This is a genomic window from Gammaproteobacteria bacterium (genome assembly GCA_041395725.1).
GTDB lineage: Bacteria > Pseudomonadota > Gammaproteobacteria > Pseudomonadales > Pseudohongiellaceae > NORP240.
Genome location: JAWKZW010000001.1, coordinates 4,994,373 through 5,036,045, shown reverse-complemented (window position 1 = coordinate 5,036,045; position 41,673 = coordinate 4,994,373). Strand labels below are relative to the sequence as shown.

Annotated in this window: 34 protein-coding genes and 1 other annotated feature (1 of these 35 cut by a window edge); of the genes, 14 read left to right on the top strand and 20 right to left on the bottom strand. The window is 57.3% G+C overall.

Translation table 11 applies throughout. From position 1 onward, the window contains the following. Nucleotides 1–39 precede the first annotated feature (39 nt). Nucleotides 40–1,262, bottom strand: a protein-coding gene (locus R3F50_22175) for an IS3 family transposase (GenBank protein ID MEZ5492995.1) whose coding sequence is annotated in 2 segments (ribosomal slippage) — nt 40–983 and nt 983–1,262 — 1,224 coding nt in all. Because the reading frame shifts where the segments join, the coding sequence is not laid out codon by codon here. Beyond that, nucleotides 868–984: a sequence feature (AL1L pseudoknot), on the bottom strand. Its footprint overlaps the gene before it by 117 nt. Nucleotides 1,263–1,367: 105 nt before the next feature. Here R3F50_22175 and R3F50_22170 point away from each other — a divergent pair. Continuing rightward, nucleotides 1,368–1,982, top strand: a complete 615-nt coding sequence (locus tag R3F50_22170; protein ID MEZ5492994.1) for a hypothetical protein — start codon at nt 1,368–1,370, stop codon at nt 1,980–1,982. 153 nt (nt 1,983–2,135) lie between these two features. On the opposite strand, the gene R3F50_22165 is transcribed toward R3F50_22170, so the two are convergent. Continuing rightward, on the bottom strand, nt 2,136–2,576 hold the full coding sequence (locus R3F50_22165) for a hypothetical protein (GenBank protein ID MEZ5492993.1): 441 nt from the start codon (nt 2,574–2,576) through the stop codon (nt 2,136–2,138). Between the two features lie 460 nt (nt 2,577–3,036). Here R3F50_22165 and R3F50_22160 point away from each other — a divergent pair, with 460 nt between their 5' ends. Genes R3F50_22160 through R3F50_22145 form a run of 4 tightly spaced genes read left to right on the top strand, consistent with a single transcriptional unit; the run spans nt 3,037 to nt 8,606 of the window. Then, complete coding sequence (locus tag R3F50_22160) at nt 3,037–4,257, top strand: hypothetical protein (GenBank protein ID MEZ5492992.1); 1,221 nt, start codon at nt 3,037–3,039, stop codon at nt 4,255–4,257. Between the two features lie 7 nt (nt 4,258–4,264). After that, a complete protein-coding gene (locus R3F50_22155; protein ID MEZ5492991.1) occupies nt 4,265–5,935 on the top strand; it encodes a DUF1592 domain-containing protein in 1,671 nt (556 codons plus the stop codon). Next, nucleotides 5,932–7,275 (top strand): DUF1552 domain-containing protein, encoded by a 1,344-nt coding sequence (locus R3F50_22150; GenBank protein ID MEZ5492990.1) that lies wholly within the window; start codon nt 5,932–5,934, stop codon nt 7,273–7,275. Before R3F50_22155 ends, R3F50_22150 begins: the two co-directional genes overlap by 4 nt. Then, on the top strand, nt 7,272–8,606 hold the full coding sequence (locus R3F50_22145) for a hypothetical protein (GenBank protein MEZ5492989.1): 1,335 nt from the start codon (nt 7,272–7,274) through the stop codon (nt 8,604–8,606). Before R3F50_22150 ends, R3F50_22145 begins: the two co-directional genes overlap by 4 nt. 64 nt (nt 8,607–8,670) lie before the next feature. Here R3F50_22145 and R3F50_22140 read toward each other — a convergent pair whose 3' ends face one another. The 4 genes from R3F50_22140 to R3F50_22125 form a co-directional block, all read right to left on the bottom strand. Next, complete coding sequence (locus tag R3F50_22140) at nt 8,671–10,071, bottom strand: L-serine ammonia-lyase (protein ID MEZ5492988.1); 1,401 nt, start codon at nt 10,069–10,071, stop codon at nt 8,671–8,673. A gap of 392 nt (nt 10,072–10,463) precedes the next feature. Beyond that, nucleotides 10,464–12,638 carry a malate synthase G gene (locus tag R3F50_22135; protein MEZ5492987.1) on the bottom strand — a complete coding sequence of 725 codons (2,175 nt, stop codon included), beginning with the start codon at nt 12,636–12,638 and terminating at the stop codon, nt 10,464–10,466. Nucleotides 12,639–12,892: 254 nt separating this feature from the next. Beyond that, nucleotides 12,893–13,747, bottom strand: a complete 855-nt coding sequence (aguB, locus tag R3F50_22130) for an N-carbamoylputrescine amidase (protein MEZ5492986.1) — start codon at nt 13,745–13,747, stop codon at nt 12,893–12,895. Then, on the bottom strand, nt 13,744–14,736 hold the full coding sequence (locus tag R3F50_22125) for an agmatine deiminase family protein (GenBank protein ID MEZ5492985.1): 993 nt from the start codon (nt 14,734–14,736) through the stop codon (nt 13,744–13,746). Before R3F50_22125 ends, aguB begins: the two co-directional genes overlap by 4 nt. A gap of 369 nt (nt 14,737–15,105) precedes the next feature. Here R3F50_22125 and R3F50_22120 point away from each other — a divergent pair, with 369 nt between their 5' ends. From R3F50_22120 to R3F50_22110, 3 genes are all read left to right on the top strand, one after another. Then, nucleotides 15,106–15,948: a glutathione S-transferase N-terminal domain-containing protein gene (locus tag R3F50_22120; protein MEZ5492984.1), complete on the top strand. Its 843-nt coding sequence runs from the start codon at nt 15,106–15,108 to the stop codon at nt 15,946–15,948. Nucleotides 15,949–15,950: 2 nt separating this feature from the next. Continuing rightward, nucleotides 15,951–17,414 (top strand): NAD(P)/FAD-dependent oxidoreductase, encoded by a 1,464-nt coding sequence (locus tag R3F50_22115; GenBank protein ID MEZ5492983.1) that lies wholly within the window; start codon nt 15,951–15,953, stop codon nt 17,412–17,414. 64 nt (nt 17,415–17,478) lie between these two features. Further along, nucleotides 17,479–17,856 (top strand): hypothetical protein, encoded by a 378-nt coding sequence (locus R3F50_22110; protein ID MEZ5492982.1) that lies wholly within the window; start codon nt 17,479–17,481, stop codon nt 17,854–17,856. Here the strand turns inward: R3F50_22110 and R3F50_22105 are convergent. The 3 genes from R3F50_22105 to R3F50_22095 all read right to left on the bottom strand — a co-directional run bounded on the left by R3F50_22105 (nt 17,853) and on the right by R3F50_22095 (nt 21,951). Then, on the bottom strand, nt 17,853–18,791 hold the full coding sequence (locus R3F50_22105) for an SMP-30/gluconolactonase/LRE family protein (protein MEZ5492981.1): 939 nt from the start codon (nt 18,789–18,791) through the stop codon (nt 17,853–17,855). The genes R3F50_22110 and R3F50_22105 overlap by 4 nt on opposite strands. Nucleotides 18,792–19,152: 361 nt before the next feature. After that, complete coding sequence (gene recQ / locus R3F50_22100; protein ID MEZ5492980.1) at nt 19,153–20,961, bottom strand: DNA helicase RecQ; 1,809 nt, start codon at nt 20,959–20,961, stop codon at nt 19,153–19,155. Nucleotides 20,962–21,066: 105 nt separating this feature from the next. Continuing rightward, a complete protein-coding gene (locus R3F50_22095) occupies nt 21,067–21,951 on the bottom strand; it encodes a DUF2202 domain-containing protein (protein ID MEZ5492979.1) in 885 nt (294 codons plus the stop codon). A 526-nt stretch (nt 21,952–22,477) separates the two neighbouring features. Between R3F50_22095 and R3F50_22090 the strand changes: the two genes are divergently transcribed. Further along, nucleotides 22,478–24,814: a Tex family protein gene (locus R3F50_22090; protein ID MEZ5492978.1), complete on the top strand. Its 2,337-nt coding sequence runs from the start codon at nt 22,478–22,480 to the stop codon at nt 24,812–24,814. A gap of 55 nt (nt 24,815–24,869) precedes the next feature. Here R3F50_22090 and R3F50_22085 read toward each other — a convergent pair whose 3' ends face one another. From R3F50_22085 to R3F50_22075, 3 genes are read right to left on the bottom strand one after another with little or no spacing between them, the layout of a single operon-like run. Then, nucleotides 24,870–25,547, bottom strand: a complete 678-nt coding sequence (locus tag R3F50_22085; GenBank protein MEZ5492977.1) for a c-type cytochrome — start codon at nt 25,545–25,547, stop codon at nt 24,870–24,872. A gap of 54 nt (nt 25,548–25,601) precedes the next feature. After that, complete coding sequence (locus tag R3F50_22080; protein ID MEZ5492976.1) at nt 25,602–25,787, bottom strand: hypothetical protein; 186 nt, start codon at nt 25,785–25,787, stop codon at nt 25,602–25,604. 19 nt (nt 25,788–25,806) lie between these two features. After that, the gene (locus tag R3F50_22075; protein ID MEZ5492975.1) at nt 25,807–26,421 is read right to left on the bottom strand and encodes a winged helix-turn-helix domain-containing protein; all 615 of its coding nucleotides are present in this window, start codon (nt 26,419–26,421) and stop codon (nt 25,807–25,809) included. Nucleotides 26,422–26,682: 261 nt separating this feature from the next. On the opposite strand from R3F50_22075, the gene R3F50_22070 reads away from it, so the two are divergent. Beyond that, complete coding sequence (locus R3F50_22070; protein MEZ5492974.1) at nt 26,683–27,591, top strand: recombination-associated protein RdgC; 909 nt, start codon at nt 26,683–26,685, stop codon at nt 27,589–27,591. 265 nt (nt 27,592–27,856) lie between these two features. Here the strand turns inward: R3F50_22070 and R3F50_22065 are convergent, their stop codons facing one another. Together R3F50_22065 and R3F50_22060 are read right to left on the bottom strand one after the other, a co-directional pair. Beyond that, nucleotides 27,857–28,408: a hypothetical protein gene (locus R3F50_22065; GenBank protein ID MEZ5492973.1), complete on the bottom strand. Its 552-nt coding sequence runs from the start codon at nt 28,406–28,408 to the stop codon at nt 27,857–27,859. Between the two features lie 305 nt (nt 28,409–28,713). After that, nucleotides 28,714–30,408, bottom strand: a complete 1,695-nt coding sequence (locus R3F50_22060; GenBank protein ID MEZ5492972.1) for a redoxin domain-containing protein — start codon at nt 30,406–30,408, stop codon at nt 28,714–28,716. A 159-nt stretch (nt 30,409–30,567) separates the two neighbouring features. Between R3F50_22060 and R3F50_22055 the strand changes: the two genes are divergently transcribed. After that, nucleotides 30,568–32,073 carry a M48 family metalloprotease gene (locus tag R3F50_22055; GenBank protein MEZ5492971.1) on the top strand — a complete coding sequence of 502 codons (1,506 nt, stop codon included), beginning with the start codon at nt 30,568–30,570 and terminating at the stop codon, nt 32,071–32,073. Between the two features lie 61 nt (nt 32,074–32,134). Here R3F50_22055 and R3F50_22050 read toward each other — a convergent pair whose 3' ends face one another. Together R3F50_22050 and R3F50_22045 are read right to left on the bottom strand one after the other, a co-directional pair. Further along, nucleotides 32,135–32,263, bottom strand: coding sequence for a hypothetical protein (locus tag R3F50_22050; GenBank protein ID MEZ5492970.1), 129 nt, complete (start codon nt 32,261–32,263; stop codon nt 32,135–32,137). Nucleotides 32,264–32,305: 42 nt separating this feature from the next. Next, entirely contained in the window at nt 32,306–32,779 is a 474-nt protein-coding gene (locus tag R3F50_22045; GenBank protein ID MEZ5492969.1) for a hypothetical protein, read from the bottom strand. 1,141 nt (nt 32,780–33,920) lie between these two features. On the opposite strand from R3F50_22045, the gene R3F50_22040 reads away from it, so the two are divergent. The 3 genes from R3F50_22040 (at nt 33,921) to R3F50_22030 (ending at nt 38,615) form a co-directional block, all read left to right on the top strand. Further along, complete coding sequence (locus R3F50_22040) at nt 33,921–34,610, top strand: VIT family protein (GenBank protein ID MEZ5492968.1); 690 nt, start codon at nt 33,921–33,923, stop codon at nt 34,608–34,610. Between the two features lie 216 nt (nt 34,611–34,826). Beyond that, complete coding sequence (locus R3F50_22035) at nt 34,827–35,342, top strand: hypothetical protein (protein ID MEZ5492967.1); 516 nt, start codon at nt 34,827–34,829, stop codon at nt 35,340–35,342. 285 nt (nt 35,343–35,627) lie between these two features. Further along, nucleotides 35,628–38,615: a TIR domain-containing protein gene (locus R3F50_22030; GenBank protein MEZ5492966.1), complete on the top strand. Its 2,988-nt coding sequence runs from the start codon at nt 35,628–35,630 to the stop codon at nt 38,613–38,615. Nucleotides 38,616–38,646: 31 nt separating this feature from the next. Here R3F50_22030 and R3F50_22025 read toward each other — a convergent pair whose 3' ends face one another. The 4 genes from R3F50_22025 to R3F50_22010 all read right to left on the bottom strand — a co-directional run. Then, entirely contained in the window at nt 38,647–40,404 is a 1,758-nt protein-coding gene (locus R3F50_22025; protein ID MEZ5492965.1) for an ABC transporter transmembrane domain-containing protein, read from the bottom strand. A 37-nt stretch (nt 40,405–40,441) separates the two neighbouring features. Continuing rightward, a complete protein-coding gene (locus tag R3F50_22020; protein MEZ5492964.1) occupies nt 40,442–40,681 on the bottom strand; it encodes a hypothetical protein in 240 nt (79 codons plus the stop codon). 116 nt (nt 40,682–40,797) lie between these two features. Beyond that, on the bottom strand, nt 40,798–41,181 hold the full coding sequence (locus tag R3F50_22015) for a VOC family protein (GenBank protein ID MEZ5492963.1): 384 nt from the start codon (nt 41,179–41,181) through the stop codon (nt 40,798–40,800). A gap of 172 nt (nt 41,182–41,353) precedes the next feature. Further along, a protein-coding gene (locus R3F50_22010) for a MaoC family dehydratase (protein ID MEZ5492962.1) crosses the window boundary here: on the bottom strand, nt 41,354–41,673 show its 3' portion. 136 nt of this gene lie beyond the right edge of the window; the window shows 320 of its 456 coding nt (coding positions 137–456); the start codon falls outside the window, past its right edge; the stop codon is at nt 41,354–41,356.

Below are 41,673 nucleotides of genomic sequence, written 5' to 3'. Positions count from 1 at the left end.
TGAATCGCCCCGGGAACACCGGAGACCCTTTTGTGTGAGTCAGGGTACGCTGGCTGACTCTTCCAGCTGTTCATAGTAAGTCTGCTCAAACTCCACAGGTGGTACATCACCGATTGGGCCAAGTAGCCTGCGCTGATTGAACCAGTCTACCCATTCCAGGGTGGAATATTCCACCGGATCAATCGATTTCCAAGGCCCGTGTCGATGAATTACCTCCGTTTTATACAAGCCGATGATAGACTCCGCCAGGGCATTGTCATAAGAGTCACCTGTTGTGCCCACAGAACACTGTATGCCTGATTCGGCAAGTCGTTCGGTGTATCGTATGGCCAAATATTGACTACCTCGATCACTGTGATGGATGAGTCCCTCAGTATTTCCTCGAGCCCATAATGCCTGCTCCAGGGCATCCAGCACCAGCTCCGCTTTCATGGAGCGCGACACCCGCCATCCCACGATTCGACGTGCGAATACATCAATGACGAAAGCTACATAGACCACACCGGTCCAGGTAGCGACGTAGGTAAAATCTGCAACCCAAAGCTGGTTCGGTCGATCGGCCCTGAACTGGCGTTGCACCAGGTCAGCAGGTCTGTCTGCTGACTCATCAGGGATCGTCGTGCGGTATTTCTTGCCGCCGCGGATTGCGCCTGAAATACCAAGTTGCGCCATCAAACGTTCCACCGTGCACCGGGCCACTTCCCAATTCTCCCGGTTCAATTGCCGCCAGATCTTCCTGGCACCATAGACCTGAAAGTTGTCTTCAAATACACGGACAATCTCAGGTATCAGCTCTGCATCTCGATGTGCTCTGGCCGGTAACCTTGATGGATCGGTCTGGCGTGCCTTGGCTTCGTAATATGTCGACGGGGCGATTGGCAACTGCTTGCAAATCGACTCGACCCCATGGGCATCTCGATGTTCGTCAATGAACGACACCATCACTTCGGTCGGCGGTCGAGCTCCGCCTGGGCGAAAAAAGCTGATGCCTTACGTAGGATTTCGTTAGCCTGTTTCAGCTCCCGATTCTCACGTTGCAGCTGCTTCAGTAGCGCCTTCTCATCCGTTGTCAGCCCAGCTCGTTCGCCTTGATCCCGTTCTGACTGGCGAACCCATCGGCGCAGCGTCTCATGCGTACAACCAATTTTGGCTGATACCGATTGAATTGCTGCCCATTGAGAACTGTGTTCTTTTTCCGCTTCCCGTACCAGGCGTACGGCCCTTTCCCGGACTTCCGGGGCATATCGATTTGATCTACTCATTACTCTATCCTCTCAAAGAATAGAGTCTCCGGGAATACCGGGGCGATTCATTCTTTTTCGTGGGTTTGTGTTAACGTTTTCAAAAAAAGAGGGAAGGATAACCGGATGAGAACCCTGAAAACTGGCCTGCTGATTATTGTTGTCGCCGTGCTTGGATTGTTGCTGGTCCTGCGCGAGACCGGTCTCGACCCCCGCTATATCGATCCTGGCAGTCAGGCATTTATTGAGAGTGGCCGCACTGCCTGGCCGGGGCTGTGGCTCTCCGGGGACACAGTTCGGGAACCCGTCTCGAACTGGGACTGGATAAACCAGGTCAATGATCCGCTTCGGGGAAATACCATCATGCTGGAAACCCGCACCTGGTACGGAATTCCACACTCAGTCACAATCAATGCCACACCGCGCGCTGACAGACTGTACATAGGCGGAAGCGAGCAGGACTTCAGGCTGGAAAAAGAGTTTCCCCATTCGAAGCGGTGGTGGGCCAACATCGAGCGCGACCCGCGCGTACGCATGAAGATTGACGGCAAAATCTACGAGATGACGGTGGTACTGCTTGCCGATCGTGCCGAGGTTGCCAGGTTGATCGGTAGAGATCCTGTCACCAGGGAAGTCGATTCACAGGGGAATGAAAGTATCACCGGAATACGGCACTACTGGCAGGTTTTCCAGCGGAACATTCCGGAGTACGGGGACGGCTCCGTCAGGAGAGCCGACTAGATTAAGAGGGTCAGAGTAAAAATACAGTAGTTTTACTCTGACTCCAATTATTTTAAGGTCTTTAAAAGCGACGCTGTTAAGAGTGGAGCAGGGTCGAACTGGTTTAAAGGAATTAGCACATAACAACGGTGCACTGCCTGCATCACGTTCTCATTACAGTTTTTCGAAGACTCTCACCCACAGGATCTTACCTTCGCCGTTTCGTCCAATAGACATGATGGTACGGTCATCATCTACAAGCACTCGCGTGTAGGTCGATGTAATGCGGCCATCGGTCTTGTTGACCACAAACTCGGTTTTTTCTCCAATGCGACGTATCGAGGCGGTTGCCCCGGCTATTTTAGTCGCGTGGTCTTTTCCATCGTAGGGAATCTCCCAGGCATTGAGCCCCTCGCTGCCGTCGGCATCGACCGAGGTCATCACATAAGCCTGGGTGCCTGGTTTTATGTCGAATACCAGCGTCTCCTGGACAGGGCTGGGCCCAATGGTCTTTTCCGGGTTTAACTCCCAGCTACCATTCATCTCCATTATCTGGGCATTTGACGCGTTCACGAGCGCGAAGTAAAAGATAACGCTGTAGATTAGGGTTTTCATGTCGTCTCCTGTAAAAAGTGCGATTACTATTTCAGTTTTCAATCCGACTTTCAAGCCAAATTGTGTTGTGGTTTGAGGGAGGCTGATTCGGAGGTAGAAAATTTCGGGAGGCATTGATGTCTGAGCCTGGCGTGCCCTGTGGTTTGTTGGATGGCAGTTATTGACTGATAGGTCAGCTGGCCGGCACCCCGACTGGCGCGACAGTATGGCTGGACCAGGCTGTATTGCTTTGCAGCTGGCTGGCCGCAGAACGGCCGGCAGATGGCCCTGTTTTATTCTGTGGGTATTGCAGCCGGTTGACCCCGGGCATTGGGATTGATGTCTGTGGTAGTGCTCAGATGGCAATCTAATTGCCTACTTGCACAATTCAATTCAAAAAGGCAGAATTTTCAGCGGAGTAGTGGCCTTCAGCAAGGCTAAAACTATAAAAAACTCTAAAAAAACAAGAAGGTACATGCTAATGGCCCGTCAACATCCCCGACCATCGACCAGGTATCACGTCCCGGTCGCTTTCACGCTGTCCTGTTTAGCAACGCTCACGTTCTCCACCTCGCTTCTGGCAGCAGCCGCGCTGGAGACTCGAGGCTATGTGATTTCCATGGTCCATACCGCAACCTACGTGGATGAACAGACCTGTCCGGACGGGACCAATGGCTCGCGGCCCGATGTGCTGATAAGACGGGTGATGGCTGATGGCTATGACGAAGACGAGGCCATTCGAATACTCAACAATGACGGCATCGACGATGAAGGCAGGCTGGTGGGTACCGCCTTTACCTTAGGTGGTGGAGCAGCACGGGGGGGTATTCAGAGCTGGAATGGGCTGGATTTCAGCCCCGCAAATTCGCCCGGTGCCCTGCCGGACCCCAATGCCCGGAACGCTCAGGGTCGGTATGCCTATGGCCTGAATCTGGACGGTAAGGCAGGTCCGGATTCCTGGGAGCACCCCGATACCGGCGAGTTGGGCATCGACAATCAGATGTGGCGGGTGCTGGGCTGTTGGGACGGCTACCACGTCAACAAGCCGGTAAACCCCTATAACGAAACTATTGCCTGGGACACGGCGGTCGATGCCATGCCCGCCTGGCTGATCTCGATTTCCGGTGCGGATCTGAGTCAGGACGGAGACGTGACGGTAACGTTTGATCGCGCCCTGAATATTCCCTTGCGGGACGCTTATGGCAGCATTATGTCCGGGGCCAGTTTTGCGGTGGACCCCAATCCCCGGTCACACAATGAATTCAAGGGTTCTATAAAAGACCGCGTGCTGACGATCGAGCCCGGGGAGTTCTATATGCAGGGCGAGTCTCAGTTTTATCCCCACCTCCAATTGACTGGCGCCAGACTTCGGTTCGAATTGAAAGAGGACGGCAGCATGGAGGGCCACATTGGCGGCTACCAGCCCTGGCGTGATTATTACCATTACCTTTCAGTGCGTGGAGAGACTGACGGGATGATTGACCTGATCGGGATATTTTACGATTTGAAAAGATACTCCGATGCCGTGCCGGACCCGGTGACCGGTGAAAATACCGCGATCTCCGCGGCCTACTTTATTGAAGCGGTGCCAGCGTTTCACGTCGATGGTCAGGGTGCCATGCTGGCCGATTCTGTGGGGCCTGGGCCAAAATTCAGCGGCCCTGCGGTCAGCCAGTATTCCACTGAAAAACAAGCGCAGTAGGGGACACATGGATAAAAGAATCAGCAGTATAAATAATTCCATTGGGCGTGCTTTGTTTGCGGCAATGTTAGTGTGCCTGGTGTCGGGTGTCCTGCGGGCTGCTGAGAATACTGTCAACGACGAACAGATCACCTTTGTGCGGCTGACCCCCGACCAGTACCGCAATGCCATACAGGATATCTTTGGCGAAACAGTTCAGGTGCGCGGCAATGCAGCCAGTACAGGGGTCCGGGAGGCCGGGCTCATGTCCGTGGGTGGCAGAAAATTAACTCTGAGCGCGGCTGAAGTAGAGACCTACGAAATACTGGCTCTGGACATAGCGCGCCAGGTTCTGAGTCCGCGCCGGCGTAACACCTTAATTCCCTGCGCCCCGCAGAATGAAACTACCGCAGATGACGCTTGCGCTGAACAGTTTATCAGCAGTGTTGGCCTGCATCTGTTCCGTCGGCCGCTGGCCGATGATGAGGTCGGTGTGTATGCCGGGATGGCTCGATCGGCAACGGCATCACTGGGTGATTTCTACACTGGCCTGCAGGCCGCACTGGTCGGCATGATGGTATCGCCGGACTTCCTGTTCCGCATAGAGCGCAGCATACCCAACCCGGAAGCGCCGGGGACCCGGCGACTCGATGCCTGGTCCCGGGCATCGCGGTTGAGTTTTTTCCTTTGGAACACCACGCCTAATCCTGCCCTGCTCGAATCGGCCAGAAATGGGGAGTTGATGTTTGACGACGGCCTCGACCGACAGGTTGAACGGATGATGGCCTCGCCGAGAATCGAAGAGGGCCTGCGTGCATTCTTTGCCGATATGCTGGCATTCGATCGTTTCGACACGCTGGATATCGATACCAGTCTGTACCCGAAATTTATCAAGAATGTTGAAGACGAAGCGCGCGAGCAGACCCTGCGAACCATCGCCGACCACCTGCTCAATAAAGAAGCCGACTACCGGGATTTGATCGACACCCGGCAGACCTTTCTGACGCCGTCTCTTGCGGCGCTGTACGGGGTGCCGATACCGATCAGGCAGGAACTGGGTGGCAGAGTGCCCTGGGTCCCCTATGAATTTCCGGCGGATCATATTCGGGTAGGGCTGCTGGGTCAGGCGACTTTCCTGTCGCTGTTCTCTCATCCCGGTGCTTCCTCCCCGACACTGCGCGGCAAAGCGGTGCGCGAACATTTACTGTGCCAGACCATTCCGCCTCCGCCACCGGATGTTGATTTCAGCCTGGTGCGTGATACCGACAACCCCAATTTCAGGACCGTACGCGACCGCTTGACGGAGCATCGCAACAATCCCACCTGCGCAGGTTGTCATACGTTGATGGACCCGATAGGCCTGGCGCTTGAAGTCTTCGATGCGTCAGGGGTATTCCGCACCACTGAAAACGGCGCATTGATAGATACCAGCGGAGAGTGGGCCGGGCAGGAGTACGACGATGTGAGGGAGCTTGCCGCGCTGCTGAAGGATGATCCGACCCTGACCTCGTGCCTGGTGCACAGGGCCTACAGCTATGGCACGGCGAGGGAACCGAACCGTGCCGAATTGCAATGGCTCAACACAACTCATGCGCAACTGAGAAACGAAGGCGTGCGCTGGCGCGAGTTGATGAACCGCATTTCCCGGAACCCGGATTTCTACACTGTTCCAGACACAGAGATGGTGGAAGACCTATGATAAACAGACACCGAAAATTCAATCGTCGCTCACTGCTGAAGGGTGCAATTCAAGGCTCTGCTGTGGTGGTCGGCCTACCGGTTCTCGAAAGCTTCCTCAATGAGAGTGGGACTGCTTTTGCTGCCGACGGCACGGGATTGCCGCCCTGTTTCGGCAGCTGGTTCTGGGGGTTGGGCCTGACACCTGATCTGTGGGTGCCGGAGACAACCGGCCCTGATTACACACTACCGGAACACATCGCTGTTCTGAGCCCCATCAGAGACAAGCTGAATATCTATAGCGGGCTGCAGGTTTTTCTCGACGGTAAGGTGAATCAGAACCATATGTCCGGGGCGCAGGGGCAGATGACCGGAATCGTGACCAGGAGTGCCGCCGAATACGACGAGAGCTTCGATTCGATTATCGACAGGCAGTTTGGTTCCAAGGTGCGTTTCCGTTCCCTGGAAGTCGCCTGCGATGGCAATGCCAGCTCGGGCTGGACAGCCCGAGGCAGTAACGGCAAGACTCCCTGCCAGATTTCACCGCTGGAGCTTTACAGGCGCATCTACGGGGAAGGATTTCAGGATCCAAACCAGGCGGAGTTTACGCCTGACCCCGAAGTCATGGTGCGACACAGTGTGCTCTCCGCTGTTACTGAACAACGGAAGCAACTCATGCAGTCCGTTTCGGCCACCGACCGTTCCAGACTCGATGAATATTTCACCTCACTCCGGGATGTAGAGCAGAAACTGGCCTTCGAACTTGACCGGCCGGCACCTTTACCCGCCTGTTCGATTCCGTCCCTGGAGTCTGAGGAAATAGGCACCCTGGTCTCCCAGGTACAGAACACGCATCGACAATTCGCGCAGCTGCTGGCGCACGCTCTGGCCTGTGGTCAGACGCGAATTTTTCATGTCACTCTGGGGAATGCCTTTTCGACGCTTCGGCTGCCGGGGGAGCCCAGCGCCTACCATGCCTTGACCCATGAAGAGCCGATTAACGCTGATCTGGGTTATCAGCCAAAGGTTAAGGCGCTGGCTGAACAGTGCATGGGATTTTTTGTGGACCTGGTGCAGGCCATGGACGCAATCCAGGAAGGCGAGGGGACGCTGCTCGATCGCACCGTGATTCATGCCTTTACCGATCACGGCGAGGCAAGATTGCATTCGATGAAGAAAATGCCGGTTTTCACGGCAGGCAGCGCCGGCGGACGCCTGAAGACTGGTATTCACGTAGCGGCTGAAGGCGACGCCGCCACGCGGGTCGGCTTTACCGTGCAGAAGGCTTTTGGTGTAGTCAGTGACCGTTGGGGGACAGAATCCAATGAAGTGACCCAGCCCTTCAGCGAGGTCCTGGTATGAGCAGGCGCCCAGGCATACTCAAGGGGGCACTTCTGTCAGCCTGCCTGACCGCTCTGTTGCCATCGGTCGCCGCTGCTCAGCCGGTGGACGCGGCTTCTTTCTCGATACCTGCATCGACACCGGCGGGCATCATGCTGGTTGAGGTGCACCAGGAAAGAGGATCCTCATCGGACCCGTATTTCTGGACCCGGTTGGGCGATGCTGAGGGCTGGACGCTTTTTTATTTTACCGGGGAGGGGGCGGCATCAGGCGATTTCGAGCCGCTGTCAGGTGCCGGTGGAGCAAAGGCGTTCGACGACTGGTCGCTGGTTCCCAGTAAGGGTTCAATGCAGTGGGCCTATCAGGGTCATCCTCTGTACGTCTGGTCCAAAGAGAAAGAACCGGGCGAAATTGCGCTTAACGTTGCACTGTATGGAGTGGGTGAGAACGGAGAGGAGCCTCTGCAGGAAAACCGGGCGGGCGCCACAATGCCTCCGGAAGGGTGGCGGGTCGCACGTTATACGCCCTCCAGAACCGCCAGGATTCCAGATGGATTCGATCTGAGGCTGGTCGATTCTGGTCAGGGGGTAGTGCTGACGGATTTTGCAGGTTACTCGCTGTACAGTTTTGAAACTAACAGCGGCAGTAGCGGTGACGCGTGTGCCGACAAAAACTGCTACGAGCATTGGACTCCAATTGCCGCGCCGGCGCTGGCAAGGGGCTTTGGTGATTTCACTGTTATTGACCGGGTCGATGGAACCCGGCAATGGGCTTTTCAGGGGAAGCCCTTGTTCCGGTTTGACGGTGATCTGTTACCAGGCGATGTGCATGGCCGTGATGCGCACCCGCAACTGCAACTAGCTCTGCTGAAGGAAAATTATCGCCCCGATGGCGTGGCGGTCATGTCACTGCCAGGCTACGGTGATATTTTCACCCTGCAGGGCAGAACGCTCTATTTCGGCTCGGCCTTCGAGAAGTATTGGGGAGGTCGCAATTTACGGGGCAGTTTCGAAATCGCCTACCACAAGGGCAAGCGGCTGGGAGCCAATGCCTGCGCCAGTGGCGAGTGCCTGGCGTCGTGGCGTCCCTTTATTGCCCCGGAGAACGCCATGGCAGGCGGTTTCTGGGAGCTGGTGCCCCGCCAGGACGGCACCAGGCAATGGGCCTATAAAGGCTTCGCGCTGTATACCTACAACGACGATCAAGGCCCAGGCCAGATTCGCGGACACAACCTGTACGATATTGCCGATGTCGACGGCGATGCAGAATCCATGGCCCGTACCCGCCTGCTGGCAGAAGTCGGTAATGCGCCGGGTGGTGCCGGGATTTACTGGAGCCTCGCCAAGCCTTGATTGCAGGGCTTGGCAGGTTGCCGATCGAGACGCGGTCAGAACTCGGACCCAGGAGCCCGATAGGCTAGCAATCGACAATCGATACAGGCACTTCCAACACATTAATTGCCAAACCGCCTCTGGCGGTTTCCTTGTATTTGTCCTGCATGTCCCTCCCGGTATCACGCATTGTTTTGATGACCTGATCCAGGGACACGAAGTGCGTACCATCCCCTCGCATTGCCATTCTCGCCGCACTGATCGCTTTGATGGCCGCCATGGCGTTACGCTCAATGCAGGGCACCTGCACCAATCCCCCGATCGGATCGCAGGTCAGTCCGAGATTGTGTTCCATGGCAATTTCAGCGGCATTTTCAACTTGCCTGGGGGTGCCTCCCAATACCTCGGTCAAGGCACCGGCAGCCATGGAGCAGGCAGACCCCACCTCGCCCTGGCACCCTACTTCAGCACCACTGATCGACGCATTGAGTTTGTAGAGAATGCCAATTGCTGCCGCAGCAAGCAGAAACCGCCTGACGCTCGCCCGGTTGCCCCCGTTACAGAAATCCAGGTAGTAGCGCAACACGGCCGGAATGATTCCAGCGGCACCATTTGTTGGTGCGGTCACGATACGCCCTCCCATGGCGTTTTCCTCGTTTACAGCCAGCGCAAAAACTGTCACCCAATCCAGTACGTTCAGCGGGTCAGAATTGGAACTGCCGATCTGGCTGGATAGTTTGCGATATAAGTGGGCGGCTCGCCGCTTTACTTTTAACCCGCCGGGCATTATGCCTTCCGAGTGACAGCCCTTTTCGATACTGGCATGCATCGCCTGCCAGATAGCATCCAGCTGTTCGTTTATTTCAATCTCGCTATGCCAGGTTTTTTCGTTCTCCAGCATCAGCGCGCTGATGGACAAGCCGGTTTCATCGCAGCGTTGCAACAACTCGGCGGCCGAGCTGAATGGATAACGCACGGTATCCTCATTCTCAATAAGCACATTGCCACCGCTGGCGGTTTCATTGATGACAAAGCCTCCGCCGATGGAAAAATAAGTAGTTTTGAGTAATTCACACCCGTTTCTGTCGAAGGCGGAGAAGCGCATGCCATTGGGGTGGAACGGGAGGGATTCGTGGCGGTGCATGACTAAATCATCACGAAAATTGAAACTGATCTGCTTCCGTGCCAGTAAATCCAGGACACTGTTCTCACGCGCCTCGGCGACTCTGTGGGCGATGCTGTCAACATCCACGGCATCCGGCGTTTCCCCCTCCAGTCCCATGAGGATGGCCTTCGGGGAGCCGTGCCCGGCTCCTGTCGCGGCAAGAGACCCATACAGTTCAATTTTCAGCGACTCGCAGGCAGGCAGTTCGTTTCTATTGTCCAGTTCTGTTGCAAACAGCAAGGCAGCGCGCATTGGCCCGACTGTATGAGATGATGACGGGCCGATTCCTATTTTAAACAGGTCAAATACGCTCAGGGCCACAACGTGCTCCTTGTTTAGGCAGGTGTTTGTATAAAATGGTAGCAGAAACGACCTGGTGGGGAATTGATATCTGGCTGAGCGAGAGGCTCAAAAAAACATACGGGAAAACCTTCAGCATAAAGTGTGCCAAAGGAACTCCTGGCAGCGTGATGGCAACAGTAGCGCGTGGTCACGGGGTTAATCCAGGGTGTGTGGAGCCGGACCCGGTACTTGGCGCTTTACACTGACAAATAGTGGCCCCAGTGAGGAGCGCTCAGGAAAAACTGCGCTGTAAGACAGCAGGTCTGTACCCTGTTTGAAATGGGGGCTCTTTGCTGGTTGTTGTTCCGGTCTTTGTTTCTGCAGTCAGTAAGAATTGCCCAATTGACCCGGTATTGGCAACAGTTTCACTGTCAGGACTGCTTTTTGAATGCCAGTCTCCTGGCATGCAGCAGTGGTTCGGTGTAGCCGTTGGGTTGCCGTGTCCCTTTGAACACCAGATCGCAGGCCGTCTGGAAAGCGATCGACCTGTCCAGTTCCGGGGCCATGGGATGGTAGTTCGGATCACCGCTATTCTGCTGATCCACTACCACTGCCATCCGTTCCAGGGTATCCCGAACCTGCTCTTCCGGGCAGATACCATGGTGTATCCAGTTGGCGATATGTTGACTGGAAATTCGCAGCGTGGCACGGTCTTCCATCAGGCCGATATCCTCGATGTCCGGTACCTTGGAGCAGCCGATTCCCTGGTCGATCCAACGTACCACGTAGCCCAGAATGCCCTGGGTGTTATTATCCAGCTCCTGTTGTATGGCTGCCGCGGACAGGCTGTGAGGGTCTGTCAGCAGGGGAATGGTCAGCAGGTCACCCAGTTCAGCCGGCTCCCGGCTTTGCAGTTCGCGCTGCCGTGCGCGCACGTCAACCTGGTGATAATGCAGCGCATGCAGAACTGCCGCCGTAGGCGAAGGAACCCAGGCGGTACTGGCCCCTGACAGGGGGTGGGCGACTTTTTCCACCAGCATACGTGCCATCAAGTCCGGCATGGCCCACATACCTTTCCCGATCTGGGCGTGGCCCGGCAGTCCGCAGGCCAGCCCCACGTCCACATTGTTATTTTCGTAGGCCTTGATCCAGACGCTGTCTTTCATGGCCGCCTTGGGGATCATTGGGCCAGCTTCCATGCTGGTGTGAATTTCGTCCCCGGTGCGGTCCAGGAAGCCGGTATTGATAAACATCACCCGCTCACTGGCGCGGCGAATACATTCCTTGAGGTTCAGCGTGGTGCGCCGTTCTTCATCCATGATGCCGAGTTTGATGGTGTTGGTGGGTAAGCCCAGCGCCTTCTCCACCCGGCTCATGAGCAGGCAGGCAAAGCTGACTTCCTCGGGGCCGTGCATTTTCGGTTTTACTACATAGATGCTGCCGGCGCGGCTGTTCTTCAGTAATGTCTTGCCCAGCACGTCCAGGCTGGCAATGGAGCAGGTGATCATGGCGTCCATGATACCTTCGTAGACCGGCTCGCCGGCAGCATCCAGAATCGCATTGTTACGCATCAGGTGTCCCACGTTGCGGATAAGTAACAGACTGCGGCCCGGCAGCATCAGTTTGTCACCGGCAGGAGAAAGATACTCCCGGTCCAGGTTGAGGATTCTGGTTTGAGACTCACCCTGCTTGTCGAAGGTTTCCGTGAGGTCGCCGTAAATCAGGCCGAGCCAGTTTCGATAAACTTCCACCTTGTCCTCTGCGTCCACGGCAGTGACAGAGTCCTCGCAATCCTGGATCGTGGTCAGCGCGGCTTCCAGCACCACGTCCTTGATACCGGCCCGGTCCTGGCGGCCGATGAGAGAATTTCGGTCCAGCTGGATTTCTACATGCAGCCCATGGTGACAAAGGAGAAGGGCAGTCGGATTGGCAGGCTCACCCCGATAGCCGCGAAACTGAGTTGGATCCACCAGGCCGCAGTTACCCTGGTCGAGGGAGACCGTGAGTCTGCCAGCCTCCACCGCAAACCCGGTGGCATCCCCGTAACTGGCATGGTTCAAGGGGCACGCCTGGTCGAGGAAGTTGCGTGCGTAATCGATCACCCGTTGGCCCCGCACCGGGTTATAGCCTTTACCAGCCTGCGCGTCATCGGATTCAGGTATTGCGTCGCTGCCATACAGTGCGTCATAGAGGCTGCCCCAGCGGGCATTGGCGGCATTCAGGGCAAAGCGTGCATTCTTGATGGGGACAACCAGTTGCGGACCGGCCTGGCTGGTTATTTCCGTGTCTACCCGTGCCGTGGTGACCTGAAAATCTTCGCCGGCTTCCAGCAGGTAACCGATATCGCGCAGAAAGCTTTCATATTCCACCGGGTCCAGAGCCTGCTGGCGCCGCTGCCGATGCCAATTGTCAATGTCCGCCTGCAGTCGGTCACGAACCGCCAGTAGTTTGGTATTAGGGGCAGACAGGTCGGCTATGATCCTGGCGAAATCCCGCCAGAACACATCTTCATCTCTGTCCAGTCGGGGCAGTAGCTCATGATTGATAAAGTCGGCAAGTTCTGTCGCAACCCGCAGGCCGTGGATCAGTACTCTATCATCAGACATGTCGGCTTCCTCGGATGTTTTAAGAATATAGGGAGGCAGAGCAACATTACAGTAGTCTAGTCAGGAGGTCTGCCTCGATGCAAAGAGATGGTTCGTCTGCCTGTCATTGCTTCAGCCTCCGGATGAATTTCTCCGTCCTTGTCTGAAGGCCCCTCCGGGCGGGGCCTGTCGGGCGTTGTGGTAATTGATCAGAGGCTTCCTGGTGTCCTGTCCGGTTAATTCGCCGAAATGCAACGAATTAACCGGACAGGACACTAGTAAAGGTCTTCACGGCGGTCACGGAAAAATCCCCAGGCACTGCGGTGGGTAGTGAGAAAATCCAAATCAAAACCATGGACCAGCACGCCCTCTTCGTCGGCGCCAAAAGACTGTACCAGGTCTCCCCGATGATCCGCTATGAATGAATGACCATAGAAGGTTTGCGGGGCTCCCAGGCCGATTTCAGTGCCGATTCGATTGGCGGCCACGACCGGCACCACATTCGAGACCGCATGGCCCTGCATGGCCCGGCGCCAGGGGGCAGCGGTATCCAGCGAGCTGTCGTGTGGCTCTGATCCGATGGCAGTTGGAAACAACAGGATGTCGGCGCCCCGAAGCATCAACTGACGGGCAGTCTCCGGAAACCATTGGTCCCAGCAGATACCAACGCCGATATTGCCATAAATGGTTGGCCATACCTTGAAACCGCTGTCGCCGGGGCGGAAATAGTATTTTTCCTGGTAACCGGGGCCGTCGGGGATATGGCTCTTGCGATAGACCCCCATAACCTGTCCGGTGTGATCCAGCATCACCACGCTGTTGAATGTATTCTGGCCGTCCCGTTCAAAAATAGAGACAGGGATGGCAACCTTTAGCGCCTTGGCGACCGGTTGCAGCTGAACGACACAAGGGTGTGAGGTCGCCGGAAAGGCGGTATCAAACCAGCGCTCGTCCTGGGTAGTGCAGAAGTAGGGCCCCTGAAAAAGTTCGGAAGGCAATATCACCTGGGCACCCAGTTGCGCCGCCTGCTCGATAAAACGGATGGTGCGGGCGATATTGTCCGCCATGTCTTCACCGTAGGCGGTCTGGATGGCGGCGATGGTCAGAATGCCTCTTGGCGCTTTGGTCATAATTCCGGTTCCTGCTGGGTAATACAGTGAAACGAGCCGCCCCCGGTTAACAGGTGGCGGGAGGGCAGGCCCACTACTTTATGCCTGGGAAACAGCCGTTGTAAATCAGCCACAGCCTGCGGGCTGTAATGGTCTTCGTAGACCGGCATGACCACTGTTTCGTTACCGATAATAAAATTCATGTGCGAGGCCGGCATCGGCTCACCCTCCGTATCATCGATGCGACCCGGTGAGGGGATTTGATGCACGTTCAGGCCCATTCCTCGCAGCGCTTTATACAGGGTGTCATACAGTCCGGCGTTCGGGTCACTCCTGCCACTGGCGGACTGACACACCACGCTGTTGCTGTCGACAAAGCGGGCCAGATTATCCACATGGCCGTCAGTATGGTCGTTCAGCAGGCCGTCCTCAAGCCACAGGACCTGCTTGCAATTGAGTGCCTGCTGCAAAGCCTGCTCCGCGCGAGCCTGGCTCCAGTCGCCATTTCGATTGGGGTTCAGCAGGCACTGGCGCGTGGTAAGCACTACACCGTTACCGTTGTGCTCCAGCGCCCCGCCCTCCAGCACGAAATCGAAATGCAAAGGTTCGACGCCAGCCGCTTTCGCCACTTCGTCGCCCACGCTGTCATCACCCGGCAGGCGGTACTTGCCACCCCAGCCGTTATTTCTGAATCGCAGGGCGATGCTACCCTGCGCTGTGAGGGCAAAAATAGGTCCCGTGTCACGCAGCCAGATGTCGCCGAAGCGCGCCGGCAATATTTCCGCCTCATAGCCGATCGCTGCTGTCGCCGACGCCATCGCCTCGTCGCCACAGGCCAGCACCCTGATCGGTTCGCCCGAGGCGAGGGCACGGACCATGTTCGCCACTTCTTCCCGGGCGCCTGCCAGATTCTCCTGCCAGAGCGTTTCGTGGGAAGGCCATGCGGTCCAGAGTACTTTGTGGTGGGACCATTCCGCAGGAATGGTCAAAGTTGTCGATTCGTTGGACATGAAAAAACCAGAGAGTGGGATTATAGTGACTTAAGGCGGAATTATAGGGGTTTTGAATTTACCAGGAACAGCTTTAATTTCTTGTCCAGCGAGGAGGCTGTTAAACTTGGCAGGTCTTCGGCTATCCCGTATGTCGCGCTAATCTTACCGGTGTCCCCGTGCTGTTGTGGGGGCTTGGTCAGTTAGGGGTGCTGCGCCGCGGACGACAGTTCTCTGCGGCGCCTGATAGGCTTGCGCCGGGAAGGCCGTGCGCAAAGATTCCTTAATGCGAGGAGCCGAGGCTACAACACTAACAACAAAAACAACTACAGATAAGTCCGACTCCGTCAGAACTGACAGGGTGCCGGCAACACCGGGTTCCAATAGTCCATGCCAGACAGCACTGAAAACACTTCACCAACCTTGTTCGTTTTCGCGATATCCCACTACTGTGAGAAGGCGCGCTGGGCCCTGGACCGGGCAGGCATTTCCTATCGGTTGAAGTATCTCGCGCCAGGCCTGCATCGTCGTACCGCGAAAAAACTCGGCGCCAGGTACAGTTCAGTTCCGATACTGCTGGCAGGTAAAACTCTGCAGCAGGGCTCGTCAGCCATTCTCGACTGGGCAGAAAGCAATCGTACCGGTGGCGCGCCAACGCTCAATCCAGGCCGGAATTCAACGCCGGAGGAGTACCGGCATTCAAGTGCGCATACAGATTTCGCAGCGGGGGATGAGAAGGTACGGCTTCAGCGCGAGGGGCGGCAGATTGAAAAGCGCCTGGACGATGTGCTGGGTGTGCATATCAGGCGCTACTTCTACTCGGAAGCGCTCATTGAATACCCGCGGACCGTGAAAGCCGTTTTCGCCGCGGATCTGTCCGGCTTTCCCAAACTGTATCTGGAACTGGCCTGGGGGGCGGTGCGCAGGATCATGATCGAGCGCATGGACCTGGGCAGTATGCAGGGGCTGCAGTCGCGACAGATCCTGGAACAGGAGCTGGACTGGCTGGACGGACTGCTCGCTGACGGCAGACCGTTTCTCACCGGGGATCACTTCTCCCGCGTGGACATGGCCGCTGCCAGTCTGCTGGCGCCTCTGGTAAGACCGGAGCAGCATCCCACCTACAGGCAACTGGAATTGCCACCCAATGTGGCGCTGGACTGCGAAAGCTGGGCCTTGCGTCCCTGCCTGCAGTGGAGCCTGAATCTCTATCGGGATTATCGCCAGGAGTGACCTTGTCAGAGAACAAACCCATACTGGATCTGCTTATCGTGGGCGCCGGGATTTCCGGTATCAGTGCCGCCTGTCATCTGCAGCATCATTGCCCTGACAAGGCGTATTCCATTCTGGAGGCGAGACAGGATATCGGGGGCACCTGGGACCTGTTTCGCTACCCGGGCATCCGCTCCGACAGCGACATGTTTACTTTTGGCTTCGAATTCAAGCCCTGGACTGGATCCAAAGCGCTTGCCGATGGCCCCTCCATCAAGGCCTATCTGCAGGAGGCGGTGGAGGAATACCGGGTTGGTAAGCATATCCGCTTTGGTTACCGGGTGACGAAGGCGCAGTGGAATGATGCCAGGACTTTATGGATTGTCACCGCCCAGGATGGGGACGGACGGGAAGTGGAATTTCGGACCCGGGTGCTGTTCATGTGCAGCGGTTATTACAATTACGAACATGGCTACCCGGCCAGGATTCCGGGAATTGAAGCGTTTGAGGGCCCCGTGGTGCATCCCCAGCACTGGCCGGAAAATTTCGACTATGGGGGGAAGCGGGTCGCCGTGATTGGCAGTGGCGCGACGGCCGTGACCCTCGTGCCGGCAATGGCCGGTCAGGCTGGCCAGGTGACCATGATCCAGCGCTCACCCACCTGGATTGTTTCCCGGCCCGCAGAGGATCGCCTGGCCAGGATATTGAACAGGATGCTGCCGGAAAAGTTTGCCTATCGCCTGATACGCGGGCTCAACATCCGCCTGCAGAATTACGTCTATAAGCGCTCGCGCAGCAAACCGCAGAAAATGCGCGAACTGCTCCTGAAAATGATCAGAAAGGAACTGGGTGAGGACTATCCCGTCGAGACAGATTTTACGCCCCGCTATAATCCCTGGGATCAGCGCCTGTGCGTGGTACCGGATGCTGACCTGTTCGAAGCGATCAAGTCGGGAAAGGCCAGGGTGGTGACCGGTGAGATCGAGCATGTGACCGGGCAGGGCGTGAGGATGAAGTCCGGCGAGCTGGTGGAGGCGGATATCCTCGTTACCGCTACCGGCCTGGAGTTACAGTTGTACGGTGGTGTGGAGTTTTATGCTGGCGATGAAAAAATCAACTTCGCTGATCATTTTACCTATCAGGGAATGATGGTGTCAGGTATCCCTAATCTGGTGTGGACGTTTGGCTACATCAACGCATCCTGGACGCTGCGGGCCGATCTGACTTCCCGTTTTGTCTGCCAGATGTTTCAGCGTATGGATGAAACTGCTACCAAACGATTCGTGCCGTGTTTGTCCGAGGCAGAAAAAGCCATGCCGGCCATGCCCTGGATCGAGGATTTCACGCCGGGTTATATACAGCGTGGCCTGCAGGAGTTCCCCCGGCAGGGTGAACATCTGCCCTGGCGCAATACCCAGGATTATCTCCTGGATCGCAAGCTGATGAAGAAAGGGCTGGCCGATGACGGCGTGTTAAAGTTCAGCTGATGGCCCGCAGGAGATTTCGCGCTATGAACATCCACCCCTTTCCACCCGTCAGCTGTCCGCTGTAATGGGTGCCGATAATTCCAGTAAGGCTCGAATTCCCGATGTCGGCAACAGGTCGCCCGGTAACCTTCCACTTGACAGGTTGAGCCGTCTGGCGCTGATTCTTGCCTGGGTTGTGCTGGGTGGGGCCTTGTTGCTGGAAGCGGCAGACCAGGTGCGGTTTTACCTGGGATACGAGGCGTTCGACAGCCAGCGGGGTGCAATGAGTCTGGTGAGTCTTCTGGGGCTGGTGCTTGTTTACCTGGCAGCGATTTTTCAGTTTCTGCTCGCCGGCGTGGGCCTGGCCATTGCGTTGTCACTCAATGACCAGGTCCCTGCAAAGCGTCTCGGCGTCGGACTGCTGATAAACTTTATCGGTTTTGCCGTACTGGCGTTCCTCTAAAGTTTAATAAACGCCAGGGCAAAGTTGTCGTTGAGCGGGATGACCAGCTGATTCTGTACCGAGTCGTAGCACATGGATGCCGCGCTGGGGATGCCCGATGCGATGATTTCCGGGTCCTGGCCGGGACGAATACGGGACACGCTGCCGAAGCGGACGCTGCTCACGTATTTAGTGCCGTCAGGCAGGACCACAACGCCATCATTGCCACCCTCAACCGCTCGTTCGGTGCGCACTACTTCACCCTGAGGGTTGTAGGTGATAACCGCATTGTCGCCTATATTGACAACCACGATGTTGCCGTCCTGATCGATAGCCACTCCGTTGGGGGCTGCCAGCGGCGCGCCGTCGGCAAAAACCGATACCTCGTCATCCGCGGTGATCTTGTAGATGACTTCCGGATTGCGGGTGTTGGAGGCGTACACGGTACCGTCCTCTGCCACAGCGATGCCGTTGAGTATTGTCGAGCCAGGTACCGGGACCGACTTCAGTGGCCGACCGCTGGCCAGGTCGAATGACCGCACATGCCCGGTGTCCACAGTGTAAAGTACGCCGTTCTGGACTGCGCTGCCCAGCGGGTGATGAAGCTCCAGGCCATCGCGGGTTACGCCTATCCACTTGGGAGTATGCACCGAACCGTCTGGATTGATGAGAGAGACAAAGCCATCGTTTTCGGTACCATCGCCGCGCTCGCCGTTGTTCATGGCGAGAATCAGGTTACGCTGTGGATCAAACGTGCAGCTCTCGGAGAAGTGAAAGCTGCCGTAGACTTTGACGTTATCCGACATGGGCAGACGTACGCCCGCTTCGTTGACCGACCCGATGGGCTGTCCGACCTGAAATTCCTGGGCCGTTGCCTGGGTCGCCACGGCGCTTAGCAGCGGGGCAGAGACGAGGGTGAAAAGTCCGATTAATGCTCGATTACTGGTTCTGATCATGGGTAGGGATGACTCCTTGTTAGTGTTTGACTGCATTCCTGGTCGCGGGCCCGCGTTGCGCTTTGTACTCGTTGTACTCACTTTACTCCCTGTCTGCAGCCCGCTTCGAATCGTTTCTCAACAGCCTGCTATTGTAAGGACTTGCCAGCACGGTGCCAGACCGGCAGTTGCTGCACATCTGACCACAGCAACGTTTGGACGCCTTTTGGCTGCGGGCATGCCGGGGTGGGGTTGCCTGCCGGCAACCGAGCAGAGATTTCTCGATACAGGCCCGGGGATTCAGACCCGGCCCAGGACGCAATAACCCCGGCGCAGAGCCGGTGTACGAGACCAGGCAGGCGCCGGAGCCGTGACGGTGGAATCAGTCGACCAGGGCGCCGTTTCGGAACTGCTGCAGCACACGGAGAAAGGCGGGTCCGTATTTCTCCAGTTTGCGTTCGCCCACCCCGCTGAGCTGGCTGAACTGCTCCAGATCCTGGGGAAAACTGGTACACATTTCCTGCAGCGTACTGTCGTGAAAGATGACGTAGGGGGGGATGCCCTGTTCTTCCGCAAGCTCGCGCCGGCAGTCTCTCAGGGCCTCCCACAGCGCCACGTCTATTTCTTCAGGCAGCGGCGTTCTGGTACGTTTCTGGGCGGTCTTCCTGTGGGCGTCACGGCGCAGATCCAATTGCTCTTCACCCCTCAGCAGGGGGCGGCACCTGGCCTCCAGACGCAGGGCGCCGAAGCGCTCCAGGTCGACGCTGAGATAACCCCGTGCCACCAGCTGCCGGAATACCGAACGCCACTGGTTGGTGCTCAGATCCTGGCCCCTGCCATAGAGCGGCAGACGATGATGGTCGAACTGAAACACCTTGTCGCCGTCCGCCCCGCGCAACACATCGATCAGGTGATTGACACCGAAGCGTTGCCCGGTGCGATAGGCGGCGCTGAGCGCCAGCTGTGCCGCTTCGGTTCCGTCCCAGGTAGCGACCGGCTCCAGGCAGGTATCGCAGTTACCACAGGGCTGGGCCAGGGTCTCGCCGAAATAGCTCAACAGGGTCTGGCGCCTGCAGGTGGTGATCTCACACAGGCCCAGCATGGCGCTGAGCCGTTGCTGCTCCGCGCGGCGGTGTTCTTCGCCTGCCGTCGATCCGGCCATCATCTGCCGCAGCTTGATGACGTCCTGCAGGCCATAGATCAGCCAGGCATCGGCGGGCATGCCATCACGCCCGGCCCGGCCGGTTTCCTGGTAGTACGATTCGATCGTCTTGGGCAGGTCCAGGTGGGCTACGAAGCGGACATCGGGCTTGTCGATGCCCATGCCGAACGCGATGGTGGCAACCACGATTACCCCTTCCTCTCGCAGAAACCTGGCCTGGTTGGCGGCCCGGGTCGCCGCCCCGAGCCCGGCATGATAGGGCAGGGCGGTGAAGCCCTGCTCCTGCAGCCAGTCGGCGGTTTCCTCGGTCTTGTTGCGGGACAGGCAGTAAACGATCCCGGCATCGCCAGGGTGCTCGTCCTTCAGAAAGCGCAGCAGCTGCTGTTTCGGATTCTGCTTCAGGGCAATGCGGTAGCGGATGTTGGGGCGATCAAATCCGGCGATAAACTGGCTGGCGTCACCGAGGTCCAGCCGGTTGATGATCTCCTGCCGGGTGCGTGCGTCGGCGGTGGCGGTCAGGGCGATGCGGGGTACCTGGGGGAACTGTTCATGGAGCAGGCTCAGTTCCAGGTAGTCGGCACGGAAATCATGGCCCCACTGGGATACGCAGTGCGCTTCGTCGATGGCAAACAGAGCGATGTCGATTTCGTGCAGCAAGGCGAGGGTGCGGGGCTGGCGCAGCCGTTCCGGGGCAATGTAGAGCAGGTCAAGTTCGCCGTGGCGCAGAGAGGTTTCAATCTCCTGCACCGTCCGGGCATCCAGGGTGGAATTCAGAAAGGCGGCTCTGACTCCGAGCAGCCGCAGGGCGTCAACCTGATTCTGCATCAGGGCGATCAATGGTGAAATAACGATGCCGCAGCCGGGCCGCAGCAGCGCCGGAATCTGATAGCACAGCGACTTGCCGCCGCCGGTCGGCATCAGCACCAGGGCATCGTTACCGTGCAACAGTTTTTCGATTATGGCGTCCTGGGGAGGGCGGAACTGCTGATAACCAAAAACCTGCTGTAATAATTCCTGTGCTTCATCCATGGTCGCTCAGTATACCCTATGGCACCCGTTGCAGCGCAGTAAAAGTCCAGGAGCCCTGCGGTTGACGCAGGGCTCCCCGCTGTTCTGGCGAATCCGCAGCTCCGATCAGAGGGCTGTCAGGGCAGTTACCACGAAGGCCGGCGTGGCACCCGGGACGTCGAGTAACTGCAGGGTTACGCGGTAATGGGTATCGTCAATCGGATCCAGCTTGTTACTTCCTACCACCAGGTCCGGAATTTCCAATGTACCTGTGTCAAAGCTGAATGTGGCGTGGTCGGCAGAGGGCAGCTTGCTGGTTTCACTGACACTGACCACCTCCAGGGCCTGGGGAAAAGTCTCCACCAGCCGCAGCAGTGCATCGAGAACCACCAGGCTGTTATCGGGCATGACTATATCGATCGCCGGCACATACAGGGTCTGACTGATGGGTTCATAGACTGCAGTGCCGGGCAATGTGGCGCCGCCATTGTGAGTGCCGCCAGCGGCCTCCAGGTTGTTGGTAAAAGCGGCCAGGTGATTGGTGGAGCCGCGCAGCAGGTTGCCGTAGACCCGGGCGATGTTGTTCCAGCTGGTTCTGGCTATCGCGTTCTGCAGATCGGTTATATCCGTTTCTTCGATATAGACACCGACTTCCAGAGCCGAGACAAGCGATTGAGACCCATAGTCGATGGCGGCATCGTAAAGTGCCTGCAACTGACTGTTACTGAATACGCCAGCGGCATTGCCCGCTGCCGGGTCTGGCACCCCGAAATAGTTGAGCAGGTTCAGCACCGCGTCCAAGTGGCGCTGCTCGGACTCGGCGATGGAGCCGAATACCGTGGCGGACCAGGTCTGATAGAGGACCTGGTAGACGTCCCTTGCCAGCTTTTCTTCCTCGCGCATCAGCAACAGATCATTGCGTTCCGCAGTGCTCAGAGTCTGGCTTGCGGTAAAGCCCGAAACGAGAAGCGCTACCAGGGATAACGCATAAACAACAGTTCGCTGCAGCATGGATTGTACTCCTGTGTTCGATGGTGACGCCGGGCGGTGGCTCAGTCACCCCTTCTGTGGCGCGCCGTGGGATCCGTTGCGCTGACGGTTGCACCGGCAGCGCCGGCGGCTGTTGCCAGGCGCTGTGGGTCTTTGACGCTTTTACTTGCAGGTTGTGTTGCGATATCCGTGCCAACCCTGATCAGCGTTTACTTCCATTGGGAAAACTGTTTACTTTCAAACGGGTAGTCTGGTAGGCGGGGGCTGTCAGCAGGCCATGGCTGAGTGTCGCGGGCCACGCAATGTGTGCTGTTGCCAGATCTGGCAGAATGTTTGACAGCGATGGCATAAAAGGGGTTGCCGTTAAATTGCAGTTGTTCCTGTTGGCGCCTTCAAGGGCCCTTGGGCGTCGAGACAGCAGTGGGATTTATTGCTACCTACCGGAACTTGCACCGGTCCTCCGACCTGTGCAGAATGCGCGACCATGACGCTATCCAGATTCCTGTCATTTCCGCCCACCTGTTTCAATAAAGGATTGTAGTACCCCATGGATATTTCTGCGCAACTTGCCGAAGAATTAAACGTAAAGCTTGCCCAGGTGCAGGCTGCGGTAGAATTGCTGGATGACGGCGCGACGGTGCCCTTTATCGCCCGCTACCGTAAGGAAGTCACCGGAGGCCTGGACGACCTGCAGCTGCGGGATCTGGAAGCGCGCTTACGCTACCTGCGTGAGCTGGAAGACCGCCGCAAGGTGATTCTCGACAGTATCGGCGAGCAGGAAAAGCTGACGCCCGAGCTGGAGAAGCAGGTTCGCGCTGCGCAGACCAAGACCGAACTGGAAGACCTTTACCTGCCCTATAAGCCCAAGCGCCGCACCCGGGGCATGATTGCCATCGAAGCGGGGCTGGAGCCATTGGCCGATCAGCTCTACGCAGACCCTGGCCTCGACCCGCTGGTCGAGGCGGAAGCCTTCGTCGACCCGGAAAAGGGTGTGGCAGATGTCAAGGCCGCCCTGGAAGGAGCCAGGTATATTCTTATGGAGAGATTCAGCGAGGATGCCGGACTTACCGGGCGCCTGCGGAACACCCTGTGGGAAAATGGCGTGTTGCAATCGAAGGTGCTGGCCGACAAGGAAAAGGAAGCCGCCAAGTTTCGCGACTACTTCGACTACGAAGAGCCCCTGAACAAAATTCCCTCCCACCGCGCCCTGGCAGTCTTTCGGGGACGCAAAGAAGGATTTCTTTCACTCACCGTGGCGTCCCGCCCCGCGGCGGAAATCGCCCGGCAGCCGGATCGGCTCGATCTCTGTGAAGTCATGGTGGCCACGCATTTCGGTATTCAGGATCAGGGACGTCCCGGCGACGGCTGGCTCAGAGAAGTGGCGGGCTGGACCTGGCGGGTCAAACTGCTGACCCGACTGGAAGTGGATCTGCTGGGTCAGCTGCGAGAGCAGGCCGAGGACGAGGCGATCCGTGTGTTTGCGCAGAACCTCAAGGCCATTCTGCTGGCTTCGCCGGCCGGTGGCCGGGTAACCATGGGGCTGGATCCCGGCCTTCGTACCGGCGTTAAGGTGTCGATTGTCGACGCTACCGGCAAGTATCTGGAAGACACCGCTATCTATCCGCACGCGCCGCGTAATCAGTGGGATGAATCCATCGCTGTGCTCGCGGGCCTGTGTAAAAAGCATAATGTCGAGCTGCTCAGTATCGGTAATGGTACTGCCTCCCGGGAGACCGACAAGCTGGCAGGCGACCTGATCAAGCGGCATCCAGAATTGCGTCTGAAGAAAGTTATGGTTAACGAGGCAGGGGCGTCGGTGTACTCCGCGTCGGATATTGCCAGGCAGGAATTCCCGGATCTGGATGTCACCGTGCGTGGCGCCATCTCCATTGCCAGGCGCCTGCAGGATCCGCTGGCAGAGCTGGTCAAGATTGAGCCCCGTTCCATCGGCGTCGGTCAGTACCAGCATGATGTCAGCCAGGTGAAGCTGGGCCAGTCGCTGGATGCCGTGATCGAGGACTGTGTGAATGCCGTCGGCGTCGACGTCAACATGGCTTCGGCGCCGCTGTTGTCCCGGGTGGCCGGCCTGACACCGTCCCTGGCCCGGAACATCGTCGACTATCGCAACGAGCACGGCAGATTCAGTGCGCGGGAGCAACTGAAGGCGGTGCCACGTTTCGGTGCAAAAGGCTTCGAGCAGGCCGCTGGCTTTCTGCGCATCATGAATGGCGACAACCCTCTGGACGCTTCGGCCGTCCATCCGGAGTCCTACCGGGTGGTAGAGAAGATCAGCAGTCTGGCCCGTCGGCACATCGGCGAGATTATCGGGGATGCGAGCTTCCTCAAGAGTCTGGACCCGGCCGCGTACACGGATGAGCAATTCGGTCTGCCAACTGTCACCGACATTATCGCCGAACTGGAAAAGCCAGGTCGCGATCCACGCCCGGAATTCAAAACGGCGGATTTCCGGGACGGCGTGGAGACTCTGGCAGACCTCAAGCCCGACATGATGCTGGAAGGCGTTGTCACCAACGTGACAAATTTCGGCGCGTTCGTGGATATCGGGGTCCACCAGGATGGACTGGTGCATATCTCGGCGCTGGCCAATCACTTTGTCAAGGACCCACACACGGTGGTGAAGACTGGCGACGTGGTGCGGGTGAAAGTGCTGGAGGTGGATGAGCAGCGACGCCGGATTGCTCTGACTATGCGCCTGGAGGATTCTGCCGGGGAGGCAAAAAAATCCCCGGCCAGGGCCGGGGCTGATCAGCGGATCAAAAAGCCCAGAGGAGAGGGCAGGAGTAGTACGCAATCAAGTACGCAATCAACTGGCAAGCAGGGTAGCCTGGGAGATTTATTGCAGGCCGCCCTGAAGAAGCAGTGACACGGCGACCAGGCTGGGTCACTGCCCAGCATTGTGGTAATTAATCAGAGGCTCCCTAAGGCTTTTCAATTAAAGGTTGCTTGATAGCGGCGGTAATATTGAGCAGTTCCTGCTGGTTGAAACGTTTAGCAACCTCCACCATCCTCGTCTTGTGTTTTCCGGATTTGCTGAATGATCGCTGCCCGTTCGCGAAGGATTGCAGCTGAGCGAGCAAGTAAGTGCCGTTCAACTGGGCGATAGGTGGGCTTCGAGTAAAAAGCCGCCCCATGGTACTGTTGTGGCAGCCGGCACAGTGCTCTTCAAAGAGCGGTTCACCCGCTGCTGCGTCGCCACTGACTGTTTCCTCTGACATCACAGCCGGCTGCCTGGCGTAATGCCTGGCCAGTTTTTCGATGGCAGATGGTGGCAGGTCCGCAAGCTGCCCAGTCATCTGAGTGATGAAATGGTCTGTGTCTTTGCTTCCGCGCTGTCCAGAGAGGAAGTTCTCCATTTGTTCCTTCAGGTAGCCGCGGGGCAAGCCGTTAAGAACCGGCGCAATGGAACGAATCCGGGCCGCGGGGGCATGGCAGGAATCACATTGCTGGAGCTGGGCGTCCAGGCTGTCCTGCGGCTCACCCTGGGCAAAGCCCAGGGTCGGAAGCGTCGCCACAAACAGCACTGACGCCACTGGTAGCACAGGCATAACAGACGCCAGGCAGCTGTTGAGCAGAAATCGAGTCAGAGTGCGTTTCACGTTAGTCTCCTTGCTGGGATGACTGCAGTGTAGCGGGGGGAACTTTAATAAGGCTTAAGAGCCTTTTGCTTGATTGCTTGATTGCTTGATTGCTTGATTGCTTGATTGCTTGATTGCTTGATTGCTTGATTGCTTGATTGCTTGATTGCTTGATTGCTTGATTGCTTGATTGCTTGATTGCCGGATTGCCGGATTGCCGGATTGCCGGATTGCCGGATTGCCGGATTGCCGGATTGCCACGACCCGGCCCGGCAGTGTGTCAGGGTGTGACTGACCGGCGAATCTCCAGCAAGGCGCCGTCATCGCCCAGAACCCACAGCTTGGGATTACCCATGACCCGATTAATAAAGGTGTTGCGCTTTAGCAGTTCCCGGCGGATCTGCGTGCCGGTGTAGATGGAAGGTTTAATGGGCCGGCTGGCCGCCCTGGAGGCTTCATTCAGGGTCAGCATGACATCCCCATAGGCCAGGTTCTCCGCGATGATCAGCAGCTCGATCGGGCTGTCGACGGTTTCCCTGCCGCTGGCGATGGCGCCATAAATAAACGCCAGCACAATGCGATCCCGCCAGCTTTCCAGGGCATCGCCAACAATGGCATCGATTCCGGAGGTTTTTTTCACGATGCCCAGCACTTCCGGATACAGCGGGCAATGGGGGTTCACCTGGTAATAGCGCTGATTCCCTTCCCGGCTGGAATGGATCAGGCCGATAGATTCCAGCCGCTCCAGTTCGCGGGTCACCGTGCCCCGGCCCATGTCCGCAAGACGGACTATCTGGTTGGTGTAGAACTGCTGTTCGGGTGCTCCGAACAGCAGTCCCAGGACGCGCTGCTGGGTTTTACTGAACAGGGCGTTGCCGGTGGCGGTAATATGCATGGCGGTTTGCTTTTTTCTTGCTGTCTGGAATACGTACCCAATCTGGGGACGCCGTCCCCGCGTGGGACCGCGAGTCTATACTGATTTCGGGTGAGGAGGCCAGTGCTATCGCCATCACTCGAATACTTGGGGCTGGTGCTGGAAACTTGTTGCCGGCTGTAGAATAATCCGCGCTTTGCCTTTGGCAGGGTCCCCGCGGGGTTGCTGTCACGGGCGTCACTCTGGCGGTCCGCGCACTGCCAGTCGCACAGGTTGCTGCACATGTGGTTTAAGAATATCCGTCTCTATGTCCTCACTGAACCCTTTCAACACAGTCCCGAAGCCCTGGAGGAAAAGCTGGCAGAGCATCTGTTCCAGCCCTGCAGCAGCTACGATAAATCCAGCCTGGGCTGGGTCAGTCCGCTAGGCAAAGAAGGCGAGATGCTGACCCATACGGTTGGCGACTACACTATGATCTGCGCCCAGGAACAGGAGCGACTGCTGCCGGTGTCGGTGGTGCGGGATGCGACCGAAGAGCGGGTAGCGGAGCTGGAAGAACGCCAGGCACGCAAGGTGTACAGAAAGGAGCGGCGACAGATACAGGAGGATGTTTTCGCCACCTTGCTGCCCCAGGCCTTTGTCCGGAATCAGCAGCTCTATGCTTACCTGGCGCCACGGGAAAACCTGCTGGTTGTCGATACGCCAAGTGCTCCAAAGGCCGAAGCGCTGCTGAACCTGTTGCGGGAAAGTCTTGGTTCATTGCCAGTGGCCCAACCCGATGTCAAACGCTCACCCGGTGACGTGATGACCCGCTGGTTGCGTGATCACAAGGCCACGCACAAGTTCACTATCGAGCATGACTGCGAACTCTATAATCCTCTGGACGGCAGTAACGTGGTCCGTTGTAAGGGGCAGGATCTGCTGACCGAGGAGCTGCAGGTCATGCTCGCCGCAGAAAAGCGCGTCAAGTCACTAGGGGTCATGTGGAACAATATACTGAGTTGTATCGTGCATGATGACCTGACTGTCAAAAGGCTTCGCTTCGAGGGTATGCAGGAAGACCAAGGCGATCCCGATCCCGAAAATCCGGCTCAGCAGTTCGATCAGGAGTTCGCTCTGATGAGCATGGAGCTTGCTGGCTTTTTCAAGGATTATTTCGCGGCCTTCGGTGGCCTGCGTAATGCTGACTGACAGACCGTTGACTGGTTTTGAGTGACGATAAGGAAACGTAAAGATAAGGCAAACAGGTGAGAAAACGTTCCTTACAGCCAAGGAACCTCTGAATATTTGCCACAACGTTTTGCAGGAGTCAGCCAGGTGCTGCTGCGAGGCGTCGTACGCAGAAAATTGTCATGTCCTTGCCACGTACGACATCGGCCGCGCAGACGGTCAACAGACCGTCTGCCAGAAGATTTTTCAGCGCAGCATCCTTGCCACGCCAATGCGACAATAATTCTCAGTTTTCTCTTACGCAGCGGGGATCACTGGCCTGCATGCCAAGCAGCATTTCCCGTGATACCGGCAGTGGTGCGCAGCCATGATCTGTACCACAGATCAGATCCCATTCCGGTCGCGCCAGCTGGTGGCAGCCAAAACAGTTACCCCCGAACTGGTTGACCACTTCCGTGGTGCCCCGTGCTGCAAAGGCAGCTTCCCCGTCGGCAAGATTCAGTTCGATGAATTCCCAATCGTTGGTTTCCGGATTCCAGCCTTCCCGATGCTTGACCATTACTTCGGAGGGAATGAGAGACACCACCGAGCCTGGTGGATAGGTGCCTCCTGTCGACGAGTTGGCGACGGCTAACGTGGCATCAACATCGCCCAGGATGTTGTCGACATAGAAATCTCCCGCACCCGCCTTGGACATCTCTGTCAGACACTTGAACAGGGTGGCGGTCAGGTCCAATTGCCTGTCGGTATCCTGTGAATAGCTGTGGCCGTTGATCAGTAGCGCCGAGGTGAGCAGAACAAAACCCGGAACAAGCACTTTCAGCCTGGCTGCGGTCATGGGGATCTCCCGTTGTGTAATTAATTAATGAATGAATGAATGGTCGGTCCAGGGCAGCGGCACTGACCTGCACAGCCCAGTGCACGTAGGGCCTGTAACAGGGCGCAGATTACAGCCTGCCAGAGGACACTGCAACCAGTCACTGCAGCATCAAACCGGGAGGATGATCTTGGTATTGTTGATTTTGAAGAATCGACCCTGGTGGGGAGTGGAATACTCGCCAATCGTCCAGGGCTAAAGCTTCTGCTTCTGGAACGAAAAAGCCCGGTTATTGACCGGGCTTTTTGAGTCGAAGCGACAACGGATTATTGTTCGACGTACTTATACTGCATGGCGCCAAAAAACATCTCATCCCAGCTTTCGTTACCCCAGTCCACCGCCCGGGAAGGATCCGGATTTGCGGGGTTCTGAGGTGAATTGTCGAAAGCACCGACCGCGGTAATGACCGTGCCCGCCGGAATGAATTTCGGCTCCTGGTAGGTGTAGCTGAGCTGCCAGTTGTAATTGTACTTGGCGATATTGACCAGCTTTTCACGGCTGCCATCGGGGTAGTCCGCATAGAAACGCATGTATTTGCCGCGGAAGTGCATGTGTGGCAGAAAGCTGTACATGTGCGCATCTTTGGAAATGGTAATGGTCTGGGTCTGTTCAAAGTTCGGGTCGTAAGGCGGAATGGTGGTCCAGTTGAATGGGAAGATGCAGGCGCACTGCCCGTTCATGCGCTCTGCAGGTTCCTCGTCGTTGGCATACCACCAGACTCCTACCTGGCTGGTATCAGTAGTTTCCCGACCGTTCGGCGTGTAGTGCATATTCAGATGCAGCACGGAACCGGCTTTCACCAGGCCGCCGGTATTTTCCGGCATGGCCCGTGGTGTGCCGCCGGGTACATAGGCGGTGATACTGGCCTTATCCGGATTTGGATCGCCACCAAGAAAACCGCGGCCTTCCTCACCGGGAAAATCCAGGCGGTTTACCGTGTGGTGCAGGACCGAGCGGTCGCCGGCGATGATCTGGCTGGCTTTCAGCCAGCGGTCTTCGGTCATGTCGAAAACCACTTCCACATTGCTGAACACCCCATTGCCGGTGGCCGGCACGGTGGTGGCGGGAATGTCGAGAATCAGGTCCGGCTCACCAAACGCCCACTTGGATTCCGGCCAGGTCAGTTCGGTCAACGGATCGCTGTCGCCGTCCCGGGGGGCGCCGGACTCAACCCAGGCAATGATATTGCGGATGTCGGCGTCATCCACCAGTCGATCATTAATAAACTCACCGATATGGGCGTCGATCTGGCCAGGCGGCATGCGCCGCGTCATCAGCACTTCGCGAATCATCGGTGACCAGCCCTGCACCATGGCATGGCTATCCATGGCAAACGGCGCGACGCCACCTTCCCGATGGCAGCTGGCACATTGTTCAGCCAGAACCGGTGCCACGTCCCTGGCATAGGACACTACCGACTGAACGGGGTAGTCAATCGGCTCACCGGTTGTCGCCAGCAGGGGAGCGCTGACTTCGTTTCCGGCCAGTATGTCGTCGATAGCCTGCTCGGCACCTGCCACGCTGCCGCGGTATTCAACTGCGAAGGATCTGGGATTATAGAGCAGGACTTCCCCGGCCCGTTCGATGCCCAGGGCCTGGGATACGACCCGCGCGTCGTCCATCAGCACAGGCATGCTATCGACGCCCCAGGCTAGGATCTGCGCACGTACCGCCTCACGATTGTATCTCCCCATCGGGTTGATCAGCATGAACTCGACGCCCTGGTCAGTGTATTCGTCTCGCAGGGCTTCGAAGGCCGGCAGCGCCGACTCGGTTGCCGCGCTGCCGCTGGCATGCACCAGCAGGGCAATGGACTTGTGATCGTTGTACCAGCTCATGCTATGGTGGTATCCCTGCTCGTCCAGCAGCGAGAAATCCCCCACCCGCTCAGCAGCAAAGCTCAGACCGGGCAGAAGTGCCAGGGCCAGCAGGGAAGAATTAAAATAATTGCACTTGTTCACAGTCTGTTCCCCAGCCCGGTCTGATCCTTTCTACCAGTTTTCCGACCGCAGTGCTTGAAAAACACTCGCTTTCAGAGATACCTTGCACATTACCGGCGGGTTGGACTCAAAATACCCTGAATTGACTTCCTTTTTTACCAGGCCACACAGATTTTTGCTATGAGACATCCTTTCGAAACGACTCGACTGAGGCACACAGAGGCTTCGCGGCGTGGCGTGCTGGCGCTGCTTCTCTTATCGCTGCTGTATCTGCAGGGTTGTGCTGTCAATCCGGCCACAGGCGAGCGGGAATTGAGTTTCGTCAGTGAAGCCCAGGAAATCCAGATGGGGCGACAGGCTGATCCGTCAGCCACCGCCCAGTTCGGGGGGGGCTATCCGGATGAAGATCTGCAGAACTATGTCACGGAACTGGGCATGACCATTGCCGCCAACTCTGAGCGCCCTGATCTTCCCTGGTCGTTCAAGCTGGTGGATCACGAACTGATCAATGCCTTCGCCCTGCCGGGTGGCTACATCTACATTACCCGCGGCATTCTCGCCAACATGAATTCCGAAGCAGAACTGGTAGCCGTACTTGGGCATGAAGTGGGACATGTGACGGCCCGTCATGCGGCGCGGCGAATTACCCAGCAGCAACTGGGAATGATCGGTTTTATCGGGGGCGCCATTCTGTCTGAGACGGTAAGAGCCAATAGCGATGCGTTCATGCAGGCGTTTCAGCTTTTATCCCTGCGTTACAGTCGCCAGGACGAGGCGCAGGCCGATGAGCTGGGCTATCGTTACATGCTGCGCACTACCCACGATCCGGCCGGTATGACTGCGGTAATGCGTATGTTGCAGTCCACCAGCCCCAGTGCCGAGGAGATGGGAGTCCCGGGCTGGATGCTGTCCCATCCCAATCCCGGTGACCGTGTGGCTGCCAATGAGCAGCGCATCGCCCGCTCGCAACAGAGTTTCAGTGATTACCGTCTGGGGCGGGATGAATTTCTGGCCCGGCTTGACGGTCTGGTGTTTGGTGAGGACCCGCGACAGGGCTATTTCATTGGCCGGCGCTTCATCCAGCCGGAGCTGGGCCTGGAGCTGACCTTTCCCACTGACTGGGCCACTCAGAACAATTCCCAGTCGGTTCAGGCGGGGGCACCGGGCAGGGACGCGGTCATGCAGCTGTCGTTCGCCGAGGCCGCTTCACCTCAGGCAGCGTTGTCAGCGTTTCTGCAGCAGCCGGGTATTACGGCGAATCAGAGTGACCGTCAGACCCTCAACAGTCTGGATGTAGCCTGGGCGGATTTCAGTGTCAATCCGCCCGAAGGGCAGCAGGGGGATCCCGTCAGAGGTTATGTGCTGTATGCCGCCAAAGACGGTAACGTCTATCAGATTCTCGGCTATACCCTGGCGGCTCGCTGGGACGGTAATGGTCGGGTACTGGCAGAGTCGATCATGAGTTTCCGCCCGCTGAGCGATGACCGCTACCGGGATGTTGCCCCCCATCGTCTCAACCTGGTGCGTTTGCCCGAGGCCATGAGCGCCCGGGATTTCCTGCGTCGCTATCCGTCCACAGTTGAAGACCAGGCTGTGTTGCTGGCTAATCAGGTAGGAGAGGACGAGCGGCTGGAGCGGGGCAGAGTGATGAAGCAGATTACCGGGGGGCGGGTGCCAGACCGTTAGCTGGCCATTATCTCAACGTTTGACAACTTTGCGTTACCCGCTCAGCGCTCAGTTGTCGTGGTTACGATGCCTGGTCAGGGATGGGTTGATGTGGCTTCGATCGGCTTCGCGGGGCGGCACCTGCTGTTGCTGCACCCCGCGCCCCTTCCGGGGTGCCCTCGGTCAGGAAAATGCCCTTGAAAGCGGTCATTTTCCCTCCTTTATGCTCTCACTCTGTTTCTGGAAGAGTCTGCTACGGACACACGGCAATAGTCACAGTTCCTGAATCGGACAGAATGCCAGACTCCTGGGTGTTTCTGTCTATCCCTGTGCCGAGAACATCGACGGTGCCGCTTAAGGTGCTGAGCGACAGCACAGTGCGAACGGAAAGGGAAAACATTTCATCCGGGTCCGAGGTAAGTCCGCTCAGTTGAAAAATAATCTGATCCCCGAATAACTCCCCGTTCCCATTCAATAAGGTTCGTTCATCCACCGATTCGTCATCGCTGCTGAAGGAGTACCCATTCAGTGTGAAGTGGCCGTCGCCGATATCGAAGATTGCCAGTTTGATGTAGTCCGTGCCCTCGCTGGGTTCTTCGTCGCCTATGCCTTGTATTTCCCAGCAGGCCTCGCCGATGTAAGTGCCATCAGCGAATGCGGGTAAAGAGAAAAAACCGGATATCGCCAGCAGAATCGATAGCAGCGGATTCCATTTTAAACATCTCATTTCTTAATCCTCATTGATTTCATTTTGATGGTCGGGCGAACCAGGCAGCGCTGTGGACCGATCGGTTGTTTTTACATAAGCACGTTTTTTGACTTCTTATTATTTTCAAGGCTGGAGAGCCCTTTTCTGTATGCCGAGCTTAAAATGAAGTTACTTCAAGTGGGCCTGAGGGTCAATTGGCATGACTTGACCTTCCTTCTCAGGCTGAGCGCATCGGGGTCGGCTGCTTTAAAGGCTTTATAGTGGGAAGAGTAATTTGGGAACGGCAGCAGGAGTTGGCGGGTGGGGTCGGCGAGCCGGGGCGGTGTGGTCCGCAGGTGGGGTAGGACGGTGGGATAGGAAGATGGGGCAGGAAGGTGGGGTAGGGAGGTGTAAGGGGGCTTCGATCGGCTCCGTGGCGCGGGACAGGCTGTTGCTGCAGCCCGCGCCCCTCCGGGGTGCCCTCAGTCAGGAAAATGCCCTGTAGGGCGGTCATTTTCCCTCCCTCGGCGCTGGGCTTTGATTGCAGCAACAGCCTGTCTCGCGCCACGAAGCCTTCTGTTGGGGGCGACATTAAACCGTTGCGGATCCTGAAACTGAAACTGAAACTGAATCTAAATCTAAATCTAAATCTGAATCTGAATCTGAATCTGAATCTGAATCTGAACCTGAACGATGCGCCTGTTCTCCAATGAGTATTCACTTCCTCATAGGATTTCAGAACTGTGAACGTACCGGGAGCGGAAGCTTGTCAAGCAGGCTGAGCCACGACTTACTCGACAGCTATAAAGAGAATGGCATTCATGCAGCAAAGTTTTCCGGGCCTTGTTCAACCTATGTCTGCCAGGCACGATCCGCTCCTCATCTTCCTGGTCCGCCCGGGCTGCCCGGGGGATAACAGGCCGTCGATCAGTTGCTGATCTTAACGATTACGAGGTTTGGCAGGCACACAGGTCAACAGGCTGGACAATCCACAGTATCGGATATACCTTTTGTTTCCAGGTTGCAGTGGATTGACGGGACAATATTTTCGTGTTTCGTAAGGTTTTACTCAGTCGGATTGGCTGATGTCGAATTACAAGGTAAACCCGCTGTTTTCTATTGTGAGGTCCATGGCCTCATTGTTGAGTTGTTGTGTGCGCTAAAGCGACCGAGGCACCCCATGAGTCACCATGAAATTCACCGATCGCATCGTGTTGGCTGGCTGCGTGCAGCTGTACTGGGTGCTAACGACGGCATCGTATCTACCGCCAGTCTTATTATCGGTGTGGCCGCGGCCAGTGCTTCAGCGGAGAGTATTATGCTGGCGGGTGTTGCGGGGTTGGTTGCCGGGGCAATGTCAATGGCAGCTGGCGAGTATGTGTCTGTAAGCTCACAGTCAGATACCGAAAACGCCGACCTGATGATCGAGAAGCGATCACTGGAGAACGATTTCGAATTTGAGAAGGAAGAGCTTGCGCAGATTTATGAAACCAGGGGGCTTGAGCCAGCCCTGGCGATGCAGGTCGCAGAAAAACTGATGGCTCATGACGCGCTCGGGGCTCACGCCCGTGATGAAATAGGGTTATCAGAGGGTTCTGGTGCTCAGCCCGTCCAGGCAGCATTTTTTTCAGCAGCAACCTTCACAATTGGTGCTGCTCTTCCCTTGCTGGTGGCATGGGTTGTACCAGAATCCCGGCTGATCGCAGTAGTTGCCGGTTTCTCGTTAGTATTTCTGGCGGTGCTCGGCGCTCTCGCCGCACGGGCTGGTGGCGCCCCTATTGCTGTTGGTGCGATTCGCGTAACTTTCTGGGGCGCGCTCGCTATGGCGTTAACAGCAGGTGTTGGTCGATTATTTGGCGTGGTTGCCTGATGGTGCCGCAGTCGGTCCCAACCAGACCGGACAGTACAGTATGCGCAATGCATCAGGCGAGCAGCCTGCGACAAGCTTTGTGAGCCGCTGAGGCGGGGGTGCTGATCGAACTGATGTGACCCATGACCCTGGGCGAAGGATCACTTTGACTGCTGGTCAGGCTGGTAAAGCAGCTGTTCAATTGAACTTCCGGATGCGGTGCATCCTGGTCACTCTATGAAACTTAAAAGCGCACTGACCATCAACGGCAAAAAATACGATAAGGGCGCCGAGATCCCCTGGCTCTACATCTATCCTTTTTTCATGGTGCACATGCTGGCCTTCGGCCTGTCCGGTTTTTTCATGGCCTATTCCCTCGACGGGCCCGGCGCCGGTTTTCTCTATATGCACGGCGGGTTCGCCATTCTGGTATACCTGATTTTCTACCTGGCCATGTTCGGCCGGGAGGAGGTCAAGTGGATGTTCATCAATGCCGGGCTCGGATTGTTCGGCATTTACGCGGAGATTGGCTGGATCCTGAATCTGTTTGGAACGACGCTCGCGGACTATCCAGTCTCTATTCACGTTATCCCGTTTCTTTACTATGTCCTATACACTTTTCTGCTCCGTCAGGCGCTCGTTGATATCAGCAGGGCCCGGGATAACCCGGACCGGCGACGACTGGTGGAAAGGCTTTATATCGCCATTTCCGTACTCGTGTATGCAGTTATTTATTTCAGTACCCGGAATTGACAGGTTTGAGGGCGCCGTGACCTGGCATATTGCCGGGGCAGCGGGGGACTGTATCCGACGTTTCAGCCGCTAGTGTGGTTGATCTTATAATTTTCAATCGGACTCTGAAAGCAATGAGCCGGCAGGGAGCTGGGTTTCCAAAGTGGGCAACGCGTCACTATCTGGTCACGCGGCGTCTGGGGCGGTAAGTGTTGCTGTACCCGCGAGAGCATGCATGGACTTGGCGGTGTAATAATTTTATGCTTCGTGCTCAAAGGCAGTAGCAGGTTGAGGGAGCAGGGTAAGTTGGCTGACATTTTCATTTCCTACGCACGGGACGACAGAGCCCGGATGGAGAACCTTGCCAGCGCCCTGACCGGAACAGGATATTCAGTCTGGTGGGATCGCAATATCAGCGGAGGCGCCGAGTTTTCCCAACTGATCGAAACCGAGCTGATGGCGGCAGCCATCGTGATTGTGGCGTGGTCAAGCAGCTCCGTGATCTCGCACTGGGTTCGGGACGAGGCCGAGTATGCCCGTACGGAGCGAAAACTGCTGCCAATCTCTCTGGATGGCACAGCTCCCCCCCTCGGGTTTCGTCAGCTTCATGCGTTGGACTTTTCCGCCTGGGACGGTACGGATCAGGACAGTGGCTTTCAGCAGCTGGTCAGCTCTCTGGGGCCGCCCTGCAGTGTCGGAGTTGTTGAACAGGACCTGGAAACCAGACCAGCAGGCAGGATACCGGAAAGGTCTGCCTCAACTTCACCTGGTGGTGAGGAACCGCTGCCAGGCGTGAGAAATCAGGAGGGCAGCTCCGATTCCAGACCCGGGATCGCGGTGCTGCCGCTGGTTAATATGTCCACCGATGCGGAAATCGAATTTCTGGCTGACGGCCTGACCGAGGACATGCTCACCTCGCTGTCCAGTAATCGGCATCTGTCCGTAGCCGCTCGCACCTCTTCCTTCGCTTTCAAAGGCAGATCTGCTGATATCCGGGAGGTGGGCAGGCTGCTCAATGCGCGCTATGTGGTAGAGGGCAGCATCCGCAAAATGGGCAATCAGTGTCGTGTCACCATTCAGCTGATCGAAGCGACGACTGGCGCGCATGTGTGGGCGAAAAAGTTTGATGCCCCGCTGGATGAACTGCTGACTTCGTCCGATGCCATCCTGGAACGGATGGTCGGAAATCTGTTTACCCAGTTATATGCGGCGGAGGCCGAGCGCGCCACCCATGCCCCGCCCGAAACCCTGGGCCCCTGGGAGTATTGTCAGCGGGCCGCCATATCCATCGGACGCGGTGCCGGGTCGCTTGATGGCTGGCAGCGGGTGATTGTTGACCTGGACCGGGCGATCGAGCTCGCTCCGGATTATCCGTTGGCCAACGCACTCATGGCCTGGGCCTGCAATTCGGCGATTCTCAATGGGCTCTACGAAGACGCTGAATATGATGCGCTGTTGCAGAAGGCAAAGACTCATTTCGCCCTGGCTAGAGAGCTGGTTCAGGATGACCTGTTGACCCTTACCTATATTGCGGCCACGGAAAATTTCGCCGGCATGCAGGAGCGATCGCTTTACCACCTGAACCAGGTGCTGGGACGCAATCCGGCCAGTGCGGAGGCCTGGTACATTGCCAGCATGAGTAATATTTACCTGGCCAACTACGATGCGGCCCGGGAGGCTATCGCGCGCGCCGAGGAACTGGCTCCTGAGAAAGGCTATTCCCATTATTACGACTGGGTCCGCGGCCAGATTTACTATGTACAGGGCGACTACGAAGTGGCCGCTGCGCATCTGGAGCGCAAGGTTCGTGATGAGCCGGCTTACGGTTACGCGAATATTATTGCCGGGCTTTGCGCCTTTTTCATCGGCAATGAGCCGCTGGCCAGCAGTTATATTGCGCAAGCGAAGGAGCACAACCCGCAGTTGCAGCCGGCCAAGCTGCGCCACATGATTTTCGGACAACCGGACCGCGACAAGGGGGCTCGCGAGTATGAGGCCCTGGAAGCTCTTTGGCAGGATGCCGGTAGTGCCGCGCCGGCGACCGTGGCCAGCAGCCCGGCAGCGGGTGACGTGCCGGCCGGTTCAGATCGGCCTGGCATCGCCATCCTGCCCTTCACCTTGCGTTCATCCGATCCTGATATTGAGTTTCTTGGCGACGGCCTGACCGAAGACATCATAACGGCATTGTCGGCAAACCGGCACATTCGGGTCGCTGCCCGGGCCGCAACGATCGCGTTCAGTGAACAGTCCGCCGGGGTACGGGATATCGGCAGGGACCTTGAGGTGCGCTACGTGGTGGAGGGCAGTATCCGTAAACTGGGGTCGCGCCTGCGGATTGGTGTGCAGTTCATCGAGACAGACTCCGGCACAACGATCTGGGCTAAGAACTTTGATGCCTCCACTGAATCTGTCGAAGAAGATTACGATGAGTTTGTCGCCAGGATCGCCGGCAGCCTGTTCGCTCATCTGATTACCGCCGAGACAGCCCGGGCCCAGCGATTACCGGAAGAACAGCTGGGGGTATGGGGCTATTGCATGCGTTCGGCCGTCGCATCCGGGCAACAGACCGCTGCCAATCCCGAGGTGTTCAAACAGAATCTCACCAACCTGGAGAAGGCTCTGGAGCTGGCGCCGGAATCCAGCCTGGCCCATGCCATGCTGAGCTGGGCCTGCAATGCTCTGCTGGTCAATGGCATGTACACGGACGAAGAGTTTGTGGCCTTGCTGGAGAAAGCCAAGAGACACCTGCGGCTGGCGAAATCCCTGGCAGGCGATGACCTGTACGCGCTGGTCTGGATCGGTGCTGCGGAAAATTACGGTGGCCTGCAGGCGCGTGCTATCGAAACCCTGGAAGCGGTTCTGAAGCGCAACCCTGCCAGCGCCGAGGCGCTATTATCCATCGGCCAGGCCTACGCCTATGTCGGGCGCTACGACGACGGGCGGCGCGCGATCGAGCGCGCCATGGAGATAGCCCCGGAGGCGGGGATGGCGAATATTCAGCCCTGGTATCTTGCCCTGGTGGAGCACCTGGCCGGCAATTACGAAACGGCACTGCCGCTGGTCAAGGCGGAGATACTGGCGTTCCCGGCCTACGGTTATGCCAATGTGATTGCGGCTATCGAACTGGTGCTGCTTGGGCAACCGGAAGAAGCACCCAAATATATTGCCAGGGCCCGCCAATACAACCCTCATCTGAATCCCAAAAAACTGGCATTGATGATGCTGGCACAGCCTGACAGGGAAAAAGGCCGGCGTGAGCTGGACGTGTTGAATAAGTTGTGGGGAGAACCTTAAAACCAGCGCTGCATGCCGCTTGATTGCAGCCTCAGGCGGCGCGGCCTTCGGAGAATTGCAGGCGGGCCAGCTTGGCGTAGAGAGGGCAGCTTGCCAGCAGTTCCCGGTGACTGCCCTGGTCGATCACTCTGCCGCTGTCCATCACTACAATACGATCGACATTCATGACCGTGGCCAGTCGGTGGGCGATGACCAGTGAGGTGCGATTCGCCATCAACTTCTCCAGGGCCATCTGAACCTTCCGTTCACTTTCGGCATCCAGTGCGCTGGTGGCCTCGTCCAGCAGCAGGATCTCGGGATCTTTGAGGATTGCCCTGGCGATGGCAATGCGCTGCCGCTGTCCACCGGACAGGCGAATGCCGGATTCTCCCAGATGGCTGTCATACCCCTCCGGCAGTTTGCGGATGAAGTCATCGGCAAAGGCTGCCTCGGCGGCGGCATAGACCTCTTCATTTGTGGCGTCCGGTCTGCCGTAGCGGATATTGTCCCAAACATTACCGGTAAACATGGTCGGTTGCTGGGAAACGATGGCAATATGGCGGCGCAGCTCCACAGGATCCAGGTCTCTTATATTGATGCCGTCAAGGCGAATGCTGCCGACTTGCGGATCATAGAAGCGCAGGATCAGGTCGAACAGAGTGGATTTGCCGGCCCCGGACGGGCCTACCAGCGCGACGCTTTCAGCGGGGTTGATAGTCAGGGTGACTTCGTCGAGGGCCGGGGTATCGGGTCGGGTCGGGTAGCAGAAGCGCACGGCGTCGACTTCCAGCAGGCCTTTGAAATCATCAGCCAGATGCTGCGGATGTTCCGGCGCGGTGATTTCGTTCTCGGCTTCCAGTAACTCCATCAACCGTTCCAGGGCGCCGGCGGCCCGCTGCAGTTCGCTGATCACCTGGCTGATGGCGCCCACGGCGGCAGCCACCAGCACGGCATAGGCGACGAACGCCGTCAACTCACCGGCGGACATGCGGCCGCTGATGACATCCTGCCCGCCTACCCAGATCATGGCGCCGAGAGCACCGAATACCAGGGTGGTGACCATGGCTATCAGCACCGAGCGCATCCAGATACGACTTTTCGCTACTACAAAGGCTTTCTCCACGTGTTCACTGAACAGGCGGTCGTCATGCTGCTGATGATTGAAGGCCTGCACGGTCTTTATCTGCAGAATACTTTCGCCCACGTAGGCCCCGACATTGGCAACCTCGTCCTGGCTGCTGCGGGAAAGGCGCCGCACCTTGCGGCCAAAATAGAGAATCGGGCCCACTACCAATGGAATGCAGACGAGTACCACGCTGGTCAGCCGGGGATTGGTAATAAACAGCAAGGCCACGCCGCCGATCAGCATCAGGAGATTGCGCAGGGCGATGGAGGCAGAGGAGCCAATCACCGATTGAATCAGCGTGGTGTCGGTGGTGATGCGGGAAGAAATTTCACCACTGAGGTTGGCTTCGAAATACCCCGGGTGGAGATCGATGATGTGGTTGAACACTGCTTTACGGATATCGGCGGTAACCCGCTCGCCCAGCCAGGATACCCAGTAGAAGCGGGTGAACGTGCCCACTGCCTGCAGGATCGCCACAATGATGAAGCCGGCCACCGCCGTGTTGAGAGAGCTTGTTGAGCCGGCTGCGAACCCGGTATCCACGATAATACGCACATACTGCACCAGGCCCAGGGTCAGTCCGGATGTCACCACCAGCGCCAGCAGGGCCAGGGCCATCTGCTTCTTGTACGGTGCTAGAAAAACGGCGGCTTTGCGGAGCAGTGTGGAGGTAGGAGTCTGCATGTCGGGGACTCTAGCAGGGTTGAAGGGATATTGGAATCTACTGTATGTAGACGCGCTGGTTGCGTCTGACAGAGTTGTAAGTCCAGCCTTCTACCCGGCTGGCATAGCCGTGGGGGCGATACCGCACACTGGCAACCCCCTCCGCGTCTGCACAGGTTTCAATGGCGGTCTCCTGGCGACTGGAGAGCCTGAGGTTGGCGCATTGCCGATCGCACACCAGATCGTAGAGAACGATGCGCAGTGTGCCACCGGGATTCACCGCGTACCAGGTGATCATGTCCGTGCCTTCGGGTAGCGGGGCAGCACAGCGGCTCAGAGCCAGCGTAGCGGCCAGTACCAGACAGTGTCCGGCACTGGGGCGTTTTCTGGCCAGGAGGGAATGCTTGATCTGGTTCAGCCCTTGATCCGATGCAGGGCGCAGAGCTTGTTGCCGTCCGGGTCGCGCAGGTAGGCCAGATACAGTTTGCCGGTTCTGCCTTCCCTGATGCCCGGCGGATCCTCGCAGGTGGTTCCGCCGTTGGCCAGGCCCGCGGCATGCCAGGCATCGGCTGCTTCAGTGCTGGCGGCACTGAATCCGATGGTGCTGCCATTACCGTGACAGGCAGGTTCCCCGTTGAGTGGGCGGGTGAGGGCAAAAATCCCCGCTTCGGTCAGGTAAAAACAGCGTCCCTTCTCATCAATCACCCCTGGCTTGTGGCCCAGTGCGCCCAGCGTGGCATCGTAGAAGGCCTTGGATTTCTCGACATCGTTGGCGCCGAGCATAATATGGCTGAACATTTTTGATCCTCAGGTTCGAAATCTGCAGTGTGTCAGGTGAACGCAGCTGTTTACCCTTGGTAAACAGGTATGGTCAGGACTATACCAACTTGCCTCAAACTATCAATCAATTGAATGGCTGAGAGAACTGCCGAGACTTCGGGTTAAAAAGGCCATGGACTATCAGTTCAGTTTAGCCCTGCCGGCGTCGGTACATCACGGTTGGCTTGAAGCTCATTACGACCTCATCGTGCTGGTTGATTACCTGGTTCTCCAGGAACAGCAGCCCCATATCCGGTCTTGAGCGGGATTCCCTGCGGTCAAGTACGGTGCTTTTGATTCGCAGGGTGTCACCGGGGAATACAGGCTTCAGCCAACGTAGCTCATCGAGGCCGGGAGAGCCTAATGACCCGGAACCCTCAGGCGGCATGTTGTCCACTATCATACGCATGGCCATGGCGCCGGTCTGCCAGCCTGAGGCACAGAGGCCGCCGAAGTGGGTTGCCCTGCCGG

What these genes read in the sequence shown, in the direction of transcription:
- R3F50_22170 (MEZ5492994.1), top strand. Translation starts at nt 1,368, where the DNA reads ATGAGAACCCTGAAAACTGGCCTGCTGATTATTGTTGTCGCCGTGCTT.
- R3F50_22165 (MEZ5492993.1), bottom strand. Translation starts at nt 2,576, where the DNA reads ATGAAAACCCTAATCTACAGCGTTATCTTTTACTTCGCGCTCGTGAAC.
- R3F50_22160 (MEZ5492992.1), top strand. Translation starts at nt 3,037, where the DNA reads ATGGCCCGTCAACATCCCCGACCATCGACCAGGTATCACGTCCCGGTC.
- R3F50_22155 (MEZ5492991.1), top strand. Translation starts at nt 4,265, where the DNA reads ATGGATAAAAGAATCAGCAGTATAAATAATTCCATTGGGCGTGCTTTG.
- R3F50_22150 (MEZ5492990.1), top strand. Translation starts at nt 5,932, where the DNA reads ATGATAAACAGACACCGAAAATTCAATCGTCGCTCACTGCTGAAGGGT.
- R3F50_22145 (MEZ5492989.1), top strand. Translation starts at nt 7,272, where the DNA reads ATGAGCAGGCGCCCAGGCATACTCAAGGGGGCACTTCTGTCAGCCTGC.
- R3F50_22135 (MEZ5492987.1), bottom strand. Translation starts at nt 12,638, where the DNA reads ATGTCTGATGATAGAGTACTGATCCACGGCCTGCGGGTTGCGACAGAA.
- aguB (MEZ5492986.1), bottom strand. Translation starts at nt 13,747, where the DNA reads ATGACCAAAGCGCCAAGAGGCATTCTGACCATCGCCGCCATCCAGACC.
- R3F50_22125 (MEZ5492985.1), bottom strand. Translation starts at nt 14,736, where the DNA reads ATGTCCAACGAATCGACAACTTTGACCATTCCTGCGGAATGGTCCCAC.
- R3F50_22120 (MEZ5492984.1), top strand. Translation starts at nt 15,106, where the DNA reads ATGCCAGACAGCACTGAAAACACTTCACCAACCTTGTTCGTTTTCGCG.
- R3F50_22110 (MEZ5492982.1), top strand. Translation starts at nt 17,479, where the DNA reads ATGGGTGCCGATAATTCCAGTAAGGCTCGAATTCCCGATGTCGGCAAC.
- R3F50_22105 (MEZ5492981.1), bottom strand. Translation starts at nt 18,791, where the DNA reads ATGATCAGAACCAGTAATCGAGCATTAATCGGACTTTTCACCCTCGTC.
- recQ (MEZ5492980.1), bottom strand. Translation starts at nt 20,961, where the DNA reads ATGGATGAAGCACAGGAATTATTACAGCAGGTTTTTGGTTATCAGCAG.
- R3F50_22095 (MEZ5492979.1), bottom strand. Translation starts at nt 21,951, where the DNA reads ATGCTGCAGCGAACTGTTGTTTATGCGTTATCCCTGGTAGCGCTTCTC.
- R3F50_22090 (MEZ5492978.1), top strand. Translation starts at nt 22,478, where the DNA reads ATGGATATTTCTGCGCAACTTGCCGAAGAATTAAACGTAAAGCTTGCC.
- R3F50_22075 (MEZ5492975.1), bottom strand. Translation starts at nt 26,421, where the DNA reads ATGCATATTACCGCCACCGGCAACGCCCTGTTCAGTAAAACCCAGCAG.
- R3F50_22070 (MEZ5492974.1), top strand. Translation starts at nt 26,683, where the DNA reads ATGTGGTTTAAGAATATCCGTCTCTATGTCCTCACTGAACCCTTTCAA.
- R3F50_22065 (MEZ5492973.1), bottom strand. Translation starts at nt 28,408, where the DNA reads ATGACCGCAGCCAGGCTGAAAGTGCTTGTTCCGGGTTTTGTTCTGCTC.
- R3F50_22055 (MEZ5492971.1), top strand. Translation starts at nt 30,568, where the DNA reads ATGAGACATCCTTTCGAAACGACTCGACTGAGGCACACAGAGGCTTCG.
- R3F50_22050 (MEZ5492970.1), bottom strand. Translation starts at nt 32,263, where the DNA reads ATGACCGCTTTCAAGGGCATTTTCCTGACCGAGGGCACCCCGGAAGGG.
- R3F50_22045 (MEZ5492969.1), bottom strand. Translation starts at nt 32,779, where the DNA reads ATGAGATGTTTAAAATGGAATCCGCTGCTATCGATTCTGCTGGCGATA.
- R3F50_22040 (MEZ5492968.1), top strand. Translation starts at nt 33,921, where the DNA reads ATGAGTCACCATGAAATTCACCGATCGCATCGTGTTGGCTGGCTGCGT.
- R3F50_22035 (MEZ5492967.1), top strand. Translation starts at nt 34,827, where the DNA reads ATGAAACTTAAAAGCGCACTGACCATCAACGGCAAAAAATACGATAAG.
- R3F50_22025 (MEZ5492965.1), bottom strand. Translation starts at nt 40,404, where the DNA reads ATGCAGACTCCTACCTCCACACTGCTCCGCAAAGCCGCCGTTTTTCTA.
- R3F50_22020 (MEZ5492964.1), bottom strand. Translation starts at nt 40,681, where the DNA reads ATGATCACCTGGTACGCGGTGAATCCCGGTGGCACACTGCGCATCGTT.
- R3F50_22015 (MEZ5492963.1), bottom strand. Translation starts at nt 41,181, where the DNA reads ATGTTCAGCCATATTATGCTCGGCGCCAACGATGTCGAGAAATCCAAG.